This window comes from Limosilactobacillus walteri, from assembly GCF_014830205.1.
Classification (GTDB): domain Bacteria; phylum Bacillota; class Bacilli; order Lactobacillales; family Lactobacillaceae; genus Limosilactobacillus; species Limosilactobacillus walteri.
This window is the reverse complement of sequence record NZ_QORN01000015.1, coordinates 1-57,671: the sequence shown is the minus strand read 5'-3', so window position 1 is coordinate 57,671 and position 57,671 is coordinate 1. Positions and strand designations below refer to the sequence as shown.

The window sequence follows — 57,671 nt, the reverse complement described above, 5'->3', positions numbered from 1 at the left end:
CGCCACCAACTGTATCGTTTAACCATTGCCATTCATCACGAAGCCAATTCCAAGCAGCTTGTTGTCCAGCGTTATTGATTAGGAGGCTTCGATACCATGCACGAAGATCTTGTGGTTTGACAATATTAGCGTCTTCAAAGTAACTAACAACTTTACCAACAAGGGTCGGATCAGTCGTACTTGGGATTGCCATTCGTAAGTCCTGCTTATAACTAGCGTCTGCAGTTTGCTGATAGGCAGTAACTAACTTATTAAAGAGTGGCTCACTACCATAATTTTGGACCTCGTTCTTTAAGATAAAACCACGAATATCCGCGGAGAGGCTTTCAAGCTTGTCTTGATAGTCCATAAAAATTTGGTGTGCCTTGGCAATCGAATCGGCATTGTGGGCATATAATGAAGCGCTAAGTACATATGGCCGCGTTAATTGATCATCATTACTTTCACCAGCTTGTGGCATCCAACCAAGGCGGGCAACTTGATCTTTGCTTAAGGAGTCAAAAAATTGGCGTAATTCTTGTTCTGCAGGCGAACCCGGCTTTGCGAACATTTTTAGGTTGTTTGCAATTTGGTAAAGTTCGGCATTAACAATTGATGATTTGCTATCTTTAAACTTAGTCATCAATGGAATTAAAGAAGCGTAGGATATTTGTTGACCTTGAGCAAGCAAACGGAGATCTTGTAAAAGCTGGCGCTGGGTAATTGGGTCTAATTCATCGGTATGATCAAGAATATCGGCCAATAATGTATCATCATATTTTACGATGAAGTGAGAATTGTTACCGACATTTAACCGGAATGGGTGACCGTTACTTTCACGTAATGATTGATAATTACCGAGATTAATAGATTTATCTGCCATGATTTGGGGCGCAACATCATAATTGCTATTAAGCGGGATTTGCCACTGGCGTCCTTCATCATGACCGTTACCGACGAAGAATTGTTGTTGTGATAAGGTAAGATCGCCATTTTCATCGACTTTTGCAGTAACCACTGGGTAGCCAGGCTGCTCTAACCAAGAGTTCATAATCTTACCGATGTTAAGGCCCGATGCGTCACCAAGGGCTTTCCAGAGGTCTGCTCCAGTGGCATTGTTGTACTTATGAGTTGCAAAATAGTTCTGCAATCCTTCGCGTAATGCTTTATCACCAAGTAAAGCGCGGACCATTACCAGCATACGGGCACCCTTAGCATAGACAATTGCACCGTCAAACAATGCATCAATTTCAGCGGGATTATTAACATTGACATGGACTGACTGTACGCCATCTGTTGCGTCTCGTTGCAATGCCATTGGAGCTTCTGAAGTTTGGAACAGTTCCCAAATGTGCCAGTCAGGTTGAAGGGCATCAACGGCAACGTATTCCATCATGTTAGCGAAGCTCTCGTTTAGCCAGAGGTCATCCCACCACTTCATTGTTACAAGATCGCCAAACCATTGGTGGGCCAATTCGTGCGTAATAACAGTAGCAACTAATTGTTTCATTTCTAGTGAAGTATTATCAGGGTCGAGTAGAAGGTATGCTTCACGATAAGTTACTAATCCCCAGTTTTCCATTGCTCCAGCTGAGAAGTCAGGTAATGCTAATTGCCAGGAATGTGGGAGTGGATATGGGGTTTGGTAAAAGTCTTCATAAAATTCAATTGCCCGTTTAGCGATGTCCAATGCAAAATCGAGTTCCTTTGGTTGATGGGCTTTGGTAGCGAAGACACCGACCTTAACACCGCTTTTGGTTTCAGTGATTTTGCTTTGAAGTTCACCGAATGCGAAAGCAACAAGATATGTCGACATGCGCACGGTTGGTTTAAAGTAATGGATGCCGCCTTCAACATGATCTTCTGGCATATTAGCAATAATCGTTTCACCGGGATGTTCATCGTACTTAATAGCAAGACTAAAAGTAGCCTTTGCTTCTGGTTCATCAACACATGGAAAAGCTTGGCGCGCAAAAGTAGTTTCAAATTGTGTTCCGATAATTTGCTTTTTCTCACCATTAACTTCGTAGTACGAAGGATAAATCCCCATCATCGAATCGGTTAATTTGGTGTCGTAAGTAATGGTAAAGGTTACCTTGCCAGTCTGTGGCAGGGTAATCCGGATTGCTTCTGCAGTATCATCAGTAGTAAAATCTAATTCTTGGTCAGCTGTTTGAACGCTAGTAATGTGTAATGCTTTTTGGTTAATTGCAATGTTTGGAACGCTAGCATTACCGGTAATAGTTGTTTTGCCGTTAATTGTTTTATTGCCACGATCAATATTTACAAAGACATCATAGTGGTCAGGTTGAAAAGTGTTATAGAAACGTTCGATTTTTGCCATACATAAGACCCTTTCTTAAGTTGCTTTTACTGCATATTATACGTTAATTTAGGGAAAGAAAAAGAGTTGTAGACTAATCTTACTTTAAAGTAGGTTAGCCGACAACCTGTAAAATAAATTTAAATTTTATCTAATGCTTCTTCAATTGGTGTATTACCACTTCGCATCATGATTACATGGCCGATGGTGTTATTATGTTGTAAAATATCGGCTAAGGTTTGAGCAACATCGGGAATTGGATTAGTGGTTGCAGACCCTTCACCAATTTGAATTTTCCCGGTACCAGGTTCTTCAGTTAAGCTAGCAGGTTGAAGGATAGTGTAGTTCAGGCTTGTATTTGAAATAAGGTAATTATCAGCAAAAAACTTGGCAATATTATAATCCATAATTGAAGCTAAAGATGGGATCTTTGCCCACATTTCTGGCTGTAAAGCATAGAGCGAACTTAACATAATATAACGCTTAATCCCATCTTTTTCTGCTGCCTGCATCGTTTTAACTGCCCCCATGGCATCGGTTTGGAGTAAGTCTTTACCACGCGAGCCAGCAACAAAGTAAACAGCATCCATACCTTTCATTGACTCCGCAATTTTATCAACGCTATCATGCAAGTTTAATTCGACAGCCGTAACATGGTTTAATTTAATAACTTTTTCAGGATGACGAGCACCGGCGGTAACTTCATTACCAGTAGCGACTAAATCTTTGATTAAGTCGGTGGCGATTCGACCAGAACCACCGACAACGAATACTTTCTTCATAACTAATCAACCTCCTAAGTAAAATTCTAACGCATTTAGCTTAATTAATAGGCTAAAATGATTATTATAATTTTATCTTACTTTTTGTAAGTTTTAAACTAAAAGCTATTATTACAATAATTTTAGCTAAAGTGCGGTATCATTAATATTGTAAAAGTCATTTAGAGTTTTAGTTAAAGAAGGGATTTATTGTGACTGAAGAACGTCATTTAACCTCAAAAATGGTTGGAGAATTAAAAAAAGAATTTCATGCGCGTAAAGACGCTGAAGTTATTGCCCGGGCAATACAAAAAAATGGAATAAAAGCTTCGAGTGAAGATCCAGCAGCTAGTCAACGCCTTCATCGGGCATTCTCTTACGAAATAAAGACCGGAAAACCAAGTAATCAGCGCCATAGTGGCCGTTGCTGGTCATTTGCGGCTTTGAATACGCTTCGTCACAAGTTTGCGACGAAATATAAATTTAAGGATTTTGAATTGTCGCAAAACTACTTGTTCTTCTGGGATCGGATTGAACGGGCAAATATGTTTTTCCAAAAGATTATTGCGACTGCTAATAAGCCGCTACATGATCGGACCGTTGACTTCTACCTTAGTTTTGCCTTAAATGACGGCGGACAATGGGCAAATGCGGCTTCAATTATTGAAAAGTATGGTGTAGTTCCAGAATACGTAATGCCTGATACGCATAACACGAAGGATACTTCAGATGTTGCAGAAGTATTTAATTACTTAATGCGTAAAGATGCCCTTGAACTACGGGGAATGGTACAAGATAACGCTAGTGAAGATGAATTGCAAAAGGCACAGACACGGATGATGGCAGGTGTTTATAAGATTGCAGCTTATTCATTCGGTGAGCCACCGGCTAAGTTTGATCTTGAATATCGTGATGATGATAAAAAGTTCCATCAAGTTTTGGACCTTACACCATTAAAATTCTATCGTGAATACTTCGACACTAACTTAAGTGATTATGTTGTCGTTACGAATGCGCCAGACCATGAAATGGATAAGAGTTATTTGATGCCAGCGCAAGATAGTGTTGCTGGTGGAATTCCGATTAAATTTGTTAATGTTCCGTTTGAAGAACTACAAGAAGCAGCATTAAAGCAACTTAAGGCTGGTGAGACTGTCTGGGTTGGTAATGATGTCCTTCAGCAAATGGACCGGAAGCGGGGCTTGATGGATGCTAAATTATTCCATCGAGAAGAATTACTCGGCGTTGATTTTACAATGGATAAGAAACATCGGTTGGAATCGAAACAAGCAATGGTATCGCATGCTATGACTTTGACCGGCTTTGACCTAGTAAATGACCAACCAACGCGGTGGAAGATTGAAAATAGTTGGGGTAAAGATAACGGTGACAATGGTTACTTTGTTATGACTCAAGACTGGTTTGAAGAATATACCTACGAGGCAGTTATTAATAAAAAGTATATTAGTGACCGGGTCAAAAACGTGGCTGAAAGTGAACCAATCACTTTACCAGCTTGGGATTCGTTACAGTAAGATAAAAATTAAATCGTGAAGTATAGAGAGAAGTGATATAACCTTCTCGACAAGGCCGTTGGCTAGGGACGATGATTGGCACGTCATGGGCTAATCATTGTTTATTAAAATACTACGAGAAAGAGCTCCGAGCTCGGGAAACCCGAGTTTTGGAGCTTTTTAACGTTCCTTCTTGTCGTAAATTTCCCAGGAAATATTAACTTTTAAATAAAAATATCACTAAAAACGCCAACAAATGGTTGTATTATAGAAGTTAACTATATTCATTGTAGGAAAACTTGTTGAGAGAAAGCTGGGGAATTGATGGCAAAAAAAGAGACGATTTTTACAAAAGATGTTGTATTAGTAATGGCGGCATCATTCTTTTTTATGTTTAGTAATATGTATTGTAATCCATTAATAAATGGATATGCCCAAGATTTAGGCGCCTCTAGTGCGTTTGCGGGGATAATTGTTGGAATGATGAGCATTGTCTCGATGTTTTTACGACCAATTGCCGGAAATATGACAGATCATTTTTCAAAATATTCGCTAGCATTTCTTGGTGGCGCTTTGTGTTTTATCGGGGTAGCTGGCTATGTATTTACTCCTAACAGTACTTTCTTGCTGATTTGTCGGTTGGTTAATGGCCTTGGTTTTGTCCTATGTACTGTTTGTATGACCACGTGGTTATCGTACCTCGTCCCTTTTAACCATGTGGGAGAAGCCATGAGTTTTTATGGTTTAATGAATGCTCTTGCAATGGCATGTGCGCCGGCTGTTTCAATCAACTTGTATCGAATTATTGGTTATCGTGCTGCAATTGTTTTTTCAGCACTATCGGCGTTAATGGTTATTGTGACAATTCAGTTTGTTAGTAATCGTGCAGAACCTGAACAGCAAGCGGGTTCTAAGCAGCAAAAGGGGTTCCATATTAAAATTATCCAGCGTGATTCAGTTCCAATTGCATTTTTAACAGCTTTATTTGCAATTCCTTATTTTGCTACACAAGCAGACATCGTGGAATATGCTGAACAACGGCACCTTTCAATTGCTGTGGGAGCCTACTTTTTAATTTATGCAATTGTTTTGTTAGTAAGTCGGTTATTCTTGCGGAATCAATTTGACACGGTTCGCTTTCAACCATGGTTAATCGTAAGCACAATTGCTACTATTTTCTATCTAATTATGTTGACGGTCATGAAGAATAACTTTGAGATGGCCCTAGCAGCAGCGGGGATGGCAATCGGATATGGGTTGATTTATTCAGTTTGTCAATCAACAGCAATGATGCTAGCTCCAGATGATGAGCGTGGCTTAGCCAGTTCAACTTTCTTTTTAGGGCTTGATGTAGGGATGACGCTTGGCCCTGTTTTAGGTGGGATAATTGATAGCACTTTACCAGTTAAGTATTTTTATCCCGTCATGCTAATTATTGTGCCGTTAATAATTATTATTTTCCTTTTTAACCGTAAAAAATTAAACGGGGCAATCAATCGCCATTAGGAGATTATCAATGAAAGCTTTAGCGTCGTTTACTAAGCTTCTATCATATAGACTAATTAATTTACGGTAATAAATAGAGGTTAGCTAATAGTAAAATTAAGAAAACAATAAAGGAGTAAGTCCGCGATTAAGGCTTACTCCTTTTTTACAAGTTCTTGTTTCCAATGGCGAAGGTGTTTTTTAGTGATAACACAAAGTCCATCATCGCCATTTTCTTTCATTTCATTAGTGCACATAATCTTTGCCGTCCCCGTTTTTTGCGCTCGCATTTCACCCCAGTAATTGAGATAGCGTAAAGCCGCATATAAATTTTCTCCTTCAGCACTTAGACGATATTCAACGTGGGGCGGAATAGTATTATAACTTTTACGAATAATTAAGCCAGCAGCGGTCATCTCACGAAGTTGATCATTTAATACTTTATAAGAGGTACCTAATTTCTTTACTAATTCACTTGGGCGCCAAGAATGACCTGCTAAAAGATAGAGAATAACGGATTTCCACTTACCGCCAATGATGGTAAGCGCATAATCGGCACCGGTATTATACATTTTAGGCTCTTTTTCCATAAAAAATCCCCCTTTAGTATCTCACATTAATTATAATACTTTAAGGAGAAGGGGAATATAATCTAGCTATTTAATTAGTTTAAATGCTTGAGCATCATTAAGGTATGTTTTTTCACTAGCAGGAGCTTCGATTGAGCCAAATGGCATTTCTGCCCGTAACTGCCATTCTTTAGGAAGGTCGAATGCTTGATGGATAGCTTCATCAATTAGTGGATTATAGTGTTGTAAACTTGCTCCGATTCCGTGTTCAGCAAGCGCTGTCCATACAGCTTGTTGGGCCCCACCGAGACCTTGTTCTGCCCAATTTGCAAAATTATCCGCATATGATGGATAATCTTTTTCTAATTGGTGAACAATTGCGGTATCAGTTAAAAAAAGGATTGTACCATAGCCGGCCCTAAAAGTGGCGATTTTAGCTTTTGTTTTTGCAAAAGCTTCTGGGTCTTTGACAACTTTTTGCAATGCATCCGCAACGATCTCCCATACCTTATCGGACGCAGCGCCAAAAAGGACAACAGCACGGACAGTTTGACTATTAAAGGCGGTTGGTGAATTTTTGATGGTTTTTTTAACAAGTTCAAAAATTTCTTCCGGCGCTTGTGCAACATTATTACCAAGAGCATAAATTGAGCGACGTTTTGCAGATAAGTCATTAAAATTTGAATTCATAAAAAATACTCCTATATTTCATTGTTATTTACTTACTAATAGTAACTGAAATAGAGAGATATTCAAGAGGTGAAATTAATTTCACCACCGAATGGAGGGATTTCATGGTAAAAAGAGATTGTCCCATTGAAGAAACATTGCAACTGATTGCTGGTAAATGGAAAGGGGTGATAATTTATCAGCTATTTCAAAATCAAAAATGTCGCTTTTCAGAGCTACAAAAGTTGATTCCGGACTGTTCAAAACGGATGCTTGCATTACAATTAAAAGAATTAGAAAAATCCAACGTTATTCAAAAAAATGTTTTAGCAACTTCTCCTACTAAAACGGAATATTCATTAACTTCTTTTGGAAAAACGCTCGAACCAGTGATTGAATCGATTAATGCCTGGGGAGAGCAAAAAAATAAAAATTCTTGATTACATGGGAATCAAGAAAAACTTACCTTGAAGTAACTACCTTACACTAATGTACTTACTTTTAATTAATAAAAAACCTCGTATACTTGATGATAGAAGGTATGAGGAGGTAAATATGATGACAAAACAAGTTTTAATTTTAGGGGCAACTGGTAAAATTGCAGGACATGCCATCGATGCATTACTTGCCGATAGCAATGATCAACTATTGTTATTTACTCGTCATCCCCAAAATATGAATGTTGTTGATGAACAACGAGAAACAGTTATCAAGGGGGATGTATTAAACCTCGGTCAACTTGAACCGGCAATTGAACGTGCAGACGTTGTTTATGCTAATCTGCGTAATCCAGATATCAAGCAGCAAGCGGAGAATATTGTTAAATTAATGGAGAAGTATGCAGTTAAACCGCTCATTTGGATTTCGTCAATTGGTATTTATGATGAAGTCCCTGGCAAGTTTGGTGAGTGGAATAATGAAATGCTCGGCGGAGGCCAACCAGATAGTTATCTTGGTACATACCGTAGCGCTGCTGATGTTATTGAAAATTCAACGTTAGATTATACGATTATTCGTCCGGCTTGGCTTACTGATAAGGATGAAGTTGATTATGAAACAACAATTAAGGGTGAACCTTTTAAAGGAACTGAAGTATCTCGCAAATCAATTGGTAATTTTGTCGCTAAGATTATCAATGATCCAGCACCATATGCTCGTAAGAATTTTGGTGTTGATAAACCTGGTACTGATGGTGATAAGCCGGCTTGGTACTAAGAAATCCATTGAATGCTCGAATTTCCCGATGTATACTTAAAACAATCTAATATTAACTCGTCTTTAGTCCCCGGATTAAGGACATTAAGGGTATTGACCATCTTCTACTAGGGCCTGTCTACTGACATGAAGAAGTTGGTTAGTACTCTTTTTATTTATAGGAGGTTTTTAATTATGAAAGTCGAAGTAAAGACACTAAATGAAATGACTGCAATAGAATGGTGTAAATTAGCAGAAGAACGGGTTAAGGTTTTTGTTGTTGAACAAGAATGTCCTTACCAAGAGATTGATAAACAGGATTATAAGGCACACCATCTAATGTTATTCGATGATCGAGGAGAGCTAGTAGGGTACACAAGGATTATGGATAAGGATAATCAACATTCGACGTTTGGACGGGTCTTAATATTAAAGAATTACCGAAAACATGGATATGGACAGCGACTTGTTCGAGCAACGATTGACGAAGCTAAGAAATTATTTCCCCAGAAGAAAATTCAAATTCAAGCGCAAGCATATTTACAAAAGTTTTATACTTCATTTGGCTTTAAACCAATCTCGGATGTATATCTTGAGGATAATATTCCGCATTTAGATATGGTCTTAGATTAATATTATAATTTATTTACTTGTAAGGGCTTTTTGGTTTATTTATTACTAGCTAGTGTTATATTTAGACTAGTAATGATCTTTAGGAGGAACTATCGATGGTTGAGAAGAAGTTTACTCGCAACGAACTGGCAAAATATAATGGGGATGGTGATAAGCCGCATTATATGGCAATTGACGGAATTGTTTACGATATTACCAATGCTCCCAAAAAGGGAATTAGTATAAAATCGTTGATGGAAATAGTCTTTGGCCGTTCAAAAAATAAGGATGAAATTTTGGCGAAATTGTCAGTAGTTGGGAAGTTAGCTGATTGAGAATAAAGGAGTGTTCCCAATGACACAGAAAGTATTTACTAGAGACGAATTACGCAAGTACAACGGCAAGGATGGTAATCCTGCATATGTTGCAATTGACGGAACCGTTTATGATGTATCGAATAGCCCAGCATGGCATAATGGCGAACACCACGGACATGAGGCAGGTTATGATTTAACTGATGCCCTATATAAGGACTCGCCCCACAAAGATCGCGTTTTGGCAAAGCTACCTAAAGTTGGTAACCTAACTGATGCAGACTAGAAAAAGTAATATAAAAATGGTTCAAGGATTCGTAATACTAAATCTTTGAACCATTTTTGATTTCGAGAAGTTTTATTAGTTAAAATGTTTACCAAAAATAAGCAGAGTTCTTAATTCGTGATTAATTTCTGCGATTTGTGGGAGACTGCCCCATTGTTCATAACCGCATTTGGTAAAGAGCCGTTGACTTGCCAAATTGCGCTCATAAACATATGCAACAATAGTTTTTAAGGGCAGCGATTCAGTGATTTGACGATCAACATAAGAGAGGAGAGTTTGTCCTAATCCTTGGTGTTGGTGAGCTTGATCGATATAAATAGCAAGCTCAGCGGAAAGGTGATAGGTCGGATGGACTAAAAAATGTTCTAATGCCACCCACCCGCACACGTGGTTGTTATCTTTGGCAACAAAAAGCGGATGAGTATTGTCAAACTGTTCAAACCAAGCAGAACGGCTGTCAACTGACACCTCGCTATCATCATCAGTAACAATTTGTGAAGGGACTGCTTGATTATAGATTGCAACAATTGCTGGTAGGTCTGTCGATGATGCCCGTTGGATGCTAATCATTAAAAGACTTCTTCCTAAAAGTTATTTATCCCTTAATTTTAACATGCTTGATGAGCAAGAACATTATCCCCAGATTTCCTCGGCAATACTTTTGATGAATTTGATTTTAGCCCATTGTTGGTCTTCTGTAAGAATATTACCTTCTTCAGTGGATGCAAAACCACATTGGGGGCTGAGACAAAGGTGGTCAAGTGGATGATATTTTGCAGCTTCGTGAATTCGCTTAATGATACTTTCACGATCTTCAAGTTCTCCTGATTTGGATGTAACCAGTCCTAAAACTACATATTTATCGTCAGGAACTTTTGTTAATGGTTCAAAACCACCAGCGCGCTCGCTATCATATTCGAGATAGAAGGCGGTGACGTTTTCTTTAGCAAATAAATTATCTGCTACAGGACCGTAGCCGCCAGCAGCAGCCCATGTTGAATGATAATTTCCTCGGCAAACATGAGTGTTAATTGTAAGATCTGCGGGGAGGTTAGCAATGGCCTCATTATTTACTTTTAAGAATCGTTTTTGTAATGCTTCCAATTGAGAAACGTCTGCATTTGGATCTTTCTTTTTTAGGTTAGCAAAAGCATTTACGGAGATTCCCCAAGTACAGTCATCTAATTGCAATGTACGACAGCCGGCATCATAAAGGTCTTCAATAACTTGGTGGTAAGCAGCGGCAACATCATGGTCTAATTCCTCTTGGTTTGGGTAGAATTCTTTAGCATTTGCTTGATTTTCTGGGCGGAGAAATTCTTCTAGAAATTGAGCAGGAGCAGGAATAGTTTGCTTAACTTGGGTTCCCTCAGCAGTGTGCGCTTTGGTGAACTTAAAGTGTTCAACGAAGGGGTGATTTTCTCCTGAAATTTTGCCTTCTAATTGAGCGGAATCATTGCGTGTCTCTTCATCATGGAAAAAGTAACCATGTTTTAAATTAACGTGCTTAACACCGTGAAGTCCCCAGAAAAAGTCGAGGTGCCAGTAACTCCGGCGGAATTCGCCATCAGTAACTGCCTTGAGTCCAGCTGCCTCTTCTTGTTTAATCAAATCAATAATTGCCTTATCTTCAACTGCTGTTAAATCAGCTTGAGAGATTTCCCCTTTGGCAAACTTGGCCCGAGCATCTTTTAATTCTTGGGGCCGGAGAAAGCTACCAACAATATCGTAACGAAATGGAGAAGTAGTGCGTGTAGTGAATTCAGTCATCGTAAATCGATCCTTTCTATATTAAATGGGTTCAGGAGATTTGAAGCAATAAAAAAATCCCTAGAAAAAGTATCTCTACCTTTTCTAGGGACGTTGATTAATCATAGTTAATTAACGTGTTACCACCCTAATTTGATAATATCTCACAATATTATCCTCTGTAGGTACACTAGTGGAAGCTATACCTAGACGTTTTATCGGTCGTCAGTCGTGAATTACTTACAATTTATAATTGCTCGCCATTCTCATTGCTCCAAGACCATCTTCATCTTAGTTCGTTATATCACTTCTCATCATTCGTGACTCTCTGTAATAATTCTCTAAGATTACTCATCTTTTCTAAGCTGTTTTTCATTTATTTGTCATTATAATACACGGGATAAATTAAAACGTCAAGGACTATTTTTAATTAATCAACCTTTTTGATTCGATGGCAAAAAACGATACTGAGCGCAGTGATTACAAGGGCACCGCTCAAAATTGCATTGATTAAGCTGCTTATACTTTGTAACTGCGAAATGAAGTCTCCGTAGTAAAGGTATAAAATCGTGCTGGTCAAAACGTACTCAAAGATTGCCGTAATTAACCCATAACCTATACTTTTAAGAATTGCTTTTTTGTATGCTGATGGCAAATTACTTTGTTCAACTTCTTGGTTAGCGAGTCCGGATTTATGACCAGCATAAATAACATACCCTCCAGCGATGAATATAGTGAAGATTAAAATGCTGCTACTAAGAATGCCAAAAGCTAATAAATAATTTTTTGTAACAATCCCAACAATTACGGTAGCAAGAACAATTAGAATGTTAAACCAATAAAGCATAATAGCAGTAGTGTTACCAATTGCGTTAGCCATAGTCTTTTTATATTCGTCGAGTGGACCAGATATGTTGTAAAATTGCTTAAATATTTTTGTGATGATTGACTCTTTTATTATGATTCCTCCCAAAATAAAGAGTTTAAGTCAGTGTGGAGTGCATGGGCTAAGTTGATGCAAAGCTCGAGGGTGGGATTATATTTATTATTTTCAATTAAGTTAATTGTTTGGCGAGCAACCCCTATTTGCTTAGCTAATTCAAGCTGGGATAACTTTTGCTGTTTACGATATTGTTTAACCCGATTCAACAACTATCACCTCTTTTGTGTCATATATATAAGACATTTGATAAATGTAGTATAAACTGCAATTAATTCTATGTCAATTATATATGACAAAAAATCACTCTTGACATTTTATTGTTTCACGAGTAAATTAAAATACAATTAAATTAAGATTATAAAAACACGTTGAAAAGAAGAGTAATTATGAATGAACTGGCAGAGAATCCTTGGTTGGTGTGAAAGGATAGCAAACTCATAATGAAAATCACTTTGAGTGCCATGATGAAGTTAGTAATCAATGGTGGGATCAGCCCATTACAGCTGACGTGTTTAGTGCATTCAGCATTGAACATTGAGGTTGGTAGTGTGAACTATTAACGAATAAAGGTGGTACCACGCAATTGCGTCCTTGGATTAGGCAACTAATCCGAGGACGCTTTTTTTATAATCAAAAAAGGAGCTGGATTATTATGAAGTTTACAGTTGTAGGAGCCGGAGCTATGGGCTTACGTTTTGGTGTTTTATTACAAGAAGCAGGAAATGAAGTTGATTTTGTTGAAGGATGGCAACCACATTATGACAAGATGAAAGAGCAAGGCGGAGTTTATGTTACTCGGGAACATAAAAATAGACATTTAGTGCCAGTAAATGTCTATACTCCAGAAGAATATACAGCAACGGATGCAGATTTTGTATTTTTTGAATTAAAACAAATGCAATTAGCTGATATGTTAGAAAGATGTAAGCACTTCTTTAAGGACCAGTACGCACTAACCGCGATGAATGGAATGGGACATGTTGAAAAACTTTTAAAATATTTTCCTGAGGAAAAAGTAGTTGCGGGAACAGCTCTTGTTGCAACTATTTTGACTGAACCCGGTGAAGTAGAATTTGTTGGTGAGCGTGGAATGGGAACGACAAATTGGGCTACTTATACTGGCAAAACGAACGAAAAGACGGACCAGTTAATGGAGGAATTGAAAAAAGCTAATTTTAATCCCACGCTTAAGGATGACTTTATGGGAACATTAATGGCAAAAGTGGTATTCAATTCAGTAGTTAATACCTTATGCACGATGTTTGAAATCACAATGGGTGAATATGCAAACTTTGAAAAAGCCGACGAACTTTCTCGCCAATTAATCGATGAGGCCTATGATGTTTGCGAACGCGCGGGAGTTCAATTAGTTAACACTCGTGCTGAAGAATTAGCGAGTGTAAATTATGTATCGAAGGTTGGCTGTCCGCACCATTATCCATCAATGTATCAAGATATGAGTCGTAATCGTCCAGTTGAAGTTGATTATATCAACGGGTATTTTGTCAAGTTAGGGCGTAAATATAATTATGAAGCAAGTACGCATAATTTTGTTACTAACCTTGTGCATCTTGCCGAAACAACGCGCCAAAATAAAAATGGTTAATGAAAAAGAGTGTGAGAAACTAAGTAAACCTTAACTTAGCAGTCACACTCTTTTAGGTAATTTATAATTTATTCACCAGGAATGTTTGTTTCATCTTTGAAGTTAAATTCATTTGCATGGCGAAGGGAGTAACAGAAATATACGACCAAGCCAACGATAATCCATAAAAGATAGGTCAGCCAAGCGTTGAGGGAGATACTGACGAGGAGAACAATACAAATTAATATTGATAAAATAGGGATAACATTACCAAATGGGACTTTAAATGGACGTTTTAATTCTGGGTAGCGGTAACGAAGAATAATCACAATAAGAGAAATCAAAGCAAAAACCATTAATGAACCGATATTAGCAATTAATGCGAGATAGTGGAGATCAAATTCACCAGCCAAAATCGCGGATAAAATGCCGACTAACCAGATAGCTCGGTTTGGGCTTTGCGTTTTATCATTTACTTGTGCAAGGCCTTTTGGCAAGAATGCACTGCGACTCATTGACTTCATAATATTCGATCCAGCGTAAATAAAGGCAAATACCACAGCCATGATCCCAAGAACCGCACCTAGTGAGACAATTTCAGCAACATATTTGTGTCCTTTGGCTAATAGGACGTATGACATAGCTTCAGATACATTTAAATCTTTGTAACTAATTACACCAGTCATTACTAAACTAACTAAGATGTACAAGGCAGTTGAGATAACTAAACATAAGATTATTGCCCGGGGAATATTTTTATCAACGTCTTTTGCATCTTCAGCAGAAGTAGCCAGGGCATCAAAACCTAGGAAGGAGAAGAATACCGCGGATGCTCCAGTGAAGATACCTTTATATCCGTAAGGGAGGAAGGGATGCCAATTTGCTGGATTAATATGCTGGGCACTAATAACAATAAAAAGGACAATAATAAATATCTTAACGCCGACTAAAAAGTTATTAACAAGTTTACTTTCGCTTGTTCCACGAGTTAAAATTACGGTCATTAGCAGGATCATCAAAACGGCAGGAAGGTTAACATAACCGCCAGCAGCTGGATTGCCTAATAAACTGTGTGGTAGCTTAATCCCTAATACCTCTAAGAATGATTGAACGTAGCCAGTCCATCCATTGGCAACAGTTGCTGTTGTTGTCACGTAAACACCGATAAGGGTCCATCCGGCAAGAAAAGCGACAAATTTACCAATTGATACCCAAGCGTAGTAAAAGGCGCTCCCAGAGTTAGGAAGGCTAGTTGTTAATTCAGAATAGCAAAGCCCGATTAAACCACTAGCTAAAGCAGCGATTAAAAATGAGAAGACAATCGCGGGACCTGCATCTTCCGCGGCGACGATCCCAGTTAAAACTAAAATCCCAGTTCCAATAATTGCGCCAATTCCTAATACAGATAGGTCAAAAAGACCGAGCGTTTTCTCTTGATCTTTTGAGCCTTGATGCGGTTGACTTTTCATAAGTATCTTATTCCTTTCAAATTCTCTTTTATATCATACCTAAAAATTTTACATTAAAATATGCTTAGAAGCAAGCTGGATATTCCTTAATAATTATGGAAACATGAATTGTTTACCTAATTTAGCATGTTAAGCATCGAATAAAGAAAGCTGATGATGACCCACCGTTATTAAGGGATTAGCTCTATATTATTCAGTGGGTAGTCCGTTTGCTGTTATTTCATCTGAAAGGCAGTGAGACAGAACTAGCTTGCTAGTTCGTTTTTCGACGCGAAGCTAGCCTTTAGGGAACCCCCGCAAGCACAAAGAGGACTCTAGTGTCCGGATTTTCCGAACGCTAGAGTCCCTTTGTGTACTGCGCTGTAGCATTAACTATATAGGAGACTTATGTCACAGCCCCTTTGAGGATTGATAGAAAATAAGAATTAGGCCATATCACCGACAGGCATGTTGGGTGCTTCGTTGGAACTTGGTTCTTCATTAAATTCAATTTGTAAACTCAATACATTGTCACCAGCTTTAACTTCAGTGCCTGTTTGCTTTGTCAAAGTGATATTATCAAATTCAGGAGAGTTAGTAATCGTTACAATAACCGTGTCATCAAGACCGGCTTTTTTGATTGTCGGATCCCAAAATTCAATCAATTCTTGACCTTTCTTAACTTGCTGTCCTTCTTCAACGTAGGAAACAAAGCCGGTTCCTTTTAGCTTTACGGTCCCAAGGCCAATATGAATTAACATTGCAACTCCTTTGTCGCTCACTAATCCAACAGCATGACGAGTGGTAAAGACTTGACGAATAGTGGCATCAAATGGCGCTAGAACGCGGCCATCACTTGGTTTAATTGCAAACCCTTGACCAGCTGCCCCAGTTGAAAATGTCTGATCATTAACATCGCTAAGTTTAATCAATTCACCAGAAATTGGTGTTGGAATATCAACGGTTTGAGTTGGAGTATTTAAATCATCACTATTAAGTTTTTTACCCCAAGTCTTTTCAAGTTCGGCTACAATTGCCGCGTGCTTTTCTTCGCTTAAAATAACTTTTTTAGCAAAGACAACGATAGCAATGATGAGGAGAACAGACGGAACAGCGAACATCAAGAGTTTAAAATTAGTTCGGCCAGCAGCAGTAATTGTTGATGCGGTCGCACCGGTCGTCATTCCTGCGATAATTGCGACTTGACCAACAACACCATTAGCTACAGCTCCGCCAAATTTGTCAATTAACGGCCGGACAGATAAAGCAAGGGACTCATCACGGTGTCCTAATTTTAACTGTCCGTATTCAACAGAGTCAGTAATGATCATTAGCACGATTAGGAAGACCATTGGTTGTGGGAAGCCAAACATTGAAGCGGCGATTAAAACCAGCGCAAGATTGTCTCCAGCAACAGAGAAGAGGGCGATTCCACAAAGCATAAAGACTAGTAAACTCGTAAAAAGTGCTTTACGACTAAGATGCTTCGAGAATAGTGGGAAAAGGGAAGTACCGATGATTCCTAAGAAAACATTGATAGTAGAAAAGATTGAGAATGCTTTAGGAGCTCCCATGATGTAAGTAAAGTAGTAAACTTCAAGTGAGTTGATGATATTAATGCCTACACAGTAAAAGAGGTAAGCACAAGCAACCCACATTAATTGGTCATTACCAGAAAGCGCCTTAAAAATTCCAACAACGCCGACAGTATCTTTTTTGTTTTTCCGAATATCACTATTAACTTCACGAGTAAAAATCCCAACGCCCCAAGCTGAGAGCATTGCAAGTGAACAAATAATTAGGGCAAACATAAACCATCCGCGACTATCTCCAGTACTGGTATTAGTAGCAGAGAAGTAAATAACGGCAGGCATAACGATGATTCCAACCATTCCCCCGCCAATAGTCGAACCGACACGGGCAAAAGTGGCAGTTTTTTCCCGTTCCCGAGAATCAGTTGTTAGAGATGGTAACATTGACCAAAAACCAACGTCCTTAAATGAATAGAAGATATCCATTGTAATGTACAAAATTCCAAAAACAACAAGGTAGGCAATTGCGTTCTTTTTATAAAGCCCACCCATATTAGTGAAAAGAATTAACAAAATAATAGCAGAAATCGTTCCCCCAATAACAACCCATGGACGGAAGTGTCCCCACCGTGTCTTGGTGCGATCAATCGCATTTCCAATAAAAGGGTCAATAAAAAGTTCAACAAAACGCAATAACATATAAAAGGGTCAATAAAAAGTTCAACAAAACGCAATAACATAATGATAAGGGTAACGATGCTAATCATTTTGTTATCTAAAGCTCTGTTACCAGTATCAAATAGGTGCGATGTGATGAACATTATAAGGTAGCCACATAAAAGGCCATAGAATGAGTCATTTCCAAAAGCTCCAAAACTGTAAGCAAGCCGCTCACGCATGGTCATTTTGGTTTTTCCCTCAGTATCCATGATTTTTCCTTCTTTCTATGAATAGCAGTAAAGCAATTTTATGTATTCGCTTTCATTACAAGTTATTATATTTGCTAAACGCTTAGCAAACCATGGACTTCTTTACCGGCTTTTTGTTATTATCGTTATAGAACAAATTGACATGTTAAATCCATTAGCCCTATGGGTTTAGTAGTTTTTATTTTGTAAGTAAGAACAAATATCCATTGAAAATGGCAAAATGTTACAGAAAAAAGGAGGATTTAAATGGATAGTGAATATAAAAGTATCTCATGGAAAAGCTTAGAAAGTAACATCTTATTTATCGGACAAGATGTTTGTCCACCTAATTATTTTTATCGTGGTAATAATGTTCGGGACAATTATGTTATTCACTATATTCAGGAGGGACAGGGCGTTTTTTCCTCAGCAAATCATAATGCAGTTAGTTTGAAGGCGGGGGATGTTTTTATCTTGCCTAAGGGTGTCCCTTGTTTTTACCAGGCAGACGGTGAAAATCCGTGGAAGTATTTTTGGATCGGCTTCTCGGGGATAAAAATTAATACTATGTTGCAGGGATCAACTCTCGCTAGAAAAAGGTATTTGCGCCAAGTTCAACAAAGTAAATTTTATACTAGTCTGCGCCGGCTTTATAATACGTTGCGTGCGCCTAGTTCATTGCCTAATGATATATTAGTTGAGTCGCTTACTTACGAGATGTTTTATCATCTTGTAACGGAATATCCGAATAAACAAGAAAAAGACAGCAGCATGGCTAATAAGCAAATTAGGCTGGCTATTTACTATCTTCAAGAAAACTATCGCAAAAGTGACTGTACAATTGCAAATCTGTGTCAGCATATTAATATTTCGCGAAGCTATCTCTATACGATTTTTAAACGTGAAATGAATCTATCTCCACAAAAATATTTATCACAGTTACGGATGGAGGATGCTAAGCAGTTATTGCTTAATTCAAATAACCCGATCCAAGAAATTGCTCACCGCGTTGGGTATAAAGATGAATTTACTTTTTCAAAGGCGTTTAAGCGTTATGATGGGTTTAGTCCGCAGATATTCCGTAAAAATATTAGGAAAAATTAAAAGAGCCATGATTAGAAAATCCTAATCATAGCTCTTTTTAAATTACTTACGAACATTAAGAATTCCTTGGCCGATACCAGTAGGTGTATCTTTTTTAGCGTCAAGCATAATACCGCTGGCTTGACGCTTTTCAGCAGCTTGTTTGTGCATTGCTAAGAATAAATCGTTCATTGTAGTCATATGTAAATACCTCCGTTGATTGATTTTATTTTTTAAGTAATTAATTATCATTTTAGTGGCTCAGTAGCGAGCGTTTACTACTATAAAAGCTTTATATATCAATGTCAACAGGGTGTTTTAGGTTGTCCAAAAATTCACTAATAAGTCGAAAACGGTTTATTCTTTGTGGTTAAGGTTATGTTCATTATTTATTTTTTATGAAATTTACAATAAAAAAATGACTTTCACAAAGTTGTGATAAGCCATTTTAATAGGATATTTAGTTGTTTTCACGAGAGTAAGATGCAATATCAGCAAGAATTTCGTTCATAAATGCATCTTGGCTCATTTCATTTTGATCCTTTTCTCCATACTTACGTACTGAGACACCATTATTATTCTTTTCGTCATCACCAACAACAAGAGTATATGGAACCTTTTGGGTCTGTGCTTCCCGAATCTTGTAGCCCATCTTTTCATTACGGTGGTCAACAACAACACGAATATTAGCAGCCTTCATCTTCTTAGCAAGTTCGTCAGCGTATTCGCCATGAGCGTCTTCGTTAACAGGAATAATATGAACCTGTTCGGGAGCTAACCAAGTTGGGAAAGCACCCTTATAAATTTCAGTTAGGTAAGCAATGAACCGTTCCATGGTACCAACAACACCACGGTGAATCATAACTGGTTGATGTTCTTTACCATCTTGACCAACATAAGTAAGACCAAAACGTTCTGGAAGCATAAAGTCGAGCTGGATAGTTGACATTGTTTCGTCGTTACCAAGAGCAGTCTTAGTTTGAATATCAAGCTTTGGACCATAGAAAGCAGCTTCACCTTCAGCCTCGTAGTAATCAAGGTTAAGGTCGTCCATTGCAGACTTCAACATTGATTGGGACTTTTCCCACATTTCATCATTAGCATAGTACTTCTTAACGTTCTTAGGGTCACGGAGCGAAAGACGGAAGCTGTAATCAGTGATATCAAAGTCTTCATAAACACTCATGATAAGCTTTAAAATCTTAGCAAATTCTGCACGAATTTGGTCAAGGGTTACAAAAGTATGACCATCATTCAAAGTCATTTCACGTACCCGTTGAAGGCCAGAAAGCGCCCCTGATTTTTCGTAACGGTGCATCATACCAAGTTCGGCAATCCGTAATGGTAGATCACGGTATGAACGGATGTGATGCTTGTAGACTTGAATATGACTTGGGCAGTTCATTGGCCGCAATTCAAGCATTTCGCCATCACCCATGTCCATTGGCGGGAACATATCGTCACGGTAGTGTTCCCAGTGGCCAGAAGTCTTATATGCATCAAGGTTCATTAAGACTGGAGTATAAACATGCTTGTAACCATCGGCAACTTCGCGGTCAATGATGTAACGTTCGATTGTCCGACGAATAGTGGCACCCTTTGGCATCCAGTATGGCAAACCAGCACCAACTTTTGGATCGACAAAGAAGAGGTCAAGTTGATTACCGATAACCCGGTGATCACGTTCCTTAGCTTCTTGACGTTTCTTTAGGTCTTCTTCAAGAGCATCCTTCTTATAGAAAACAGTACCATAAATTCGTTGAAGCATTGGATTTGATGACATACCTTTCCAGTAAGCACCAGCAACGGAAAGTAAGCGGAGGTTCTTAACAACATTACCATATAGGAGGATATCATCGTCAGCAACAGCTTTAACATCACCTAATTGATACATTGCAATCATGCCATCTTTGGCATTTTCATTGATTAATTCTGTTGAGAACCGGTCTTCTTTAACTTCAGCAAGCGCATCATCAACAGGAACTTCGACAAATTCTACCTTAACATCATTCTTTGCCATTCCTTTAATGACGTCTTCAAGAGCAGGTAATTCATCTGCCGAAACTTGTTGATTATCCTTATCTGAGTCTACATGGAACCCATCTTCATCAGCAACAGCTTCACCGAGACGGATACCCTTAAATTCTTGCTTTAAAGCCGCTTTTAGCATTAATGCTGAAAGTTTACGTAATGCTTCTAATCCTTCTTTTGAATCCCGATCGATCTTTTTAACTGATCCATCTGGGGACATAACAGCAACTTGAGCCATAGTGATCTCTCCTTTAATATAAATAAAAAGCGTCCCTGATGCCTATTTAAAAGCATCAGGGACGTTAATTAACAATAATTAGCGTGGTTCCACCCATCTTTAGGACACACTAGTAGTATCCTCTCTAAGGTGCAGTAACGGACACGATCCGACTAGCCTTATGTCGGCTAATAATAAGGGAAGGTGGTACATCAATCATCATCGCTCACAAATACTTCCACTCAAGGTATTTGCTCTCTGTAGAGGATTCAGAATATGCTTATCCTTCAATCAATTGTCTTGATTATAGCACGCTATAAACTATTGACAACCCTTTTTACAAAATTAATGGGTAGTATTTTGGTGGGGCTGTACTGGTTGCGGATTACTCTGCTGTTGCGAATTATTATTTTGGTTACTTTGGCTTGATTGTTGTCCAGAGTTATTAGAGGATGGTTGACTATTCGATTGTTGCCCTGCGTTATTAGGTTGATCATGATGTTCTGTTGGTTGTTGTGGTTGCTGTGTTGAAGTAGACCCGGCAGTTGGTTGTTGCTGATTTGTAGAATGCTGGTCTCTTGTTGAGGCATTATTAGAACGGGTAGGGGAAGAAATGCTGTAGGTATCTTGAATATCATCGTTGTTATTATCATTGCTAGAACGATGCTTGTGACTACTACTATTACTGCTGCTTTTTTTATGTTTCTTTTTATGCGACGAAGTGCTTGTAGAAACTGTTGTATCACTATTGTCAACATTGACTGGATCTTGTTGTTTTACTAAGAAAATAACAATTGTAGCGATTAGGACAACTAAAAGAAATCCCAAGATAACCTTAAACATCCGCCGAGAGATACCATAGGGGTTCTTTTTCTTTGCGCTGGTGTTTTTGGTGGGATTGTGCTTACGCGGCGCTGGTTGTTTTGGCTTGCGACTAAAGAGTGACCGCTTCTTTTTTTCTTCACCCGGCTTTGGTGTGTCATATAATTCAACCCGAGTTGGACGACGCTTTTCATTATTTTGATTATTGTCTTGCTTATTATTCAATGATTTCACCTCATACTTAATGAGTAATATATCTAGTTACTTATTATACCATGGAGATGCTAGATGTATTAAAAAATGGCCGACTCATAAGGGGCCGACCATCTTTTGTATTTCTTCATAGCTATTTTGAGGGGGATAGTATAGAAGAAAAAATAGGGGTTTATTTATATTAGGGATTGTTTATACTATACCGTTTAAGTATGAATATTTTGTGAAAGAACATTAACAAAATAAAAAAAGCTGAAAAACTTTTCAGCTTTTTGAAATTATTCTTCAGCAGCTTCTTTTAATTGAGCTTCATGTTGGCCGAAACCTTTTCCTTCAGCAGCAAAGCGTTTATCACCTTTATAAAGCTCAACACATGTCCAAATTAAGAGGACAAGAATAACAATAATTGTGATATATGCTAAGACATCTGAGGTTCCTTTTGACCAAAGACCGAAACCTTCATAAGTAGCTGGAAGGTTATATAGGTTTAAGAAAGTAAGAGCTACTACAGAAACCCAACCGCAGACTTTAACCCAGCCACGATTCTTAAATTCACCCATTTCTACTTCACTGTTAGTCATCATTAATAATGGCAACATTGAGAATGGAAGAGCAAAGGCTAAGAATACCTGTGAATTTTCCATTAAAAGGTTCAAAGCAGTATGCTGTTGGATAGTATTTTCACCACTAGTCATCGCAACACAAGCAAGAACAGGAACAACGGAAATAATCCGAGTTACAAGTCGACGTGCCCAAAGAGGCATCTTCATGTGAATGAATCCTTCCATGATAACTTGTCCAGTTAAGGTACCAGTAATGGTTGAATTTTGTCCAGAAGCAAGTAAGGCGACAGCAAACAGTGTTGACAATACTCCGGATTTAGCAACTGCAATTAAAACAGGATTGCTAAGCATTGAAGTATTATTTAAGGCATCGTATAGTCCGAAGAAAGAACTGTCTTGAACAGCACCCGTCTTAAATACGGCAACCCCCATAATTAAAAGCAGGGAGTTAACGATAAATGCAAGGGATAATTGAATGTTTGAATCCCAAGTTGTAAAACGTACGGTTTGACGAATACTGTCGAGATCGTTATGATCGATTTTCCGTGTTTGAGAGATTGCCGAGTGGAGGTATAAATTATGTGGCATAACAGTTGCCCCGATAATACCTAAAGTACCAGTTAATGGCGTAATTCCACCAATTTCTGGGTGCTGAGCAATAGCTTTTGCAGAAGGAAGTAGCCCCATAAATACACCACCCCAGTTAGGATTGGATAGTGCTACTTGGTATGCAAAAACAAACAAAATAACTAAAATCAAACAAGCTACGATTGCTACGATTTTTCGGAAACCAATCTTGGTTAGTAATAGTAATACTAAAACATCAAGAACAGTAATGAATACAGCTGGAATTAACGGAATATGGAATAGCAGGTTTAAAGCAATGGCTGCACCAATAACTTCGGCGATATCAGTAGCCATAATTGCTAATTCAGTCATAATCCACAAAATAATACCTAATGCTTTACCGGTACGTGCCCGTGTTGCCTGAGCAAGGTCCATTTGACTCACGATTCCGAGTTTAGCCGCCATGTATTGAAGCAACATCGCAATCAAACTTGAAATCAAGATAGTAGTCATTAAGGTATATTGGAAGCTTTGTCCCCCAGTAATAGATGTTGACCAGTTACCTGGATCCATGTATCCAACAGCAACTAACGCACCAGGGCCGGAATATGCAAATAATGTTCGCCAGAATCCCTTTCCTTGGGGAACTTCGACAGTCCCGTTAATTTCTGCCAGTGACTTACCGTTAGCATATTCAATTAAGTGATGCTTACGGTGTTGATTTTTTGTGTCGTCCACGCCAAATCCACCTTTCATTTAATTTTTGTTAATTAGATTGGAAATCATAATTAACTTAGTTCGAATACTTTGTTAGGGTAACATAAAAAAATATATCCTGCAATGGAAAATCACCGTTATATTACCCTTTTGAACGTTTGTTGAGGGCTGGTGAGGGATAATGTTTGGCTTGCCTAATGTATGTTAAGCGCTTACGAAAAAAGTTAAAAATTTTCAAAAGTTTAAATAGTATATTTATAGTAGAAATATTCTACAATACATTTTTGCAGTAATCGTAAAAAAGACTTTGTGAAATTGTCGTAACATCTGGATGCTAGGTAAAACCATTTATTTCAGGATTGAACTTTGGATAATACTTAGTGAAGAAAAAAATCTTTTAAATTTACTATTTTTCAGTGAATGCTGTTAAATGGGCATTTATTGACTGAAGCGGGGATGAAGTTTAACGTTTTAGTAACCAAAAAAGAATGTGAGATAATTGTTGGACGTTTGACAATTAAGGCGTTTTCACACTATACTAGCTTTTGACAAATGATTAAATTCACAAGAGAGGTATTTGAATATGAAGGCACTTGTTTTAACAGGTAAAAAGCAACTTGAAATTGAAGATATTAAAGAACCTGAAATCAAACCTGATGAAGTTTTGATTCATACAGCCTATGCAGGTATCTGTGGTACTGATAAGGCATTATATGCAGGTCTTCCTGGCTCAGCATCTGCTGTTCCTCCAATTGTATTAGGACATGAAAACTCAGGTGTTGTTGCTAAGGTTGGTTCAGAAGTTACTAACGTTAAGGTTGGTGACCGTGTAACTGTTGACCCTAACATCTACTGTGGCCAATGTAAGTACTGCCGGACACAACGTCCAGAATTATGTGAACACCTTGACGCTGTTGGTGTTACCCGGAACGGTGGTTTTGAAGAATACTTCACAGCTCCTGCTAAGGTTGTATACCCAATTCCTGATGATGTTTCACTAAAGGCAGCAGCAGTTGTTGAACCAATTTCATGTGCAATGCACGGTGTTGATTTACTTGAAACTCATCCATACCAAAAGGCTTTAGTATTGGGTGATGGTTTTGAAGGTCAATTATTTGCTCAAATTTTAAAGGCTCGGGGAATTCACGAAGTTACTTTAGCAGGCCGCTCTGATGAAAAGCTTGAAAATAACCGTAAGCACTTTGGCGTTAAGACAATTAACACTACCAAAGAAGAAATTCCTGCTGATGCGTTTGATATTGTAGTCGAAGCTGTTGGTTTACCTGCAACGCAAGAACAAGCTCTTGGCGCAGCTGCTCGTGGAGCACAAGTATTAATGTTTGGTGTTGGTAACCCTGATGACAAGTTCTCAGTAAACACTTACGATGTCTTCCAAAAGCAGCTTACTATCCAAGGTGCATTCATCAATCCTTACACATTTGAAGATTCAATTGCGCTTCTTTCATCTGGCGTTGTTGATCCTCTTCCACTCTTCTCCCATGAACTTGATCTTGATGGAGTAGAAGATTTTGTCAGTGGTAAGTTAGGCAAAGTTTCAAAAGCTGTTGTAAAGGTTGGCGGCGAGGAAGCTTAGTCTTTATATGCTAAGAAATAAAAATTAGAGGGAATGAGCTGAGTTAGCTTACTGGTTTCTCTTTCTTACTTCTTTAATTAGAATTTGAACCATGATTTTTGATTTTTTCAAAAATTGTGGTTTTTTTATTTTTTGCCCTAAATGTTGACATGGTGTCACTTGAGTGTTAAAGTTAAGCTACTTTGATGAGTGACACGGTGTCACTGGATGGCTGGAGGGAAAATAATGCCTAGCACAACATTTCAGAATTTGAATTTAGAAAAAAAGAATCACATTAATGACGCACTATTAACAGAATTTAGTAGTCATAGTCTTGCTAGTGCGCAAGTAGCACGGATTGTAAAGCAGGCTGGAATTGCCCGTGGCGCATTTTATAAGTATTTTGATGATTTACGGGACGCATATCAGTATATGTATCGTGTTGCTATTCAAGATATTCACACCCCAATCACGCAATCAAACCACATGTTGACAGCAAGTGATTATATTGACCAAATTCAAGCTTTTGTTAATGAGATTAATGGAAGTCGTTATCGCGATTTTATGAAATTACACTTTCAAACAAATGAAGGCTTAATAAGAGATGAATCGAATCCGTATATTAAACCGCATAATGACTTAGAGTGGGGAGTGATGGTATTAAGTCATGAAACAATTAAAGACTGTCTTCTTCAGCCAGCAAAGCAAGAAGAAGCAATAGAAAGGCTAGCTAAAGCACTATCCGCATTATTGCAATAGGAGGTAAGAAACATGTTTTTAGCACTTAAAGAGATGAAGCATGAAAAACTCCATTATGGGTTAATTACAGCCATGATTGTTTTGATTAGTTATTTGATGTTTTTCTTAATGGGAATGATGTTAGGACTACAAAATGAGAATGATGCTGCAATTAAAGAATGGGGGACGCAAACTGTGTTCCTAAATAAAAATAGCAATGATAACCTCAGCCAATCGTTAATTACCCGGAATCAGTTGCCGACCAAAGAACAGAAACATATAGCACTCGTCGGTCAAGCACCAGTTGTATTAAAAACAGGTGGTGCCAGCAAGGAAAGCGTTCAATTTATCGGGCTTGATCCAGATCAGTTTATTTCCCGGGAAAAGGTTAAAGTAACGAGTGGTCATAAAGCAGAAAAGAGTAATGAGATTGTTGTTGATGAAAGCTTAAAGCATGACGGCTACCATTTAGGCGATCAAGTAACCATCAATTCGCAAAACGATAAATATAAAATTGTCGGATTCGTAAAAGATGCCAAGATGAGTGTTGCACCGGTTGTATATGGCGATTTATCGACATGGCGTAACTTACGCGGTGTAAATAATCAAGTTGTTGCAAGTGGAGTATTTTCGGACCAGCGGCTAAGTAAGAATGATTATCCTAAACTGGAGCATTATCCAGTTAAAGAATTTATTAATAAGTTGCCTGGATATTCAGCCCAAAATAATACATTTACGTTTATGATTGGCTTTTTAATGGTAATTTCATTGATTGTTATCGCGGTTTTCTTATATATTTTAACGATGCAAAAGATTAGTCACTATGCGGTAATGCGTGCGCAAGGGATTCCGGCCCGTCACCTTATTTTAGCGACAATAACCCAGTCTGTTATTTTGATGGTATGTGGGGTCTTGGGCGGAATTTTACTAACATTCATTACTAAATTAGTTATTCCGACATCAGTACCTGTGATTATGAATTGGCCGATAATTGCTTTAATGGCCGTGGGACTGATTATTTTAGGGATGATTGGATCACTTCTACCAGTAAGGATGATTGTAAAAATTGACCCAGTAAAAGCACTAAATTAATTTAGGAGGTATGCCTTATGTCGACAATGAAAATCTTAAACGTTAATAAGTATTATGGTCAGGGGATTAGTCGGGTTCACGTCTTAAAAGATATTAATTTTACTGCTCAGGCGGGGGAAATGAACCTGATCCTAGGACCATCCGGCTCAGGAAAAAGTACATTTCTAACAATTGCTGGTGGACTACAAACACCAACCTCTGGGAAGGTGCTGATTGACGGAATTAACCTACAGGAACTTTCGCCGAAAAAACGTGATGAGTTACGGCTAAAAAAGATTGGTTTTATCCTTCAATCGTATAATTTGCTCCCTTATCTAGATGTTGCCGACCAATTTAAGCTTGTCGATAAGATCAAGAAAAGCGGTAACGTTTCACGTGAAATGTTTGAAGAATTACTAGAAAAATTGGCAATTAAAAACTTATTAAAACAATACCCGTCTGAACTATCTGGTGGTCAAAATCAGCGGGTTGCTATTGCCCGTGCTTTATATACTGATCCAGCAATAATTCTTGCCGATGAACCAACAGCAGCCCTTGATAGTAATTTAGTAAGAATTGTTGGTCAATTATTTCATGATATGGCTAAGAAAAAAGGAAAAGCTGTAATTGCCGTTACGCATGATTTACGGTTGAAAAAATATGCCGATCACGTTTATGAATTAGCTGACGGGAAACTTACTGAGGAACATAAAATTCCCCAGGAAATAGTATAAGTAATGGTAAAGGATTATTGAGGAAGTTTATATTTTGTCCTTACTATTGTTATAATTATGATACTTATTAATGGTAAGGGGAGGGCAAAATGGCTTTTTTAGAACTAAAAAATATTTATAAATCATATTACCTCGATAAAGAAGAGTTTCCAGTTCTTAAGGGAATTAACCTTCAATTTGAGCGAGGCGAATTCGTATCAATCCTCGGGGAATCTGGCGGTGGAAAATCAACACTAATGAATATTATTGGTGGCCTTGATCGTGACTTTAACGGTGAGGTACTAGTAAATGGTAAGATTTTAGATCATAAAAAAGAAAAGCAGCTTGATAGCTATCGGCGAGCAACGGTAGGCTATATCTATCAGTCCTATAATTTGATCTCCCATTTAACTGTCTTAGATAATGTGCTAGTTGCTTTAGATATGACAACCTTATCTAAGGAAGAACGACGTAAAAGGGCGTTAGAGCTATTAGATAAAGTTGGGCTAAAAGATCAAGTGAAAAAACACCCTAATCACTTGTCGGGTGGTCAGAAACAACGGGTAGCAATTGCCCGCGCATTAGCAAGCGATCCACAAATTATCATTGCTGATGAACCAACTGGCGCGCTTGATTCCAAAAATACCCAAGAGGTTCTAGAACTTTTAGATAATATTGCTCGTGATGGGAAATTAGTAATTGCAGTAACCCATTCCCAAGAGGTAGCTGATAATGGAACACGAATTGTTCATCTAGCTGATGGAAAAATCGATGGTGATGAGGAATTACGCCCTTCATATCCAATTCCGCCTGACCCAACAAATATTACTCCGCGAACTTTACCCGCAATGGCTAGCTATCGGACAGCATTCAAGCATTTAACTTATAATTTCTGGCGGAATTCATTAATTATGCTAGGGACCGCAATTGGTATTTTTGCTGTGTTGCTTTTTAGCGGATTAGGGAATGGAATTAATGGTTATATTCAAAATCAAATCAATTCATTAGCCAATCCTCAAGCGATAACAGTTTTTAAGAATACAACGGGGAAGAAAATGACCCAAGAACAACTTCAGTCTTCCCTCGGCCAAACAATGGCTGCCGATCCGCAATCGATGACAATCAGTCATCATAATATAAAGCGGCTTAGTAGGATTGACAATGTGTCGTCTGTTCAACCGGGAATCTTAGTTAGTGCTTACCAGTTATCTTATAATGGCAACAAACAAAGTGGGACGTCACTTAACACTTGGAGTAAGGCAAATACTACGGACTCAGTGAAGCAAGGCCATCAGCCTAAAAATGGTGAAATTGTTCTTGCTAAGCAGCAGGCAATTCAGCTTTTGAGTGCTAAAAATTATAAGCAGATGGTAGGGAAAACAATTACATTGTCATTTAATTGGGTTGATAAGAATAATAATCCAGTACCAGTGACCGGGAAATTTAAAGTCGCCGGTATTACAGAAGGTGCCAGCACAACCACCGCAATTACCTACCAATCGATGCAACAATTATTAAGGGACGCAAATGCATCAACAGCAGCGAATGTTGTAACAGTAAATGTTAAAAACCTTGATAAAGTTCAAACCGTTGCTAACAAAATTGATGACCTTAGAGATGGCAATAATAAGCGTGTCTTAGGCGCAGTAACAGTTGGGTCAATCCTAAAAACGGTGAATACTTACGTCAGTCTTGCATCTACTGTTCTTGCATCAATTGCAGGAATCTCATTGCTGGTATCAGCTTTAATGATTATTGTTACGATGTATATGTCAGTATCGGAACGAACAAAAGAAATCGGCATTTTACGAGCATTAGGAGAAAGAAAAAAAGATATTCGGCGGTTATTTACTTCGGAATCTGTTTTTATTGGATTGTTTTCAGCACTCTTGGCTTTAATAATTGTGGCAGTTGTAACGGTAATAATAAACCACGCTCTGTATGGTTTAATTAAGTACAATATTGTCCAAATAACATTTGGAAACGTTATTTTTGCAGTTGTGATTGCGGTTGTAATTTCATTTATTGCGGCCCTTCTCCCAGCACGACGAGCAGCCAATCTTAATCCAATCGATGCTTTAGCAGCTGACTAGCGAAAAAACACCAATTTAAATTGGTGTTTTTTATTTTTTAAAAATTATTCTTAGGCAAGCCGAAAAATAGTGTATAATTATATTTGGAGGTGTTGAACTTGACAACAATATATGTTCACAATAATAATCAATCACAAACCGTTGCCTGTTCTGATGGTACCCAAGGTGTAATGAGGGTTAAAGATAATGGCGTTGTACCACATTACAGTTTTAAGTTTTATAGCCATGCGCATTTAGGTTTTTGGCTAGATAAAACGCAATTTCGTGATGGTAAGTCACTAATTGTAAAAGGTATATTAGAGAATGAAAAGTTTAAGATCCGATTTATCGACTAACAAAAAGGACGCTTAGAAGTCATGTACTAAGTTAATCTTAGAATGAGTTCTAAACGTCCTTCTTTAATTACAATTGGAGGATCCCAATTAATATTCACTAAATTAAATAATTTTTTCAGCATGACTCAAAACATCGGCAATTAAGGTCATTACCTGTGGATCTTCGAGATGATAAATTACGGTTTTACCTTCTCGACGTTGCTGAACTAAATTATATTTTCGTAATAGCTGCAGTTGGTGGGACACCCCCGATTGTTCCCAGTTCAACTTCATACTAATTTCTGAAACGCTCATTGAATGTTGAATAAGCAGATATAATAACTGCAATCGTTTCGGATTGCCAAGCAACTTAAATAATTGGCTGATTTTATTAACGTTTGGAATATCAGTCGTCCGACGGTTTACCACGATAAATACCACTTACTTTCTATAAACTCCCTAATGTTAGTTCGTGAATATTAATAATAAACTGCTTACTCTTATTCTAAAACAGACGAAGACGTTTTTAAAACAAAAAAAGCAAAAAGTATAGATTTTCTTATACTTCTTACTTTTATTGAATATAAATATATTTATTGAAAAGGGACTACAATGCTAAACGTTGACCAACAAAAATAGTGTAAGGACTTTGGATGTTGTTCTTAGCAGCAATTGTTCGCCAGTTTAATCCGTGGTAGGCAGCGATCTTGGAAAGCGAATCACCGTTTTGGACTACATAACTGCCGTGCCCTGTGGTTGAACGGTAATTGTTTGTCTGTGTACTAGTTGAGCGAACATTCGTAGCTGTTCCACTAACATGTAGTTGTTGACCAACCCGAATTAAGTTTGGATTACTAATATGGTTAGAGGAAGCTAACGCTGAGGTAGTGGTATGGAAACGTACGGCAATACCAGAAAGGGTGTCTCCTTGTTGAACGGTATATGTACCATTGCTTACGCTAGTTTGGTGGTTAGTGTTATTTTGCTTAGCTGGCGTTGAAGAACTGGCTTGGCTATTTTGCCGAACAGTTAGAACTTGGCCAACCCGAATTAGATTAGGATTAGTAATATGATTTAACTGCGCCAAGTTACTATAAGTAGTGCTGAACTTGCTTGCAATGCCAGAAAGCGTATCACCACGTTGAACAGTGTAGGTATTTACATTGTTATTGTCGTTCTTAGCTTTATTTTGCTTAGCTGGTGTTGCTGGCGTATTGTTTTGTTGTTGGTTAGCATTTTGCCGAACTAATAGCCGCTGACCAACATAAATCCGATTAACATTGTGGATATCATTTAATGATGCGAGCTTACTTACAGTAGTATTGAACTCACCTGCAATTCGTGATAAAGTGTCGCCGCCCTTAACCGTGTAGTAACCAGTGTTTGAAACAGTTACATTTGTTTCTGGTGTTTGCGCACTTTCTGTTTGCTTGTTAGTAACAACTTTGCCTGATAGTGCGACGGCATCTAATTGGTTTAAGTTGTACGTTTGAACAAAACGAATTAAAGTACTAGCATAATTTGGATCAGTAGCATAGCCGTCTTGGCGAAGTTTTCTTGCAACTGAAGCATAATCAGTATCACCAAGCAAGTTACGGTAGCGGCTATTTACGTTAAGGAAACGACCATGGTCAGCCACTGATTCAGAATTGTTTGCATAAGCCCGGAAGTTAGCATTTACATATACGCTACGACCATTGTAAACTTCACGAGTACGCATAGTAATTGAGTTACCATTGTATGAACCTTTAATTCCAAAAAGGTTATGTGCTTGCGTAGATAAGCCTGAACGACCCCAGCCGCTTTCTACGATAGCTTGAGCAACGGTAACTGAAGGAAGGACTTTGTATTTATTCCAACCTTCGATAGCGCCAGGAGCAACGCTTTGGATAAATGCTTGTTGTGATGCATTATTACTAAAATGGAGGCTATTGAGATCAGTAGTATTTTCTTGGCTGGCGCTAGTAGCTTGTGGAGTAGCTGGAGTTGCCTGCTTTTGTTCACTGGCTTGGGAAGATGCAGGAGTGGCAGCAGAGGCAACGGTTGATGAAGCCTGACTTTCAGGTGTGGTTGCACTGCTTGCAGGGGTTGCACTAGCACTTGAAACGGTACTTTGGGTAGCACTTGAAGCACTGTTACTGTCATTATTGCTTTGATTATTGGTAGCAGCGACCGGTTGAGCAGACGTTGCAGGTGCATTATCGGCGGCATGGGCAACGGCACCAGTAGTAGTTAATAAGGTGACGGCAGTTAATCCGGCAAACATCCATTTCTTTCCGCTTTTATACATTTTGAAATGGGTTGATGGATCAGTATTAGATTGACGATTCATTGGCAGAGACTCCTTTTTATATATTAAAGTTCTTAAACGCAATATTTATAAGTGGCTTGTTAATCATTTCATAAATTAGAATGCTGAAAAAGCACTAAAATGTTTAAGAAGTTCTAAAGATTTCAACTACTATAAAACTAGCATTAATTTCAATTATCGTCAATTTAATTTGGGATGGATAGTACGGTAAAAGCTTTAAATCCGTTGTTTAAGTCTTGTTAAATCAATAATTAGTTGATTCATATGTCCTTTTTATCAATTGAAAAACAATTTAAAACAAATGACAGAATAAACATATGTAACTATAATGCTTTTTAGAGAATTGTAAATTAAGTTCAAAAATAATCATCGATTGTTCAAATACAGTAGGCTATAATAAAGTAGTTTAAATTATTAATTGATTGAAATGAGTAGTAAACGAGGAGTTTTAAAATGGTTGCTAAATTAAAAGATGTCGCCCAACTGGCTGGTGTTTCAGTAACCACAGTTTCACGGGTAATCAATAATTATGGTTCGTTGAGTCAAAAGACAATTGATAAGGTTCATGCAGCGATGAGGGAGTTGAACTACCAGCCAAACGCGCTAGCGCGGGCAATGCAAGGAAAACCGTCAAAATTTGTCGGCTTAATTTTTCCAAACCTAACCAATCCTTTTTTTGCCGAATTAGCTAATGAATTGGAACATCAACTGTTTAAAAAGGGATATAAGACGATTATTGCCTCTTCAGCACAAAATCCTGAGATAGAGCATGAATATTTAAATATGTTAATGGCTAATCAGGTAGACGGGATAATATCAAGTTCACATAACCTTGATATTGATGAGTATCACCAATTGACTGCGCCGATTGTATCATTTGACCGATATTTAGCAGATAATGTTCCAATTGTGGCCGCAGATAGTTACCATGGTGGCGAATTGGCAGCAAAGTATCTAGTTGAACATCATGTGCAGCACTTAGCGGTTATTGTCGACGAGGATACGTCCGTGTCACCAACGATTAATCGGATTCAGGGAGCACTTGATTTTCTAAATAAGCAAAATCTTGATTTTGAACCATTAGCAATTCAAGAGTTAGACTTAGAAGCGACTTTCCCAGGAGATTATGACGGGGTCCTTGCTTCGAATGATGTTCAAGCATTAACTATCTATAATCTTTATCGTCAAGCTGGCAAACAATTGAATAGTGACTTTTTTATCACTGGCTACGATGGTTCACATTTGATTAGGAAGATAGCGCCATACTTGCCAACAGTTATTCAACCAATTCCCGAATTAGCGCATGAGTTAATTCAAACATTAATGAAACGGATTAAATCTCCAAATGAAAACATTACAACAACAACGATTCCGGTTGAATTTTATCAGCCAAAATAAAAATAGTGCTCGTGGCATCAAGGCTACAAGCACTATTTTTATTTTCTCTCTAAATTGCCAAAATGGCATAAGCCGTAATATTACTTACTTTGCATGAACCGTTGAAGCAATTCGACTTCTTCTGAAGTTACTGGGGTGTTGGATGATTTAATCTCGTGAATCCGTTCAACAGATAGGTGACTGCCGAAAGCAACTTCATTATCATTTAAGTCATTTTCACGCTCAAAGTTAATCAATTCTTGAGCAAGCTCACTCAAATTGTCCATGAAATAAACTCCTCCTTAATGAATGGAATTATTGAATTAATATTCTCCTTATGTCCTATTCTAAATCAAGACACGGTTTGTTACCAAAATTTAGTTTAGCACAGTTTGAACTTATCCTAGTAGTTATTTTCTTAAATTTATCCGTTTGTTTATTAGATTTGACGACAAGCGGGTGAATTTGTGTGATAATCAAGGTAAATATTTTTAGAGAATGGGGTATGGATAAGTTATGAGTTGGAATTGGTTAGGATGGGTATCTTGGATATGTTCGATTCTCTTTTTCTGCTATGTGATCCATTATATTCGAGTACACCAGTTAATGCTGATTGCTAAGACAAAAAAGGTATTGGAAAGCAGCTTGGTGGTTCGCTACATAATTTTGCTAATTGTATCATTGGCCTGGTTAGGCAGCATGCTTTACTTAACATTCTTTAGACCAGTTGATATCAATAATCACCAAGAAACAAGGACGTCGATTACGTGTCAGCCGCTCCAAATGGGGAATAAGTCTGATGATTTTTATTATGTTTTAGCAACCCGGAGTAAAAGTGGCAAGCACCCGATTGTCTCATATACTTACTGGGCTGGAGATGATAAGTATACGACAAATTCACGATTTGGTTCAGTATCCGATGGTTCTAGAATTATTAACTTAAATGCTAGTGCTTTACCATGGGATAAGAAGCAGCTGGAAAGAGAAGACGCTAAAACCGGTCATGCATTTGCAGCCGTGATGAACGTAAAGTATAAAAATACGATAATAAACGGTTTGGGATTAAAGGCAAATCGGAATGCCGCCACATATACTTTACTGCGGGTACCGTCTGCTGATATGGTTTCTGAAAGATAAGATGAAAACACAACAAATAGTAAAATTAAAATGGGTGGCACTTGCTAGTCTTTTGAATAACACTGGTGCCGCTTTTTTATGGCCGCTAACTACGATGTATCTTCATGACTATCTTAGACAAAGCTTGACAACGGCAGGCTTTGTAATGCTTATTATGTCTATTGCAATGATGAGCGGAAATTACCTTGGTGGGTGGCTATTTGATCATTGGCAACAGTATCAAACAGCGTTATTAGGCGTTAGTTTATCGACAATTGCAATTTTTCTTTTGATTTTTATTCATGATTGGCCATGGTATGCCGTTTTAATTACGATAAATAGTTTTGGCGATGGAATTAATGCAACTATTGTGAATTCTTATGGAGCAATGGTAAGCGGTCATACCTCACGATATGTTTTTAATTACATTTATATGGCGTTTAATATTGGGGTAGTTATTGGAACCTTGCTTGTTGGAATTTTATTACCAATTAGTGTAGTAGTTGTTTTTGCTGTCGCAACTATTTTTTATGCAATGCTGCTGATGCTAGTAACATTAACTTTCAATGTCAAGCTGACGGCACTGAAAGAAAAAGCTGCTACTAAGCATCATCAACATGTTCCTAAACAATTGCATAGTCGCTGGATTATTCTTGTTTGGTTTATTTTGATAAATTATATTACAATTCACCTCAGTTACTCTTTGTGGGAAAGTGTGATGGCTGTTCATATGACTAATATGGGAATACCATTCTATGCATATAGTATGTTATGGACATTGAACGGGGTATTGATTATTGTCGGACAACCACTGGTTAATAAGTTAAGCCCCTATATGAGACTATCGACACAAATCATCATTGGGATTTTTATTTTTGCTTGCTCGTTTTTTTTATTGATTTTTGCCCGAACATTGGGAGCGTTCGTGTTAGACTTTGTTATTTTAACCATTGGCGAAATGACGAGTTTTGCAGGGTTGCCTGCCTGGATTACGCAATTGACTAATGTAGATGAAGCAGGCCATTATCAGGGGTTGCTTAATATTATGATGTCAATTGGACGAGCAATCGGTCCGTTATACGGAGGCTTTATTATTGAAAAAGGAAGTTATCAAGCCCTCTTTTTATCTGTTTTCGGAATGATGATTACTACTCTTCTGGTTATTTGCATTTATTTATGGCGCCTTCACCGGTTACAACGTCATCTTAATTTTGAGAAATAATACCCAAAATGGGGAAGCTATGGTAAAATCACTATGTATTATAAAAGCATTGATGTAGAAACAAAATACCTACGTAAATAACAGGGAACCAGTAGTATTGAGAACTGGTAGTAGGCATGATTCACCTCTACTAGCTGAATAGGTGAAAACATAGTAGCTTATTTCGGTTGACCCGTTATCGTCAGAAGTTATTTCAAACTTCATGAGGCAGTGACTGTGAGGTTATTGTAAATAGAGGTGGAACAGTGATTAATATCGCCCTCTAAGGCTTAATAAGTCTTAGGGGGCTTTGTTTTTATACATAACGAAAGGGGAATATGAAATGGAATATCAAAAGCCAAAGGGAACAGCAGATATATTACCGGGAACCACGAGTCTCTGGCAAAAAGTAGAGCAAAATGCACGGGAAGTTTTTAACCAGTATGGTTATCGTGGAATTCGGACGCCCATGTTTGAAGATTATAATGTTTTTTCACGGAATGTTGGGGATACCTCTGATATTGTAGAAAAGGAAATGTATGATTTCCATGATAAGGGTGACCGTCATATTGCGCTTCGTCCAGAAGGTACAGCTGGTGTTGTTCGTGCTTACGTTGAAAATAAGCTTTATGGACCGGAATATCCCAAACCATATAAAGTTTATTATATGGGACCGATGTTTCGCTATGAGCGGCCACAGTCAGGACGTCAACGTGAGTTTCATCAAATTGGGGTTGAAGCGTTAAATAATGAATCACCACAAATTGATGTCGAAGTTATTTCAATGGCGATGGCCCTTTTTAAGAAATTCGGTGTGCCAAATGTCAAACTAGTAATTAATACGCTTGGTGATAAAAAAGTTCGCGAAGACTACCGCGAAGCATTAATTAATTACTTAAAACCACATTATGATGAATTAAGCAAGGACTCTCAAGAACGTTTATATAAAAATCCATTGCGGGTGCTAGATAGCAAGGATGCTGGCGATAAGAAAATTGTCGCAGAAGCACCATCAATCTTAGAATATCTTGATGATGAATCCCAAGCTTATTTTGATGAAGTTCAATCCTTATTAAAAAAACTAGGGATTGATTTTGAAATTGATACCAATATGGTGCGGGGATTAGACTATTATAACCATACGATTTTTGAAATTATGTCTGATTCTTCAGTTTTCGGCGGCGGATTTACCACTGTTTGTGCTGGTGGACGGTACAATGGATTAATTAATCAATTAGGAGGTCCTGAAGAAGGTGGTATTGGCTTCGGGATGGGTGTTGAACGTTTGATGCTCCTTCTCCAAGAGGAAAACCCTGAATTTGCACCGCAAGATCAGTTAGATGTTTTCTTTGCCAGTGCCGATGCTCAAGGGGATGAATTAGCGTTTGAAGTTTTGAGTAAGGTACGTCAACATGGAATCATTGCTGATAAGGACTACAGTGGTGTGAAAGTCGGTAAGCAAATCAAAGAAGCTTTCCGACGTAACGCAAAGTATTTTGCTGTTTTTGGTTCTCGTGAAGTAGAAGAAGGAGAATTTCAATTAAAGAATGCAGCAACAAAAGATGCAGTTGATGTAAAAGTAGCTGACTTTATTGCTAATCCAGCACAATATTTGAAGTAAACAGAAAAAGAGGCAAGCGAAATTGATAAATCTCGCAACCTCTTTTTTAGTTTACAGATTAAGATGTGATTTTGATTTAGCGACAAATACTTTTGAGTGCATTATAGTTAATATTTCTATTCTTATAATCATCTAACAATGTGTTAATAAGGCGATCGAGTTCACGCTGTTCCTTTTCACTTAGGGTATGGTAGGCTGCTTCAGCAATTTTATCACGACGAATCAGTAGCTTATGGGCGGCTTGAATCCCTTCATCAGTTAGCCGAATTTTGAATTCTTCATTGTTAATAATGCTAGTAGTAGCAAGGTTATTAGCTACTAATGCCTTAGTTGCATCCTCAAGTTCACTTGGTCGATAATCAAAGTCATAAATTAATTGGCGACTTAATAGGCCGTCTTTGTGTTGCCGCAAAATCCGAAGAAGACGATGGAAATTATGACGATCAGGATAACCAGGTAGGCAGTATTCACCGCGTCGTTCTTCTTCAATATGAACATGACATTTTAAGAGTGATTGATATTCTTCAAATTCTTTAATATCTAAAAATAACTTAGTTGTTAATTCTGACATACGATTTACCTCCAAATCAATTCGCTAAAACTTCCATCACTTATTATAATAATATTAATATTGATGTATTAATAGGAAAATGCCTTGGAAGTGATTAAACTTAATTAATTGCGTATGTCCCCATATCATTTGCTACGATAACACGCCCAGCATAGGTCGCCCCATCATTTTGAGTTAAACCGACCTTATTATATGCAAATGTCACGGTAGCATTAGCTTTAACTGCTACTCCCATTACTTGTCCAGTATCAGTATTAATCCCTGATGGCATATCAACAGCGATGATAATAGCATTTGTATTATTAATGGCAGTGATAGCATCAGCATAACGTCCCTTAACAGGTCGGTCAATTCCAATACCAAACATAGCATCAACAATCAGGGTGGCATCATTGAGCGAAGTGAGATCAGTAGTTAGTGGAATCTTATAATATCGGCAAATTTTATCTTGCGTTTGGTGCTCAGCAGAAGCATGAGCAGGATTACCAACATTTAAGATTGTAACTTGAACTCCTGCAATATGAAGCAAGCGGGCAACGGCTAAACCATCCCCACCGTTATTGCCACTACCAGCAACGACAACAACCTTTTTAAGGTTTAAAGGAAATGCATGCAGGATTTCGTCACGAACAGCAAGGGAAGCCCTTTCCATTAAAACTAACGAAGGGATACCAATTGTATTGATTGTATATGAATCATAATGACGCATTTCTTCTGCAGTAACAAGTTTATCTATCATAATCCAAACCTCCTAAAAATACATTCTAAGGGTACCACTATTAGCAAACAGACGCTAAGAAAGTTATTCGGTTATAGTGGTTGGGATTAAATATAACTTTAACTAAATTCTAATTAAAAAATCGTTTGCTTATTCGTATATAGTTATAGAGGTATCTTTAATAAAGAAGGTCAGCCTTCTCTTAAATGAAAAGGTTGACCTTAAGACTAGTCAAATCGAATATTATACCAAATACTTAGAGCGATTAATAATGTGCCGACTATAAAGGACCATGTAATTTGCTCATTTAGAATGGCCCAGCCTAATAGTGTACCGACAACTGGTTGAAATAGGAAAAATAAGCCGGAACTTGCAGCTTGCATTAATTGGAGTCCCCGATTCCACATGATGAAAGCAGTCGCTGTTGATATTGCTCCTAAGTAAAGAAGCGCGCCCCAAACATTAAACGCTAGGATATTGACATTTCCGAATGTTGCTGACCAATTGTTAATCACAAATGGTGTTAAACAGATGATAGCGACCGCGGTTGAAACGGTTGTGATTTCTAGAACATCATATTGAGGATCAATCATTTTATTAATAACCGACATTAAAGCCCAGGTTAAACCAGCAAAATAAGAGTAAGAATAAAATGGCAACGACATACCGACACCAAACTAATTCTATTGGGGGAATAATTGTTACAATACTCTTAACAACAACGAACATTCCGCCCCAGATACTAGCAGCGATACTCAATAAAAGGCTTCCGACAACTTTATTTGATTTTTTCATTTATATCCCTCCGTTAAATTAATTTTTAACGGCGAGTTGGAACATCACATCCGCGTAATGGTGCAAAGATCATGATGTAGCCTCCTTTGCTATAGGATAAAAATTAAAGTCTAGGTTTACGCTACCTGATCCTTAGTAGACGATAACTGGTTCGTTTTGCTCTAGATCATGGTATGCTTGACCAGCGACACTCGGGTGCATATTGATACAGCCGTGAGAACCATCCTTTAGATAAGCGGTTTTTGACCAATTATTTCGCCAACTGGCATCATGGAAACCACAACCAGTTTCGGTAAATGGTGACCAGTAGTTAACTTTGCTAGCGTAGTTTGACCCGTCATCATTTTGACCGCGAAGGACTGAAGGGCTTTGTTGATACATGATATACCAGACGCCCTTTGGTGTTTTATTACCTTCATTATTGGTTCCGCTCACGATATCTGATGTGAGCACACACTTACCGTCACGGTAAAAGTATGCCCGTTGATCAGCAAGTGAAACTTCGGCATAAGTATCACCAATCCCATTGTTAGCTGTGACGTTATAACCAAGCCCCTTAGTATTGTAGCCATTTCCAATGAGGTCATGGTCCGCCTTAACTTCTTTTTGTCCATCGATGATTGCCTTAGTCAAAGAATCAGCGGCCTTTTTCGTGCTAATCTTCCAGCCGTATGATCCATCAGCTGCGGTTGTAATCTCGGTGCCGGAATGAGTCTTGAATTTAAATGGCTTCCCTAATGTAGCCTGCTTTTCATTAATTTCTTTTACATGGTCGTTTAATGCTGCAGTGTCAAAATTATACTTACCATTCTTATAAGTAGCCTTGGTAATAATCTGGTCACTCGATAGGTTGTATTTTTTATCTTGGACTAGGTAAGTAACTTCTTTGCCTTTAAGTTTTGCTAATTGTTGCTTTTCGTTTTGGACAGTTTTGCTATTAGCTTCAATTGGTTTTTCATGGTGCAAGGTAATATTGATTTTATTGCTGCCAGCTTGGTTGTTTAATTGGCTTACGGCATTTTTAAGGTCATATTTATTCCCATTGACCGCTGAAATAACCGTTACCTTTTCTTTTTTGTAAACAGCATAGGCATCAACTGGTGCTTGCCGAGTTTTATTAAGGTGCTCAACCTTTTCAGTTACGACAGTTTTTGCTGTATCAAGTGAACTTTCATCAAAATTGGACGGCTTTACCGATAGGTTGACCTTTTTATGAGAAGGAAATAACGTGAACTGTTTCTTTAATGCTTGGGTAAACTTGCCTTCGTCATTTGTAAAGTCGGCTTTAGTGGACTTGCTCTGATAAACTAGTTTGTTATCTACGTATACTTTGGTTGCTCCCGAGGTCCCCTTTACCTTATCGAAAGCTTGTTTGGCTGTAAGTCCGCCTACCGCTATATTATTAATAGTGACATTTTTATTAAAATGATTTTTTTGGTGGACATACATACCGGTTATGACCACGACTAACAAAGCGGCAGCTCCAATTAACCAGTATTTAATATTTAAACGCATCGTATCTTCCCTCAAATCGAAAATGTTATTTATATATGAAAAATAATTACGTTTTTTATCTTAGCACGGAAACTTAATAACACAATGAAAAAGATAAGATAAAAGTATTATAATTTTTGGCGGGCTTTTAGATAACGATCAATCCCATCTAAAAAGAACTTAAAGAAAAGACAAATGTTCAATAAGATGAGAACTTTAAAGAAAATATACCAATTGATAATTTTTAATGAGAAGTGAAAAAAGTCATAGATAATCACAAGCAAAATAAAAAGAATATTAGCTCGCAAAATATCTTTTGACCATTTATGATTGATAATATAGTGCCAAGTATTTTTTAGCATGGAAAAAATTGCTGTCATAATGAATCCTCACAAAATACTATAAAAAGTTTGCATAGATAATAGCAACAATAAAGAAAAAGAGGGCAGTAAGATATGAAACCTTAAGATTATCTCGCATTGTTAACGCCTTTCTAAAATGAAGATTGAATAAAAAATTCTCTATAATATAATAGTGATGTTTTGAATTAGCTGTAAAGGAGAAATTAATTTGAACTTACGAGTAAAACATTGGATTTATGGAATATTTTGCTTGTTAGTAGCAATAATTGCAATTGGTCCAGAATTACATGCTGCTTCTAATCCTGATGATAAAAAAGCAGTTGTCGAATCGCAAGTGAAAGAAGAACCGGTTAAGCGGGAATCAGCATCTAATAGTGAAGAACACATGCGAATACCAATTGACTGGCATAAGTCCTCAGAGACTATTCCTTATCCTGACCTGAGTAAGGTAAAGCATTTTTGGGTTAAAGTTGACCTAAAAAAGAATCGAACTTACTTATATGATGGTTCAAAAATTATTTATACGATGTATAGTACTGGCGGAGTTTATGCAAAAGACCCGAAAACAGGTCAGATGAAGAGTGCTACGCCCACCGGAACATTTTATGTCCAACAAGAGCGCGGTGATAATTTCTTTAATCAGTCCTTGAAAGAAGGGGCTAATTATTATGTTTCATGGAAAAATCATGGTGAATATCTTTTTCACAGTGTCCCAACTAAAGCAGATGGTCAATATAATGAAAAAGAAGCAGCTAAGTTGGGAAAGACGCAAGGATCACACGGATGTATACGGCTTTCAATACCTGATGCGCAGTGGATGGAGCATAACTTGCCAGTAGGTACTAAAGTTGAAATTGTAGGTTAAGTTTTTAAAGTCAATATTTTTAGCCCGATTAAAATTAAGTCGATTATCAAAAAACAAGCAAGCCCTTGGACAATTGAAATTTTAATTAATGGAAGAAAATATGTAAGAAGGTTATAGCTGATCAGAACAACGATTAGAATTAAATCGCACCCTAGCAAGTGGTTAAAAAAACGACCTTGCGATAATCGTGAAAACATATTAATAATCCTCCTTAATTAGCAATGGGGTATTTTCTGGAACGCCTTGGAGCCATTTGGCATCGGGCTTCGATACTTGAATTGTATTTTCAACTGGTGCTACTTTTTGCAGGTTACGTGAAACACGATGATTATCCATATCAGTAAGTGGCGTTTCAATATAGTATCCGTTATTGATCCCAAGCCAATATTTAGCAGTTGCTTGTCGCGAACCATTAATATGATAAATTTGTTGTCCACGAGCATGGAGAACACGAAGGGGATGCTGTTGGGTCGGCAAATTTATTCGAGCATTAATAGCATAGATAACACGGTGATTGCTAGTATTAACAACTAGAATTTTTTGAGGCCTTTTTAGGGCAATTAGTTCTAGTTGCTTTTTTTCAATTTGGGGGTATGTCCATTTTTCAGAAGCACGATGAATATTTGGCGAACGGAGCCGATTATAACTAAGGATTTGACTTGCTTTAGAAGCCTGAGAAATAAAACTACCAGTACAATATGTATAAATATTAAAGATAAAAATAAAAATGAAGAATAGGCCAATTGATATAATGAGCATGTGTTTTAGTTCTTTATTCATAACGAATCCCTTTATTATTTATTACTAAGTTTATCTTACCGTACTTGAAGGAAATAGGAGAATAGATTTCATGAAAAAATTCACAATTTTTATTTTATCCTTATTTACTGTACTAACCATAGGCGCACAAACGGTAACAGCTAGCAGCCGGATTGACGCAACGGCCGCAATAATGGCCGATGCATCAACAGGCCAAATTATTTACAAGCAAAATGCTGATAAGGCACTTCCTGTTGCTTCAATTACCAAATTGCTAACTATCCTAGTAATTGAAGATGAGATTCAACAAAAGCAGCTTTCGTGGGATACACAAATAAAGATTACGCCAGAGATAGCCGCAATTTCTAATGACCCCTCTTATTCAACGATTGGTTTAAAAGAAGGCCAATCATATTCAGTGCGGACGCTTATCAATGCAGCACTGGTAAAATCTGCTGACGGGGCAACAGTTGCCTTAGCGACTGCTACTGGTGATGGCACGGATGAATTTAACTTGAAAATGATGCAAAAGGCTAAGAAAATCGGGATGACTAACACCAATATTGTCAATTCTGTTGGCTTAGATAATGGTGATATGAAAAACTTCAAGTTGGCTGATCTTCCTAGTAATGCTTCAAATACAATGAGTGCTCGGGATGTAGCTATTTTATCTCAATATCTTGTAAAACATTATCCCGAGCTTTTGCAGATTACGGCCCAAAAAGAAGTTAAGATTCAGATTGCAAAAGACCAAGTAAAAAACGAAAAAAACTTAAATAAAATGTTACCCGGAGAATCTTATACAGTTAAGGGAGTAAAAATCGATGGCCTTAAGACTGGTACATCTGATAGTGCAGGTGCCTGTTTTGCAAGTACGGGGAAATACCGTGGTCACCGAATAGTTACTGTGATTCTCCACGCAAAAGGCGATGATAAAGATAATCGTTTTAAGGCGACACAGGAGCTATACAAGATATTAAAAAACGAGGAACATCTCCAAAGTATCAAGGTACCTGCTTCTGTAACAACCCGTAAAGTTGCTAACGGGGCAGCGAAAACAATGGAATTAGGACCACATCAAGTGACAATATGGAGCCCATATGATACTAGGACAGACTACACGATTGGAACTGAGTATAAAAAGAACCTTCTCAATAAAAGAGGAAAGTTGGTTGCGCCGATATGGAAAGATGAACGCGTTGGGAGTTTGCGCATAACCAGTAATCAATTAGAAACGCTTAATGGTGAACCTTTAATGTACTCTCTGTATAGTTCAAATGATGTTCGGCGGGGGAATTTCTACCAACGCTTACTACACTAATTCTTAATTGAAATGGGTGAATGAATATGAAAAAGAGTTACCGTGGAATTACGCTGACAATAATAGTTATCATTATCGCCATTGTTGGTGGTGCAATATGGCATCAGCAAAAGCATCGTAAGTATGTGCAATCTACTACTCCGACATTGTTCTTTCATGGCGGGGGTAGTAGTTATCATGCCGAAGAACATATGGTAAATGCAGCGAAAAAGGCTGGGGTGACGAATACGGTTTTGCGGGCAAATGTTGACCGCGCAGGGAAGGTTACTTTGCATGGTTCAATGCATAAGGGAGCAATTAATCCGATTGTCGAAGTTAATTATGAGGATAATCGGCAAATTAACTTTAATAAGAATGGTGAGTATGCAACAAATGTTGTTAAAGCTTTACAAAGCCGATATAAGATTACCAAAATTAATATGGTCGGTCATTCCCTGGGAAATATTTCCATTATTTATTATATGTTACAAAATGGACAAAACCCTAAGATGCCCCGCTTGCAGAAACAGGTTGACATTGCTGGACATTTTGCAGGATTAACATTTAAGCAATTTCCGGCTGCCGTTCAACAACCAGCGGGGATGAAGCTTAATAAAAATGGAAAGCCAAATAAAATGAATGCTACTTATCAGCAGATGACTCGTGCACGGCAAGCATACCCTCAGGGACAAGTCGCGGTACTTAATATTGTCGGCGATGTTGGTGACCACACAGACGGTCGTGTTGATAATATTTCATCTTTATCGCTTAAATACTTAGTTGGAACGCGCGCAAAGTCATATCGGGTTCTTAAAATCACTGGCAAAGACGCGCAACACTCAAAATTGCATGATAATGCTCAAGTAGACAAGGCACTAATTAACTTTTTGTGGGGAAAATAGCCAAGATAGATAAACATAATTGCAGGTAAGTGTTCAATCTTAAATCAGAACTAAAGAAAGGAAAAGTATGTTAAGTGTAAAAGGTGTAACTAAAAAATTCCCTAATCTTATAGCTGTAAAAAACTTAAGCTTTGAAGTTGAACAAGGAGAAGTAATTGGGTTAGTCGGTCAAAATGGTGCTGGAAAATCAACAACATTTAAAATGATTTTAAACTTCCTTTCGCCGGATGCTGGTGAAATAACTATACAGTCTAAAAAACTAAGTAATGACTTTTTAGATAATATTGGATATTTACCAGAAGAACGTGGTTTGTATTTAGATATGACTATCAAACAGCAGGTATTATATTTTGCTCAATTACATAATTATAGTAAAGCGAAGGCAAGTAAAGAATTACCCGATTGGTTGGAACGATTGGCAGTAAAAGGCACTGAACGTACATTAATAAAAAATCTGTCGAAAGGCAATCAGCAAAAGGTCCAATTGATTACAACACTAATTCATAAGCCAAAGATAGTAATTCTTGATGAGCCTTTTTCGGGGTTAGACCCAGTAAACATCAGTCTTTTAATCAGAGTTGTAAAACAATTAAAAGAAGAGGGAGTAGCAGTTATTTTTTCCTCACATAACATGAATAATGTAACAGAAGTCTCTGATAAAATTCTTATGTTAGTAAACGGCGAACAGAAACTATATGGGCCGATAAACCAAATTAGATCGAATTTTGAAAAAAATAAAATTTATTTGGAAGGTATTTTTAATGAGATGCAGCCAACTGTTTTTAATGGGGTGGTTCATCAAAAAGATGATTTTCCAGGAAAAGTTCTAACGTTTGATTCCGAAGAAAATGCAAGAAAGGCAATTGAACTAGCGAAAAAAGAACCATCTTTAACGGGATATCGTCTGTTGGAGCCAACTCTTGATGACATTTTTAGAAGAATTATAAAGGAGGAGGCCATGGAAAATGCATAAAATACTGGTAGTAGCCAAAATGGTTTTTAAAAAAAGAGTTTTATCGCCAACATATTATTGGATGATACTCGCTCCTATTCTTTTAATAGGCATCGGTATTGGATTTACTAAATACGTTGATGATCAAAATTCAGATCATAAGGCAATCATTGCTGTTGTAGCAGATAAAAATATACAAGAAGCATTAAAAAATCAAAAAACTTCAACATATCAAATCAATACTAAGATTAATACTCATAATAATAAGTTAAAAATTGATTTAGCTGATGGTGTAGTTGATGGGATTTTGTATATTAAGAACGATTTTTCTGAAATAAATTATAAATATAATGCAAGTAGCAATTCGAGCGATCCAACCAATGAGTTAAAGAAAAATATAACACTGCTTAAATCGCAATATATGGCAAGTAAAGCTGGTCTTAATGAAAAACAATGGCAAAACATTATAAAAGATGTAAACGTACAGAAAGAAAATGTTAATTATGATGGTAATACGATTAAATTAAATAACTCAGAATCTGCACAATATTTTAGTGAGTTTGCAGTTATTATTGCATTTTTCTTTTTAACCAGTTATATAAGCATAACAGGCGCTGAAATTGGAAATGAAAAAGGAAACCATTTAATCGAAGGCTTAACAGCAGCCATTCCGGCAGATAAACATTATGCTGGTAAAATGTTAGGAATTTTTTATTTGATAGGATTTCAAATAATTATCTATAGTGTGCTTGGAGGTTTAGGATATTTAATACTTCAAAAAATGCATAAAAAAGTTCTGGATTTAAATAAATATCTAAGTGGCATAAGCGCACAATACATCCTTATTGTTATACTATTAACAGTTGTATCTTTAGTATTATATGTATTTCTAGCTGCTATTTTTGCTTCATTTGTTTCAAGAGTTGAAGATATTTCACAGGCCACAAGTAGTGTTGCAAGTTTAATGTTGATTCCATATTTTTTAAGCTTTCTTACTCAAAGTAACCCCAACTTAGCGATTTCAAAAATATTGTCTTACTTTCCATATATGAGTCAAGGATTAATGCCAGTCCGAATCGCAAGAGGAGCTGCAACCTACAGTGATGGGTATATTTCATTACTGATCTCTATTATATTCGTAATGATAATGTATCTATTTTCTGCAAAAGTATATAAGAATAATGTTTTTTCTTATAGTAGTGAAAACCTAATTAAGGCAATGATAAAGCGGATTACAGCTTAAATATATTTAAGATAGATAAAAGCCGTTAGCATTCAAAAATGAACGCTAACGGCTTTTTGATGTATTTCACTAAATTTTATAAGTAACGAGTCTACATTCGACTGTGATGACAACGATGGGTGCTTAAAAATTGCTTACTATAAGCATCGACAGCACGGAATGCTTGCGCTACATCATCAGGAGTAACCGCAAATGGTAAGCGGTCCATTGTATCTTGTTCAGAACAAGCAGCTTCGCCAGCCTTGAGTAATTTTTCATCGGAAACATTCTCTAGGTGAAGGTCTGCAAGGGTTGTTGGCAAACCTAACGATAAGATAAATTGGAAATATTTATTATAACGTTCTTCATCGGCACCTTCGAGCATTAGTTGGGTTAAAGTTCCATAGGCAACTTTTTCACCGTGAGTTAAGTCATGGGTTTCTTCAAGGATAGTTAAACCATCATGAATTGCGTGCGCACCAGATAAACCACCGCTCTCAAAACCAAGGCCACTCATCAGCGTATTAGCTTCGACAATCTTGGCGAGCGCGGGCGTAACAACGTGATCTTGGGCTGCGGCAACAGCAAGGTGGGAATAATCAAATAAAGTATCCTCACACTTTTGCGCAATCGCATTACCAACCAATGTTTGTTTTTCGCCAAGCATTGTATCGCTGTTAGCCTTAGCAACTGCTTGGGCTTCAACATTTGTTGCAAGCGCATCTGCAATTCCTGAGATTAACATCCGAACAGGACCACCCGCGATTACTTGGGTGTCAACCAACACTAAGTCAGGATTTTGGTTATAGAACCGGTAGTGGTCAAAGCCACCGTCATCGGTATAGATAACTGAAAGTCGTGAACAAGGGGCATCATTAGAAGCAAGCGTTGGCATAATTACTACTGGTAGATGTAAGTTATCAGCGATAGCCTTAGCGGTGTCAACTGTCTTGCCACCACCGAGACCGTAAATTACTGAAACGTTATTTTCTTTACCGATAGCAGTTACTCGGTCAACTTCATTGGTTGATGACTCGCCATTAAACTGTACGCGAGTGACATCATAACCGTTATCCTGTAAGTATTCTTCAAACTTTTGACCAACGATTTTATAAACCGTATTGCCCGCTAATAATAAGGGCTTTTTGCCAAAGTCTTGTAAATACTTATCACTTTCGAAAAGTACACCTTTGCCTTGAATGTAAGACGATGGTGAACCGAATTCTTCAACCATATTAAATCCCTCCAGTATATGCTTTGTGTACTCTTTAACAATATCACTTTTAAAGCTTTGAGGGAAGTTTCGGCTCATTTAATTAATTTAAAATTAAGTGTTGACTTTGAATTATTAGAATGTTTTAATAATAGACAATAATTAAACGGAAAGGAAGATTCTTGATGACCTCATTATCATTAACTGCTAAGAACTATTATTTTGGCTTTGCTTACTTTATGTAGGTCCGTGCTGTTTAGGTGCGGACTGGGACGTTCGGACCTAAGCAGAGTTGAGTTAATGATGCTTTGCTAGGTGTTAGTCTAGTAGAGCGAGATATTCAGGGTTCCTGTATATAATTACGGCGAATTGACATATCGCCCAAGGCGCTAACTAGATTGACTGAGTCTCAGATCTGGTTAGCGCTTTTTTATGATTATTAAAGGGAGAGAAGAGATATGGAAATGCCTGTTGCCGAATCACAGATTAATAAACGTCGCTTGTCACTGAGCCTTTACTTGAACTACTTGATTCATGGTTTTGGAATCATTATCTTAGCGCAAAATATGGTTGCTCTTGGGAGTGTCTGGCAAGTACCGATTAAAACAGTATCTTTTGTTATTTCGGGAATTGGAATCGGGCGGTTAATTGCTTACCTAATAACTGGAACCTTAGCTGATATGCTTAGTCGAAAATTGTTTGTGTTTATTGGCATGGCCTGTTACTTGATTTTTGCTATTGGGATGGTAATGACACACAGTATTCCGGTTGCTTATGGTCTAGCGATTTTAGCAGGAATTGCTAATTCGGCACTAGATGCAGGGACATACACGACTTTAGTAGAAATGAATAATGGTAAAGGCTACGATACGATTTTAATTAAAGGCTTTGTTTCGCTTGGGGAATTTATCTTGCCATTAATTGTCGCGGCTTTATCGGCTAATAATTTATGGTTTGGTTGGTCCTTTATTGTAATGGCGGTATTGATTATTACAAATATGATTAATATGAGCACTATCAAATTTCCTAAAATTCAACGGGTAACGCTCCGTCACCATCAACAAACGGTTCGTCGACCTAAGAAGTCAATTAGGAAAATGGTTGCAACAATCCTCCTGCTCGGATACGGTTACTCATCCATGGCTGTGATGATTTGGTTTACACAGTGGATTACCCTTTTTGCGCAGAAGTCCCTCGGGTACGGCAACCTTGCTGCTCATACACTCTTATCGCTTTACAGTGTTGGTTCAATTATAGGAGTAATTACTTTATTTATTTTGTTAAAGCGGAATGTTAATGAAATGACTTTATTGGTTAGTTTGAATTTAACGGCAGTTATCGCGTTACTCATTATCCTAATTGCGGGGAATAATATTAACCTTGTCAGTGTAGCCAGTTTGGTATTTGGATTTAGTGCTGCTGGTGGAATTATGCAGACGGGATTAACGGTTTTCATGAACCTTTACCCCCGCCATCGTGGCATGGTGACCGGAGCATTTTACTTTTTTGGCAGTATCGCCTCATTCACGGTTCCGCTAATTACGGGTGTTTTATCCGCGCATAGTATTCAATTAGCATTTGCGGGGGACCTAGCAGTTGCCGTTAGTGGAACAATTTTAATGGTTATTTTAGCTTTATTAAATACAAAGGGGAAGATTAAGAATGGAACGAATTGATGGACACACGATTTTAATTGGCCTTATGGCAACACCAATCAGACACTCAATGTCACCAACGATGCATAACAATGCTTTTGCTAAATTAGGCTTAAATTACGCCTATCTTGCTTTTGAAGTGGGTAATGACCAATTAGCGGATGCGGTGCAGGCGATTCGCACGCTTGAGATGCGGGGATCAAATGTTTCAATGCCAAATAAACAAAAAATTTTACCGCTCCTCGACAAACTATCGCCAGCAGCTGAGATGGCTGGAGCGGTCAATACTGTGGTAAATGATAATGGCGTATTAACTGGCTATACTACTGACGGAACCGGCTTTATGAAATCGCTAGCGGATGAAGGCTTGGATATCCGGGGCAAGAAAATGGTGTTAACTGGTGCTGGTGGTGCAGGAACCCCGATTGCCATTCAAGCCGCATTAGATGGGGTAAAAGAGATTGCGATTTTTAACCGGCAAGATGCCCAGTGGCAACAGGCTAAGAAGAATGTTGAAATGATTAATTCGCAGACAAACTGTCATGCCAGCTTGCATCATTTGGAGGATCGCGATGATTTCAAGCATGAGTTAGCGACAGCTGATATTTACTGTGATTCAACTGGGGTGGGAATGAAACCGCTGGAAGACATGACCCTTGTTGAAGATCCGGGATGGTTCCATAAGGATATGATTGTTTTTGATACAGTTTATGCGCCGCGAGAAACAAAGCTCATGAAAGTTGCTAAAGAGGCTGGTGTTAAACACGTCCTCAATGGCTTGGGGATGATGCTCGAACAAGGCGCGGAAGCCTTTAAGCTTTGGACTGGAGTAGCGATGCCTGTTGAATATATTCATCAGTTATTATTTGACGAGGAGCAAGAATAGATGCGGACAGTTGAAGTAAACGGCCTTGAAATCGGGGCGGGTAAACCTAAAATTGCAGTTCCGTTAGTAGAGGCAACAACAGGGGCACTAGTTAGTGCTGCGAAACAAGCCTGCCAAGAGCCGATTGATATGGTTGAATGGCGGCTGGACTTTTTCGCTAAGATTCATAACAGGGCAGCAATCATTGAAACTGCTCGGGTGTTACGTCAGATTTTAGAAGACCGCCCATTATTAGTTACTCTCAGAACAAAAAATGAGGGTGGTAATTATCAGCCAACGATTGCGGAATATATTAATATTTACCGCGAATTAATTAAAAGTCATTTAGTCGATTTGATTGATATTGAAGTTTTGCAACCGCCAACAGCAATTCTGCCGTTAGTTCGGTTAGCACATAATGAGCAAGTAAAAGTTATTATGAGTAATCATGATTTTTCCCAAACACCGTCGGCAACTGTCCTGCAAGCGCGGATTGAACGAATGGCTGATCTTGGTGCTGATATCGCAAAATTCGCGGTTATGCCACAGTCGCGAGAAGACTTATTAACGATTTTAAGAGTTAGTCTTCATCATGCTGATTTGACAGATGGGATTCCATTAGTGGCGATTGGCATGGGACAACAAGGGAAAATCATCCGAATTGGTGGAGAAATTTTTGGTTCCTGTATCAGTTTCGGTACCGTTGGGAAAGCATCGGCGCCTGGTCAATTGGCAGTAGCTAAATTAAGTGAAATTCTAGATGTACTACATGAGTAAGGAGGGTCAATATGGAAGATTTATCAACAAGTCGAAAGAAAATCAATGAACTTGATCAACAGCTGGTAAAACTTCTTGAAGAGCGTTTTAACGTGGTAACAGAGGTAAATGATTATAAGCGTCAACATGATTTACCGATACTTGATGCCAAACGGGAACAACAGGTGCTTGCTAAAGTAGCAGGTTTAACTAATCGCTCTGACCTTCTCCCATACCTCCAAGAAATTTATCAAGAAATTATGCAACGTTCACGAGAATACCAAAAGCGCCAACGAAAGGATTGAATTAGATGCATTATATTACAGCAGGAGAATCACATGGCCCGCAACTAACAGGGATTATTGAAGGAATCCCAGCCGGTTTAACAATTGATATTGAAAAAATTAACCAAGCGCTTGCAAGCCGGCAAGGAGGTTATGGTCGTGGGAATCGGCAAAAAATTGAACATGACCAAGTTGAAATAGTTGGCGGCTTACGTCATGGCGTCACTCTGGGTTCACCACTGGCCTTAATTGTAAAAAATCGGGACCATGCGCATTGGTCTGAAATTATGAATCCGACTAGTCCAGCAACCCCAGCCAACACTGTTCGGCGGGTTGAACATCCCCGTCCTGGTCATGCAGATTTAGTTGGCGGGATGAAATATCGGCACCGCGACTTACGAAATGTTCTGGAACGTTCTTCGGCCCGTGAGACAGCAATGCGGGTTGCGATTGGAAATATTTGTGAACAACTGTTGGCGGCCCTTGATATTCAAATAATCGGTTACGTTCAGCAAGTGGGGCCGGTAAAAATTGATACCGAGCCTTCGCAGGCACTAACAGTTCCCCAAATACAAAAACAAGTGGCAGCTAATGACCTGCGCATCCTCAATCAAGATAAGGTTACTTTAATCCATGACTTAATTGACCGGACAAAGCGCGAGGGAGATACACTTGGCGGAGTTATCCGGGTGGTAGTTGAGAATGTTCCTGCTGGCTTAGGGAGCTATATTAGTTGGGATACTAAGTTAGATGCTAAGTTAGCCGGTGCCGTTATGGGCGTTAACGCGATTAAGGGCGTTAGTTTTGGTGACGGGTTTAAGGATGCTGCAAGTTTGGGCAGTCAGGTAATGGACGAAATAAATTATGACTCGACAAAGGGCTTTTCCCGCCTTACTAACCATCTTGGCGGTTTTGAAGGTGGCATGACTAATGGGATGCCAATTATTATTAATGCGGCAATGAAGCCAATCCCGACCCTTTACAAACCATTGCAAACGGTCGACGTAAATACGAAGGAACCGTTAAAAGCAAATGTTGAGCGCTCAGATACGACGGCGATTGTACCAGCATCAATTGTTGTTGAAAATGTTGTCGCAATTGAACTAGCGAAAGCAATAACGGACGCCTTTGAATCCTCGAATATTGGCCGGCTTAAAGATGAAATTAATCGTTACCGGCAAGAATTGGTGGAATACTAATGATTATTCATACCTTGGGACCAGCTGAAACGGATAGTTATCAAGCAGCCGTAACTTATCTTCGGAAGCAAAACCTTAACGGCCGCATTACCTTACATCCTAGTTTTGAAGATATCTATCAGCACCTTGAACAATTAAGGGAGGATTATTTGATAGTTCCGGCAGCGTTTCGCAATCAGCAAGGAGATAGTTGGGGTGACTTACACTATCGCTATGCTAACCAACTAAAATTAGTTGATAGTCTAGTGACTGAACTGGCGCCCATGGTATTACTGCAACGTGATGATCCTAGTTCGTCAGTTGCTTATACTCATGCCGCCACGTTAGAACTATTGCGGGCAAGCGTTGCTGAAAATATAACCATTGTAACGGTTCCGAGTAAATATGAGGCTTATCAACGATTTATAAATAACGGCCAATATGCTTTGACTAGTAAGAAATTTGTTCGCTTAAAGGCGGGAATAAAAATTAACCAGGAATATACTACCCAAATGCTGTGGGGAATTTACCAAATAGGAGGAAGAAACGATGAAAACGTTGCTACCAGCTAAAAATGGCTTACATGGTACTTTGATGGTTCCGGGAGATAAGAGTATCTCACACCGGGCAATAATGCTAGGGGCTATCAGTCATGGTGAGACAATGATTCATCACTTCCTCAATGGTGAAGATTGTCGATCAACGATGCAGGCGTTTAGAGAACTTGGTGTTGTAATTGAACAAGCCGATAATGACGTGTTAGTTCATGGTCATGGGTTTAACCACTTAAGACCGGCGGCGAAACCATTAAATATGGGAAATTCTGGGACAACAACGCGCTTAATGATGGGGATTTTAGCAGGAACCCCCTTTGCTACCACTTTGGTAGGTGATTCTTCCCTTCAACGACGACCGATGGAACGGGTCAGTCAACCCTTAAAGGCATTTGGGGGAGAAATTGAACTAGCTTCTTCAGGAACATTGCCTGCAAAGGTTATCGGTCACCCTTTGCATCATGCTGAATATCATATGACGGTGGCTAGTGCACAGGTTAAGAGTGCTTTGATTTTTGCTGCATTGCAAGCAGACGGCAAGTCAACGATTATTGAGAAATTGCCAACAAGAAACCACACTGAGATTATGCTCCAACAATTTGGGGCTGAAATCACAACGAGTAATGAACGAATTATTTCAGTAACACCGCAGCCTCATTTAACGGGGCAAGTAGTTGAAGTACCAGGAGATATCTCTTCAGCTGCCTTTTTCCTTGTTGCGGGGACGATTGTTCCTAATTCAGAGCTAACATTGCAACGTGTTAACCTGAACCCGACTCGCACAGGTATTATTCAAGTATTGCAGAAAATGGGAGCTAAACTATCGATTGAGGAATTGCCGACAAAGGGTGAACCGTTGGGCAATATTACCGTTAAAAGCAGTGAACTTCAGCCAATTAATGTGGGGGCAGCGATGATTCCAAGCTTAATTGATGAGTTGCCATTGGTTGCCCTGCTAGCAGCTTGTGCTAACGGTCAAAGTAAAATTACTGGCGCCGAGGAATTGCGGGTAAAAGAAACGGACCGCATCAAAACTGTTGTTGAAGAATTACGGAAATTAGGGGTTCATGTAGAAGAACTGCCGGATGGCATGATTATTGATGGTCAGGCAACTTGGCAAGTTTGTAATTCACAATTAGCGAGTCATGGGGACCATCGAATCGGGATGATGGATGCAGTAGCAGCCTTAAAAGCAAGCGATGAATTAACCTTAACTGATGAAAAGGCGATTAATATTTCATATCCTGACTTCTTTACTGATTTAGAAACACTAGCGGGGAGGAATTAATGGTGGAAACAGTTTTTATTAAAGGCCTAGGCTTGATTGGCAGTTCATTAGCCCACGCAATTAAGCAATCGCATCCCCAAACGCAAATTATCGCCAGTGATATCAATGAAGAAGCATTACAATATGCAAAAGAGAATAACATTGCGGACAAGGTCGTGACTGATATGACAGGGAGCGGGCAGGCCGATTATATTATTTTGGCTAGTCCGGTTTCACAAATTATTAAGGATATCGCTACGTTAGCTAAGCTGAACTTAAAGCCGGGAGTAATTATCACCGACGTTGGCAGTACTAAACAAACTGTTATGCAAGCAGCACGGGTTTTAACGCAACGTGGCGTGACTTTTATCGGTGGGCACCCAATGGCCGGCTCACATAAGTCTGGTGTTCAAGCAGGTCGGGCTGACTTAATTGAGAATGCCTACTACTTTTTACTGCCGGCATCACAAACAGCGGATGTTACAAAATTAACGCGGTTGCTTGCGGGAACGAATGCTAAGTGGCTCCCACTAAGCCCGGCCCAGCATGATAAAATCGTAGCCCAAATTAGTCATGTACCGCATATTATTGCGGCAGAATTAGTTAACCAAACCCAGCAGACATTCCAAGATGAACCAGTTGGCATGCGGGTAGCTGCAGGAGGATTCAAATCGGTGACGAGAATTGCTGCTTCGGACCCGACAATGTGGAGTGCAATATTGCTTAACAATAAGGACCTAATTTTAAACCAGTTAAATGACTATATTACGGGATTAGCAAATATTAGCAGCTTGCTTGAAAAAAGAGGATCGGTCAGCATTATTTGACTTCTTTCAGCAGGCGAAAACCAGCCGTGAGAGTTTAAATACGCCTGTACGGGCGCCGTTCTATGATTTATTTCTTAATATTCCGGATAAACGTGGCGAGATTGCCAAGGTAACGGGGATGTTGGCTAAGCAAAACCTTTCATTAATCAATATTCAAATTTTAGAAGTTCGTGAAGATATTAACGGGATTTTGCAATTGGTTTTCAGTACAACAGCAGACCGCGACCAAGCAGCTCATATTTTGGCAGATGAGTATGAAATCGTAACGAGGTGAAATGATGAAATTAATATTAATTGGCTTTATGGGCAGCGGGAAGACAACGATCAGTCAGTTTCTGGGACAGCAGCTAGCTGAACCGGTTCTTGACTTAGACCGCGAGATTGAACGGCAACAGCAGCAAACTATTCCGCAGATTTTTGCGCAAAGTGGTGAAAAAGGTTTTCGCCAAATCGAACACGATGTATTACAACAGAGTATAGGCTTTTCGGGGATCCTTGCGACTGGCGGAGGAACACCGTTGCGCGCGGATAACCTGCAGCTGCTTCGTCAGGCAGGCGTTCCGGTTATTCTCTTAGTTGCTAGTCCCGCAGAAACTTATCGGCGTCTTCAGCAACAGGATAACCGACCGCTGGGGAATAAATTAGATGTTGCTGGCATTCGCCAATTACAACGTGATCGGCAGCCATTTTATGATCGTTGTGCTGATGTTAGCATTATGACTGATGATCGAACACCAGCAGAAATTACCCAGGAAATAATTAAATATCTTCAAAAATAAAAGGAAGGGTAAATAACCTTTTCGCCAAGGTGGTGGTTAGCACGGTACGAGCTGATTATCGTTCGTCCTTAGACGCAAACCTTGTGGTTATTTGCGATCGTTCTTTAAAATAGTAAAGGGACTGTGACATAAGTCTCCTAT

The 57,671-nt window shown here is 38.4% G+C and carries 56 protein-coding genes, 2 pseudogenes and 1 other annotated feature (1 of these 59 running past the window's edge); of the genes and pseudogenes, 33 read left to right on the top strand and 25 right to left on the bottom strand.

From position 1 onward, the window contains the following. Nucleotides 1–2,323: the 5' portion of a M1 family metallopeptidase gene (locus DTK66_RS04115; RefSeq protein WP_191667869.1), read on the bottom strand. Its footprint begins 215 nt before the window's first position; only the first 2,323 of its 2,538 coding nucleotides appear in the window; it begins with the start codon at nucleotides 2,321–2,323; the stop codon falls past the left edge of the window. 119 nt (nucleotides 2,324–2,442) lie between these two features. Then, complete coding sequence (locus DTK66_RS04110) at nucleotides 2,443–3,084, bottom strand: SDR family oxidoreductase (protein WP_191667868.1); 642 nt, start codon at nucleotides 3,082–3,084, stop codon at nucleotides 2,443–2,445. Nucleotides 3,085–3,275: 191 nt separating this feature from the next. On the opposite strand from DTK66_RS04110, the gene DTK66_RS04105 reads away from it, so the two are divergent. Both DTK66_RS04105 and DTK66_RS04100 read left to right on the top strand, forming a co-directional pair. Then, on the top strand, nucleotides 3,276–4,598 hold the full coding sequence (locus DTK66_RS04105) for a C1 family peptidase (protein ID WP_191667867.1): 1,323 nt from the start codon (nucleotides 3,276–3,278) through the stop codon (nucleotides 4,596–4,598). A 303-nt stretch (nucleotides 4,599–4,901) separates the two neighbouring features. Next, on the top strand, nucleotides 4,902–6,083 hold the full coding sequence (locus DTK66_RS04100; RefSeq protein ID WP_191667866.1) for an MFS transporter: 1,182 nt from the start codon (nucleotides 4,902–4,904) through the stop codon (nucleotides 6,081–6,083). A gap of 134 nt (nucleotides 6,084–6,217) precedes the next feature. Here the strand turns inward: DTK66_RS04100 and DTK66_RS04095 are convergent, their stop codons facing one another. Together DTK66_RS04095 and DTK66_RS04090 are read right to left on the bottom strand one after the other, a co-directional pair. Next, nucleotides 6,218–6,652: a winged helix-turn-helix transcriptional regulator gene (locus tag DTK66_RS04095; protein WP_153930953.1), complete on the bottom strand. Its 435-nt coding sequence runs from the start codon at nucleotides 6,650–6,652 to the stop codon at nucleotides 6,218–6,220. Between the two features lie 66 nt (nucleotides 6,653–6,718). Further along, nucleotides 6,719–7,321 (bottom strand): nitroreductase family protein, encoded by a 603-nt coding sequence (locus DTK66_RS04090; protein ID WP_191667865.1) that lies wholly within the window; start codon nucleotides 7,319–7,321, stop codon nucleotides 6,719–6,721. A 104-nt stretch (nucleotides 7,322–7,425) separates the two neighbouring features. Here DTK66_RS04090 and DTK66_RS04085 point away from each other — a divergent pair, with 104 nt between their 5' ends. The 5 genes from DTK66_RS04085 (at nucleotide 7,426) to DTK66_RS04065 (ending at nucleotide 9,706) form a co-directional block, all read left to right on the top strand. Further along, on the top strand, nucleotides 7,426–7,740 hold the full coding sequence (locus tag DTK66_RS04085) for a winged helix-turn-helix transcriptional regulator (protein ID WP_153930955.1): 315 nt from the start codon (nucleotides 7,426–7,428) through the stop codon (nucleotides 7,738–7,740). Between the two features lie 118 nt (nucleotides 7,741–7,858). After that, nucleotides 7,859–8,515, top strand: coding sequence for an NAD(P)H-binding protein (locus tag DTK66_RS04080; protein ID WP_191667879.1), 657 nt, complete (start codon nucleotides 7,859–7,861; stop codon nucleotides 8,513–8,515). A gap of 174 nt (nucleotides 8,516–8,689) precedes the next feature. Further along, nucleotides 8,690–9,127 carry a GNAT family N-acetyltransferase gene (locus DTK66_RS04075; protein WP_191667864.1) on the top strand — a complete coding sequence of 146 codons (438 nt, stop codon included), beginning with the start codon at nucleotides 8,690–8,692 and terminating at the stop codon, nucleotides 9,125–9,127. Between the two features lie 95 nt (nucleotides 9,128–9,222). Beyond that, nucleotides 9,223–9,441, top strand: coding sequence for a cytochrome b5-like heme/steroid binding domain-containing protein (locus tag DTK66_RS04070; RefSeq protein WP_153930957.1), 219 nt, complete (start codon nucleotides 9,223–9,225; stop codon nucleotides 9,439–9,441). Between the two features lie 19 nt (nucleotides 9,442–9,460). Continuing rightward, complete coding sequence (locus DTK66_RS04065; protein ID WP_153930958.1) at nucleotides 9,461–9,706, top strand: cytochrome b5 domain-containing protein; 246 nt, start codon at nucleotides 9,461–9,463, stop codon at nucleotides 9,704–9,706. A gap of 75 nt (nucleotides 9,707–9,781) precedes the next feature. Here DTK66_RS04065 and DTK66_RS04060 read toward each other — a convergent pair whose 3' ends face one another. The 4 genes from DTK66_RS04060 to DTK66_RS04045 all read right to left on the bottom strand — a co-directional run bounded on the left by DTK66_RS04060 (nucleotide 9,782) and on the right by DTK66_RS04045 (nucleotide 12,604). Further along, nucleotides 9,782–10,276, bottom strand: coding sequence for a GNAT family N-acetyltransferase (locus tag DTK66_RS04060; RefSeq protein WP_191667863.1), 495 nt, complete (start codon nucleotides 10,274–10,276; stop codon nucleotides 9,782–9,784). A 63-nt stretch (nucleotides 10,277–10,339) separates the two neighbouring features. After that, nucleotides 10,340–11,476 carry a 5-methyltetrahydropteroyltriglutamate--homocysteine S-methyltransferase gene (locus DTK66_RS04055; protein WP_153930960.1) on the bottom strand — a complete coding sequence of 379 codons (1,137 nt, stop codon included), beginning with the start codon at nucleotides 11,474–11,476 and terminating at the stop codon, nucleotides 10,340–10,342. A gap of 409 nt (nucleotides 11,477–11,885) precedes the next feature. After that, a complete protein-coding gene (locus tag DTK66_RS04050; protein ID WP_225208992.1) occupies nucleotides 11,886–12,428 on the bottom strand; it encodes a DUF3278 domain-containing protein in 543 nt (180 codons plus the stop codon). Next, nucleotides 12,413–12,604, bottom strand: coding sequence for a helix-turn-helix transcriptional regulator (locus DTK66_RS04045; protein ID WP_153930962.1), 192 nt, complete (start codon nucleotides 12,602–12,604; stop codon nucleotides 12,413–12,415). The genes DTK66_RS04050 and DTK66_RS04045 overlap by 16 nt, the downstream gene beginning before the upstream one ends. A gap of 153 nt (nucleotides 12,605–12,757) precedes the next feature. Further along, nucleotides 12,758–12,994: a binding site (T-box leader), on the top strand. Nucleotides 12,995–13,050: 56 nt separating this feature from the next. On the opposite strand from DTK66_RS04045, the gene DTK66_RS04040 reads away from it, so the two are divergent. Then, complete coding sequence (locus DTK66_RS04040) at nucleotides 13,051–14,004, top strand: ketopantoate reductase family protein (protein ID WP_153930963.1); 954 nt, start codon at nucleotides 13,051–13,053, stop codon at nucleotides 14,002–14,004. Nucleotides 14,005–14,072: 68 nt separating this feature from the next. On the opposite strand, the gene DTK66_RS04035 is transcribed toward DTK66_RS04040, so the two are convergent. Together DTK66_RS04035 and DTK66_RS04030 are read right to left on the bottom strand one after the other, a co-directional pair. Then, complete coding sequence (locus DTK66_RS04035; protein ID WP_153931513.1) at nucleotides 14,073–15,452, bottom strand: APC family permease; 1,380 nt, start codon at nucleotides 15,450–15,452, stop codon at nucleotides 14,073–14,075. A 425-nt stretch (nucleotides 15,453–15,877) separates the two neighbouring features. Further along, nucleotides 15,878–17,892: pseudogene (locus tag DTK66_RS04030) on the bottom strand (sugar MFS transporter). A 246-nt stretch (nucleotides 17,893–18,138) separates the two neighbouring features. Here DTK66_RS04030 and DTK66_RS04025 point away from each other — a divergent pair. Further along, complete coding sequence (locus DTK66_RS04025) at nucleotides 18,139–18,975, top strand: AraC family transcriptional regulator (protein WP_191667862.1); 837 nt, start codon at nucleotides 18,139–18,141, stop codon at nucleotides 18,973–18,975. 42 nt (nucleotides 18,976–19,017) lie between these two features. Here the strand turns inward: DTK66_RS04025 and DTK66_RS04020 are convergent, their stop codons facing one another. The 4 genes from DTK66_RS04020 to DTK66_RS04005 form a co-directional block, all read right to left on the bottom strand. Further along, on the bottom strand, nucleotides 19,018–19,155 hold the full coding sequence (locus DTK66_RS04020; RefSeq protein WP_191667861.1) for a hypothetical protein: 138 nt from the start codon (nucleotides 19,153–19,155) through the stop codon (nucleotides 19,018–19,020). 259 nt (nucleotides 19,156–19,414) lie between these two features. Next, nucleotides 19,415–21,223 carry a threonine--tRNA ligase gene (thrS, locus tag DTK66_RS04015; protein WP_153931427.1) on the bottom strand — a complete coding sequence of 603 codons (1,809 nt, stop codon included), beginning with the start codon at nucleotides 21,221–21,223 and terminating at the stop codon, nucleotides 19,415–19,417. A 324-nt stretch (nucleotides 21,224–21,547) separates the two neighbouring features. Continuing rightward, the gene (locus DTK66_RS04010) at nucleotides 21,548–22,249 is read right to left on the bottom strand and encodes a hypothetical protein (protein WP_191667860.1); all 702 of its coding nucleotides are present in this window, start codon (nucleotides 22,247–22,249) and stop codon (nucleotides 21,548–21,550) included. 266 nt (nucleotides 22,250–22,515) lie between these two features. Beyond that, complete coding sequence (locus DTK66_RS04005) at nucleotides 22,516–24,105, bottom strand: Nramp family divalent metal transporter (RefSeq protein ID WP_368356241.1); 1,590 nt, start codon at nucleotides 24,103–24,105, stop codon at nucleotides 22,516–22,518. Nucleotides 24,106–24,667: 562 nt separating this feature from the next. Between DTK66_RS04005 and DTK66_RS04000 the strand changes: the two genes are divergently transcribed. The 6 genes from DTK66_RS04000 (at nucleotide 24,668) to DTK66_RS03975 (ending at nucleotide 30,607) form a co-directional block, all read left to right on the top strand. Next, on the top strand, nucleotides 24,668–25,678 hold the full coding sequence (locus DTK66_RS04000; RefSeq protein WP_153931430.1) for a zinc-dependent alcohol dehydrogenase family protein: 1,011 nt from the start codon (nucleotides 24,668–24,670) through the stop codon (nucleotides 25,676–25,678). A gap of 225 nt (nucleotides 25,679–25,903) precedes the next feature. Beyond that, nucleotides 25,904–26,416, top strand: a complete 513-nt coding sequence (locus tag DTK66_RS03995) for a TetR/AcrR family transcriptional regulator (RefSeq protein WP_191667858.1) — start codon at nucleotides 25,904–25,906, stop codon at nucleotides 26,414–26,416. A 12-nt stretch (nucleotides 26,417–26,428) separates the two neighbouring features. Further along, nucleotides 26,429–27,487 (top strand): ABC transporter permease, encoded by a 1,059-nt coding sequence (locus DTK66_RS03990; RefSeq protein ID WP_191667857.1) that lies wholly within the window; start codon nucleotides 26,429–26,431, stop codon nucleotides 27,485–27,487. Between the two features lie 17 nt (nucleotides 27,488–27,504). Next, nucleotides 27,505–28,200 (top strand): ABC transporter ATP-binding protein, encoded by a 696-nt coding sequence (locus DTK66_RS03985; RefSeq protein WP_153931433.1) that lies wholly within the window; start codon nucleotides 27,505–27,507, stop codon nucleotides 28,198–28,200. An 89-nt stretch (nucleotides 28,201–28,289) separates the two neighbouring features. After that, complete coding sequence (locus DTK66_RS03980) at nucleotides 28,290–30,272, top strand: ABC transporter ATP-binding protein/permease (RefSeq protein WP_191667856.1); 1,983 nt, start codon at nucleotides 28,290–28,292, stop codon at nucleotides 30,270–30,272. A 98-nt stretch (nucleotides 30,273–30,370) separates the two neighbouring features. After that, on the top strand, nucleotides 30,371–30,607 hold the full coding sequence (locus tag DTK66_RS03975; protein ID WP_191667855.1) for a hypothetical protein: 237 nt from the start codon (nucleotides 30,371–30,373) through the stop codon (nucleotides 30,605–30,607). A gap of 102 nt (nucleotides 30,608–30,709) precedes the next feature. Here the strand turns inward: DTK66_RS03975 and DTK66_RS03970 are convergent, their stop codons facing one another. Together DTK66_RS03970 and DTK66_RS03965 are read right to left on the bottom strand one after the other, a co-directional pair. Continuing rightward, nucleotides 30,710–31,027, bottom strand: a complete 318-nt coding sequence (locus tag DTK66_RS03970) for an ArsR/SmtB family transcription factor (protein WP_076460125.1) — start codon at nucleotides 31,025–31,027, stop codon at nucleotides 30,710–30,712. Between the two features lie 166 nt (nucleotides 31,028–31,193). Beyond that, the gene (locus DTK66_RS03965; RefSeq protein ID WP_191667854.1) at nucleotides 31,194–32,918 is read right to left on the bottom strand and encodes a LysM peptidoglycan-binding domain-containing protein; all 1,725 of its coding nucleotides are present in this window, start codon (nucleotides 32,916–32,918) and stop codon (nucleotides 31,194–31,196) included. A gap of 432 nt (nucleotides 32,919–33,350) precedes the next feature. On the opposite strand from DTK66_RS03965, the gene DTK66_RS03960 reads away from it, so the two are divergent. Next, nucleotides 33,351–34,295, top strand: coding sequence for a LacI family DNA-binding transcriptional regulator (locus tag DTK66_RS03960; protein ID WP_153931436.1), 945 nt, complete (start codon nucleotides 33,351–33,353; stop codon nucleotides 34,293–34,295). Between the two features lie 80 nt (nucleotides 34,296–34,375). Here the strand turns inward: DTK66_RS03960 and DTK66_RS03955 are convergent, their stop codons facing one another. After that, on the bottom strand, nucleotides 34,376–34,561 hold the full coding sequence (locus DTK66_RS03955) for an LBP_cg2779 family protein (RefSeq protein WP_003665077.1): 186 nt from the start codon (nucleotides 34,559–34,561) through the stop codon (nucleotides 34,376–34,378). Between the two features lie 229 nt (nucleotides 34,562–34,790). On the opposite strand from DTK66_RS03955, the gene DTK66_RS03950 reads away from it, so the two are divergent. The 3 genes from DTK66_RS03950 to hisS all read left to right on the top strand — a co-directional run bounded on the left by DTK66_RS03950 (nucleotide 34,791) and on the right by hisS (nucleotide 38,212). Next, the gene (locus DTK66_RS03950; protein WP_153931435.1) at nucleotides 34,791–35,411 is read left to right on the top strand and encodes an LVIS_2131 family protein; all 621 of its coding nucleotides are present in this window, start codon (nucleotides 34,791–34,793) and stop codon (nucleotides 35,409–35,411) included. 1 nt (nucleotide 35,412) lies between these two features. Beyond that, entirely contained in the window at nucleotides 35,413–36,612 is a 1,200-nt protein-coding gene (locus DTK66_RS03945) for an MDR family MFS transporter (protein WP_191667853.1), read from the top strand. A 322-nt stretch (nucleotides 36,613–36,934) separates the two neighbouring features. Next, nucleotides 36,935–38,212, top strand: coding sequence for a histidine--tRNA ligase (hisS, locus tag DTK66_RS03940; protein ID WP_153931535.1), 1,278 nt, complete (start codon nucleotides 36,935–36,937; stop codon nucleotides 38,210–38,212). 76 nt (nucleotides 38,213–38,288) lie between these two features. Here hisS and DTK66_RS03935 read toward each other — a convergent pair whose 3' ends face one another. The 6 genes from DTK66_RS03935 to DTK66_RS03915 all read right to left on the bottom strand — a co-directional run bounded on the left by DTK66_RS03935 (nucleotide 38,289) and on the right by DTK66_RS03915 (nucleotide 42,170). Further along, nucleotides 38,289–38,783: a winged helix DNA-binding protein gene (locus tag DTK66_RS03935; RefSeq protein ID WP_153931534.1), complete on the bottom strand. Its 495-nt coding sequence runs from the start codon at nucleotides 38,781–38,783 to the stop codon at nucleotides 38,289–38,291. A 100-nt stretch (nucleotides 38,784–38,883) separates the two neighbouring features. Continuing rightward, on the bottom strand, nucleotides 38,884–39,522 hold the full coding sequence (locus tag DTK66_RS03930) for an NAD(P)H-hydrate epimerase (protein ID WP_191667852.1): 639 nt from the start codon (nucleotides 39,520–39,522) through the stop codon (nucleotides 38,884–38,886). 206 nt (nucleotides 39,523–39,728) lie between these two features. Continuing rightward, nucleotides 39,729–40,112, bottom strand: a complete 384-nt coding sequence (locus tag DTK66_RS03925) for a DMT family transporter (protein ID WP_225208991.1) — start codon at nucleotides 40,110–40,112, stop codon at nucleotides 39,729–39,731. Then, nucleotides 40,099–40,296, bottom strand: coding sequence for an EamA family transporter (locus tag DTK66_RS10980; protein ID WP_225208990.1), 198 nt, complete (start codon nucleotides 40,294–40,296; stop codon nucleotides 40,099–40,101). Before DTK66_RS10980 ends, DTK66_RS03925 begins: the two co-directional genes overlap by 14 nt. Before the next feature lie 132 nt (nucleotides 40,297–40,428). Then, entirely contained in the window at nucleotides 40,429–41,811 is a 1,383-nt protein-coding gene (locus DTK66_RS03920) for a L,D-transpeptidase family protein (RefSeq protein ID WP_191667851.1), read from the bottom strand. 107 nt (nucleotides 41,812–41,918) lie between these two features. Beyond that, nucleotides 41,919–42,170, bottom strand: a complete 252-nt coding sequence (locus DTK66_RS03915; protein WP_172971302.1) for a hypothetical protein — start codon at nucleotides 42,168–42,170, stop codon at nucleotides 41,919–41,921. Nucleotides 42,171–42,360: 190 nt separating this feature from the next. Between DTK66_RS03915 and DTK66_RS03910 the strand changes: the two genes are divergently transcribed. Next, on the top strand, nucleotides 42,361–43,017 hold the full coding sequence (locus DTK66_RS03910; RefSeq protein WP_191667850.1) for a L,D-transpeptidase: 657 nt from the start codon (nucleotides 42,361–42,363) through the stop codon (nucleotides 43,015–43,017). A gap of 198 nt (nucleotides 43,018–43,215) precedes the next feature. Here DTK66_RS03910 and DTK66_RS03905 read toward each other — a convergent pair whose 3' ends face one another. Further along, on the bottom strand, nucleotides 43,216–43,797 hold the full coding sequence (locus DTK66_RS03905) for a hypothetical protein (protein WP_153931089.1): 582 nt from the start codon (nucleotides 43,795–43,797) through the stop codon (nucleotides 43,216–43,218). 70 nt (nucleotides 43,798–43,867) lie between these two features. Between DTK66_RS03905 and DTK66_RS03900 the strand changes: the two genes are divergently transcribed. The 4 genes from DTK66_RS03900 (at nucleotide 43,868) to DTK66_RS03885 (ending at nucleotide 48,173) form a co-directional block, all read left to right on the top strand. Continuing rightward, a complete protein-coding gene (locus DTK66_RS03900) occupies nucleotides 43,868–45,097 on the top strand; it encodes a D-alanyl-D-alanine carboxypeptidase family protein (protein ID WP_153931088.1) in 1,230 nt (409 codons plus the stop codon). A gap of 26 nt (nucleotides 45,098–45,123) precedes the next feature. Further along, entirely contained in the window at nucleotides 45,124–45,978 is an 855-nt protein-coding gene (locus DTK66_RS03895) for an alpha/beta hydrolase (RefSeq protein ID WP_191667849.1), read from the top strand. A 67-nt stretch (nucleotides 45,979–46,045) separates the two neighbouring features. Next, nucleotides 46,046–46,951: an ABC transporter ATP-binding protein gene (locus tag DTK66_RS03890; protein ID WP_191667848.1), complete on the top strand. Its 906-nt coding sequence runs from the start codon at nucleotides 46,046–46,048 to the stop codon at nucleotides 46,949–46,951. Then, entirely contained in the window at nucleotides 46,944–48,173 is a 1,230-nt protein-coding gene (locus DTK66_RS03885) for an ABC transporter permease (protein ID WP_225208989.1), read from the top strand. The genes DTK66_RS03890 and DTK66_RS03885 overlap by 8 nt, the downstream gene beginning before the upstream one ends. 91 nt (nucleotides 48,174–48,264) lie before the next feature. Here the strand turns inward: DTK66_RS03885 and DTK66_RS03880 are convergent, their stop codons facing one another. Next, nucleotides 48,265–49,386, bottom strand: a complete 1,122-nt coding sequence (locus DTK66_RS03880) for a glycerol dehydrogenase (protein ID WP_191667847.1) — start codon at nucleotides 49,384–49,386, stop codon at nucleotides 48,265–48,267. Between the two features lie 437 nt (nucleotides 49,387–49,823). On the opposite strand from DTK66_RS03880, the gene DTK66_RS03875 reads away from it, so the two are divergent. From DTK66_RS03875 to DTK66_RS03835, 9 genes and pseudogenes are all read left to right on the top strand, one after another. Then, nucleotides 49,824–51,041 carry an MFS transporter gene (locus DTK66_RS03875; protein WP_191667846.1) on the top strand — a complete coding sequence of 406 codons (1,218 nt, stop codon included), beginning with the start codon at nucleotides 49,824–49,826 and terminating at the stop codon, nucleotides 51,039–51,041. Then, a complete protein-coding gene (locus DTK66_RS03870) occupies nucleotides 51,028–51,906 on the top strand; it encodes a shikimate dehydrogenase (RefSeq protein ID WP_153931084.1) in 879 nt (292 codons plus the stop codon). Before DTK66_RS03875 ends, DTK66_RS03870 begins: the two co-directional genes overlap by 14 nt. Beyond that, nucleotides 51,907–52,662, top strand: a complete 756-nt coding sequence (gene aroD / locus DTK66_RS03865) for a type I 3-dehydroquinate dehydratase (protein WP_191667845.1) — start codon at nucleotides 51,907–51,909, stop codon at nucleotides 52,660–52,662. It abuts the gene before it with no gap. Nucleotides 52,663–52,673: 11 nt separating this feature from the next. Continuing rightward, nucleotides 52,674–52,946 carry a chorismate mutase gene (locus DTK66_RS03860; RefSeq protein ID WP_153931082.1) on the top strand — a complete coding sequence of 91 codons (273 nt, stop codon included), beginning with the start codon at nucleotides 52,674–52,676 and terminating at the stop codon, nucleotides 52,944–52,946. A 5-nt stretch (nucleotides 52,947–52,951) separates the two neighbouring features. After that, entirely contained in the window at nucleotides 52,952–54,124 is a 1,173-nt protein-coding gene (gene aroC, locus DTK66_RS03855; protein WP_191667844.1) for a chorismate synthase, read from the top strand. Beyond that, nucleotides 54,124–54,675, top strand: a complete 552-nt coding sequence (locus tag DTK66_RS03850; RefSeq protein WP_191667843.1) for a hypothetical protein — start codon at nucleotides 54,124–54,126, stop codon at nucleotides 54,673–54,675. Before aroC ends, DTK66_RS03850 begins: the two co-directional genes overlap by 1 nt. Further along, a complete protein-coding gene (gene aroA, locus DTK66_RS03845) occupies nucleotides 54,653–55,945 on the top strand; it encodes a 3-phosphoshikimate 1-carboxyvinyltransferase (protein ID WP_191667842.1) in 1,293 nt (430 codons plus the stop codon). The genes DTK66_RS03850 and aroA overlap by 23 nt, the downstream gene beginning before the upstream one ends. A 2-nt stretch (nucleotides 55,946–55,947) precedes the next feature. Continuing rightward, nucleotides 55,948–57,025, top strand: a pseudogene (locus DTK66_RS03840) (prephenate dehydrogenase). Between the two features lies 1 nt (nucleotide 57,026). Then, on the top strand, nucleotides 57,027–57,530 hold the full coding sequence (locus DTK66_RS03835; RefSeq protein ID WP_225208988.1) for a shikimate kinase: 504 nt from the start codon (nucleotides 57,027–57,029) through the stop codon (nucleotides 57,528–57,530). The last annotated feature ends 141 nt before the right edge of the window (nucleotides 57,531–57,671 follow it).

What these genes read in the sequence shown, in the direction of transcription:
- DTK66_RS04110 (WP_191667868.1), bottom strand. Translation starts at nt 3,084, where the DNA reads ATGAAGAAAGTATTCGTTGTCGGTGGTTCTGGTCGAATCGCCACCGAC.
- DTK66_RS04100 (WP_191667866.1), top strand. Translation starts at nt 4,902, where the DNA reads ATGGCAAAAAAAGAGACGATTTTTACAAAAGATGTTGTATTAGTAATG.
- DTK66_RS04095 (WP_153930953.1), bottom strand. Translation starts at nt 6,652, where the DNA reads ATGGAAAAAGAGCCTAAAATGTATAATACCGGTGCCGATTATGCGCTT.
- DTK66_RS04090 (WP_191667865.1), bottom strand. Translation starts at nt 7,321, where the DNA reads ATGAATTCAAATTTTAATGACTTATCTGCAAAACGTCGCTCAATTTAT.
- DTK66_RS04085 (WP_153930955.1), top strand. Translation starts at nt 7,426, where the DNA reads ATGGTAAAAAGAGATTGTCCCATTGAAGAAACATTGCAACTGATTGCT.
- DTK66_RS04080 (WP_191667879.1), top strand. Translation starts at nt 7,859, where the DNA reads ATGACAAAACAAGTTTTAATTTTAGGGGCAACTGGTAAAATTGCAGGA.
- DTK66_RS04075 (WP_191667864.1), top strand. Translation starts at nt 8,690, where the DNA reads ATGAAAGTCGAAGTAAAGACACTAAATGAAATGACTGCAATAGAATGG.
- DTK66_RS04070 (WP_153930957.1), top strand. Translation starts at nt 9,223, where the DNA reads ATGGTTGAGAAGAAGTTTACTCGCAACGAACTGGCAAAATATAATGGG.
- DTK66_RS04065 (WP_153930958.1), top strand. Translation starts at nt 9,461, where the DNA reads ATGACACAGAAAGTATTTACTAGAGACGAATTACGCAAGTACAACGGC.
- DTK66_RS04060 (WP_191667863.1), bottom strand. Translation starts at nt 10,276, where the DNA reads ATGATTAGCATCCAACGGGCATCATCGACAGACCTACCAGCAATTGTT.
- DTK66_RS04055 (WP_153930960.1), bottom strand. Translation starts at nt 11,476, where the DNA reads ATGACTGAATTCACTACACGCACTACTTCTCCATTTCGTTACGATATT.
- DTK66_RS04040 (WP_153930963.1), top strand. Translation starts at nt 13,051, where the DNA reads ATGAAGTTTACAGTTGTAGGAGCCGGAGCTATGGGCTTACGTTTTGGT.
- DTK66_RS04035 (WP_153931513.1), bottom strand. Translation starts at nt 15,452, where the DNA reads ATGAAAAGTCAACCGCATCAAGGCTCAAAAGATCAAGAGAAAACGCTC.
- DTK66_RS04025 (WP_191667862.1), top strand. Translation starts at nt 18,139, where the DNA reads ATGGATAGTGAATATAAAAGTATCTCATGGAAAAGCTTAGAAAGTAAC.
- DTK66_RS04020 (WP_191667861.1), bottom strand. Translation starts at nt 19,155, where the DNA reads ATGACTACAATGAACGATTTATTCTTAGCAATGCACAAACAAGCTGCT.
- thrS (WP_153931427.1), bottom strand. Translation starts at nt 21,223, where the DNA reads ATGGCTCAAGTTGCTGTTATGTCCCCAGATGGATCAGTTAAAAAGATC.
- DTK66_RS04000 (WP_153931430.1), top strand. Translation starts at nt 24,668, where the DNA reads ATGAAGGCACTTGTTTTAACAGGTAAAAAGCAACTTGAAATTGAAGAT.
- DTK66_RS03995 (WP_191667858.1), top strand. Translation starts at nt 25,904, where the DNA reads ATGCCTAGCACAACATTTCAGAATTTGAATTTAGAAAAAAAGAATCAC.
- DTK66_RS03990 (WP_191667857.1), top strand. Translation starts at nt 26,429, where the DNA reads ATGTTTTTAGCACTTAAAGAGATGAAGCATGAAAAACTCCATTATGGG.
- DTK66_RS03985 (WP_153931433.1), top strand. Translation starts at nt 27,505, where the DNA reads ATGTCGACAATGAAAATCTTAAACGTTAATAAGTATTATGGTCAGGGG.
- DTK66_RS03980 (WP_191667856.1), top strand. Translation starts at nt 28,290, where the DNA reads ATGGCTTTTTTAGAACTAAAAAATATTTATAAATCATATTACCTCGAT.
- DTK66_RS03965 (WP_191667854.1), bottom strand. Translation starts at nt 32,918, where the DNA reads ATGAATCGTCAATCTAATACTGATCCATCAACCCATTTCAAAATGTAT.
- DTK66_RS03960 (WP_153931436.1), top strand. Translation starts at nt 33,351, where the DNA reads ATGGTTGCTAAATTAAAAGATGTCGCCCAACTGGCTGGTGTTTCAGTA.
- DTK66_RS03955 (WP_003665077.1), bottom strand. Translation starts at nt 34,561, where the DNA reads ATGGACAATTTGAGTGAGCTTGCTCAAGAATTGATTAACTTTGAGCGT.
- DTK66_RS03950 (WP_153931435.1), top strand. Translation starts at nt 34,791, where the DNA reads ATGAGTTGGAATTGGTTAGGATGGGTATCTTGGATATGTTCGATTCTC.
- DTK66_RS03945 (WP_191667853.1), top strand. Translation starts at nt 35,413, where the DNA reads ATGAAAACACAACAAATAGTAAAATTAAAATGGGTGGCACTTGCTAGT.
- hisS (WP_153931535.1), top strand. Translation starts at nt 36,935, where the DNA reads ATGGAATATCAAAAGCCAAAGGGAACAGCAGATATATTACCGGGAACC.
- DTK66_RS03935 (WP_153931534.1), bottom strand. Translation starts at nt 38,783, where the DNA reads ATGTCAGAATTAACAACTAAGTTATTTTTAGATATTAAAGAATTTGAA.
- DTK66_RS03930 (WP_191667852.1), bottom strand. Translation starts at nt 39,522, where the DNA reads ATGATAGATAAACTTGTTACTGCAGAAGAAATGCGTCATTATGATTCA.
- DTK66_RS03925 (WP_225208991.1), bottom strand. Translation starts at nt 40,112, where the DNA reads ATGTCGGTTATTAATAAAATGATTGATCCTCAATATGATGTTCTAGAA.
- DTK66_RS10980 (WP_225208990.1), bottom strand. Translation starts at nt 40,296, where the DNA reads ATGAAAAAATCAAATAAAGTTGTCGGAAGCCTTTTATTGAGTATCGCT.
- DTK66_RS03920 (WP_191667851.1), bottom strand. Translation starts at nt 41,811, where the DNA reads ATGCGTTTAAATATTAAATACTGGTTAATTGGAGCTGCCGCTTTGTTA.
- DTK66_RS03915 (WP_172971302.1), bottom strand. Translation starts at nt 42,170, where the DNA reads ATGACAGCAATTTTTTCCATGCTAAAAAATACTTGGCACTATATTATC.
- DTK66_RS03905 (WP_153931089.1), bottom strand. Translation starts at nt 43,797, where the DNA reads ATGAATAAAGAACTAAAACACATGCTCATTATATCAATTGGCCTATTC.
- DTK66_RS03900 (WP_153931088.1), top strand. Translation starts at nt 43,868, where the DNA reads ATGAAAAAATTCACAATTTTTATTTTATCCTTATTTACTGTACTAACC.
- DTK66_RS03895 (WP_191667849.1), top strand. Translation starts at nt 45,124, where the DNA reads ATGAAAAAGAGTTACCGTGGAATTACGCTGACAATAATAGTTATCATT.
- DTK66_RS03890 (WP_191667848.1), top strand. Translation starts at nt 46,046, where the DNA reads ATGTTAAGTGTAAAAGGTGTAACTAAAAAATTCCCTAATCTTATAGCT.
- DTK66_RS03885 (WP_225208989.1), top strand. Translation starts at nt 46,944, where the DNA reads ATGCATAAAATACTGGTAGTAGCCAAAATGGTTTTTAAAAAAAGAGTT.
- DTK66_RS03880 (WP_191667847.1), bottom strand. Translation starts at nt 49,386, where the DNA reads ATGGTTGAAGAATTCGGTTCACCATCGTCTTACATTCAAGGCAAAGGT.
- DTK66_RS03875 (WP_191667846.1), top strand. Translation starts at nt 49,824, where the DNA reads ATGGAAATGCCTGTTGCCGAATCACAGATTAATAAACGTCGCTTGTCA.
- DTK66_RS03870 (WP_153931084.1), top strand. Translation starts at nt 51,028, where the DNA reads ATGGAACGAATTGATGGACACACGATTTTAATTGGCCTTATGGCAACA.
- aroD (WP_191667845.1), top strand. Translation starts at nt 51,907, where the DNA reads ATGCGGACAGTTGAAGTAAACGGCCTTGAAATCGGGGCGGGTAAACCT.
- DTK66_RS03860 (WP_153931082.1), top strand. Translation starts at nt 52,674, where the DNA reads ATGGAAGATTTATCAACAAGTCGAAAGAAAATCAATGAACTTGATCAA.
- aroC (WP_191667844.1), top strand. Translation starts at nt 52,952, where the DNA reads ATGCATTATATTACAGCAGGAGAATCACATGGCCCGCAACTAACAGGG.
- DTK66_RS03850 (WP_191667843.1), top strand. Translation starts at nt 54,124, where the DNA reads ATGATTATTCATACCTTGGGACCAGCTGAAACGGATAGTTATCAAGCA.
- aroA (WP_191667842.1), top strand. Translation starts at nt 54,653, where the DNA reads ATGAAAACGTTGCTACCAGCTAAAAATGGCTTACATGGTACTTTGATG.
- DTK66_RS03835 (WP_225208988.1), top strand. Translation starts at nt 57,027, where the DNA reads ATGATGAAATTAATATTAATTGGCTTTATGGGCAGCGGGAAGACAACG.